This window comes from Novosphingobium sp. BL-A-41-Hi4A-0G (assembly GCF_055521735.1).
In genome coordinates, this window is sequence record NZ_CM145501.1 from 221,966 (window position 1) to 275,720 (window position 53,755).

Sequence of the window (53,755 nt, forward strand, 5' to 3'; positions counted from 1 at the left end):
GCTGGCGCTGTCGTTGATCACGGCGAGGTGGGTGGGGGTGAGGGCTTCGGTCAGAAGCCGTTCGATTTCCTGTGCGATTGGTCCGGTCATGGCTTTTCTTCTAGCGACTTCATCGCCATGTGGACAGCACATGCGAAATGACAAGTTCCACGGTCGCGTCCAGGGTACGGGGCGTATCTGCAATGCCCCCGGCTGCGACGAGCCGGGCGAATTCCGCGCGCCGGGCGTGCGCTCGTCCGGATTCGACGGGCCGGGCGACTATCGCTGGTTCTGCCTCGATCATGTGCGCCAGTTCAATTCGGGCTACGATTTCTTTGCCGGGATGACGCCTGAGGAAATCCTCAAGGCGCAATCGCCGCTGGCAGGCTGGGAGCGCGAGACGCGGGCGTTCCGTGCCGATGCGGGGATCGATCAGGCGCCGCGCTGGGCGGACTTCGACGATCCGCTGGAAGCCATTGCCCGGCGAGCGAGCGCGCGGCGGGCCGATCACCAGAAGGCTGCCGAGGCGGCGCGGCGCGGGATCAGTCCGGACGAGCGCAAGGCCTATGACGCGTTGCACCTTGCCTATGATGCCGACAGGCGGCAGCTGCGGCGGAGTTACTCCGAACTGGTGCGCAAGTACCATCCCGACCGCAACGGCGGCGATCGCACGCATGAGGGGCGACTGCAGGAAGTGGTCGAGGCCTACAACCTGCTCAAGGACAGCGCACTCTTCGCCTGAGCTTTTCGCGCCGGTCTGGTGATGTCTCACACAGATTCCTGCGTGGATTTACGTAGGATGCTCCCGTCAGACGGCGATGGAGGCGTGGGGTATGGCTTACTCGATCAAGAACGGGATTCTTGCCGACAGCAACAATCCGGTGCGGCAGATCCGCTCTAAAAACACCGGCGGGGCATTCCCTGCGCCTCCGAAGATTGTGGTGATCCATTTCACCGCGGGCGGATCGGCGGCGTCATCGGCCAACTGGTTTGCGAGCAAGGACAACACCAATTCGTCTGCCCATGTGGTGATCGACCGGGACGGCACGATCATCCAGTGCGTGAACTTCGGCGAAGTGGCGTGGCATGCGGGCAAGTCGACCTGGCGCGACATCGTCGGGCTCAACAAGCACTCCATCGGCATCGAGATCGCCAACTGGGGCGCCCTGCGCGGCGGGGCCAATGGCTGGTGCAATGCAGCAGGGCAAAGGGTCGACAATGTGGTCATGGCCGTGCACCGCAATGGCAACCCCGATGGCTCGCGCACGCCGATTGGCTGGGAGGCCTATCCCGATGCGCAGTTCGAAGCGACCGTGGCGCTGGTGCGGGCTTTGCGCGCTGTCTATCCGATTGCCGAGATCGTCGGGCATGACGATATCGCCCCGGTGCGCAAGTCCGATCCGGGTCCGGCCTTCGACATGGTGCGGTTCCGCCAGCGCGTGCTTGGCGGACGGGATGACGACGGCCCGAACACGGGCGTGATCCGCTCGCCCGGCGGGCTCAATCTGCGCAGTGGCCCGGGCACGAACAACGCCGTGGTGCAGTTGCTGGCCGACGGCACCAAGGTTCTGCCAATCGGTGCCAACGGTTCATGGCTGGAGGTGACCGTGCTCGATGCGGCGGGCAAGCCGAGCAAGACCGGGTGGGTCCACGGGCACTACGTTGATCTTGACTGATCGGCAGGCCTGAAACGAAACGGGGCTCCCGAAGGAGCCCCGCAGCGTTTCAGCAATGGTCAGGCGGCAATCAGGCCGCGACCGGAGCCGCATCGCGGACCGACTGGTCGACGTGCTCGGCAAACTGCTGGAAGTTGTCGACGAACTTGCGCACGAGTTCCTGCGCAGTCTTGTCGTATTCCTCGCCATCGGCCCAGGCGCCGCGCGGATCGAGGAGCTTGGTGTCGACGCCCGGAACTTCAACCGGAACTTCGAAGCCGAAGTTCGCGTCCTTCTTGAAGGTCGCGCTGTTGAGGCTGCCATCGAGCGCGGCATTGAGCAGAGCGCGGGTGGCCTTGATCGGCATGCGCTTGATGCCTTCCTGCGTGGCCTTGCCGCCCGACCAGCCAGTGTTGACCAGCCAGCACTTTACGCCGCCCTTGGCGATGCGCTCCTTGAGGAGGTTGCCATAGACCGACGGGTGGCGCGGCATGAACGGCGCGCCGAAGCAGGTCGAGAAGGTGGCTTCCGGCTCGGTCACGCCGATTTCGGTACCGGCGACGCGGGCGGTGTAACCCGAGAGGAAGTGATACATTGCCTGATCGGGCGTGAGGCGCGCGATCGGAGGCAGCACGCCATAGGCGTCGGCGGTGAGGAAGATCAGGTTGGCCGGGACCGGGCCGAGGTTCTTCTCCGAGCAGTTCGGGATGAAGTCGATCGGGTAGGAGCCGCGGCTGTTTTCAGCGAGGCTGTTGTCGTCGAGGTCGATCGTGCGGGTGACGGGGTCGATCACGACGTTTTCGAGCACGGTGCCGAAACGCTTGGTCGTGGCGAAGATTTCGGGTTCGGCCTCGGCCGAGAGGCGGATCATCTTGGCGTAGCAGCCGCCTTCGAAGTTGAACACGGCGGTGTCGGACCAGCCATGCTCGTCGTCACCGATCAGCGTGCGCGAAGCGTCAGCCGAAAGCGTGGTCTTGCCGGTGCCCGAGAGACCGAAGAACACGGCGGTCTTGCCATCGGGGCCGACGTTGGCCGAGCAGTGCATCGGCATGACGCCCTTGACCGGCAGCAGGTAGTTGAGGATGCCGAAGACCGACTTCTTCATCTCGCCGGCGTAGGCGGTGCCGCCGATCAGGATCAGCTTCTCAGTGAAGTTGACCGCGACCACGGTTTCGCTGCGGCTGCCATGGCGTTCCGGATCGGCGCGGAAGCTCGGCAGGTCGATGATGGTGTATTCGGGCACGAACGAAGCGAGCTCTTCGGTGGTCGGACGAACCAGCAGCGTGCGGATGAACAGGTTGTGCCAGGCGAATTCGTTGATCACGCGCACATTGACGCGATGTTCGGGCTGCGAGCCGCCGAACAGGTCAGCCACGTAGAGGCGGTCCTTGCCGCCCAGTGCGGCGATGAAATCGGCCTTGAGGTTGGCGAAGTGCTCAGGCGTCATCGCGACGTTGGTCTTGCCCCACCACACGGTGTTCTCGGTCTCGGCATCGCGGACGATGAACTTGTCCTTGGCCGAGCGGCCCGTGTGCTTGCCGGTTTCGACCACGAGCGGACCGTCGACGCAAAGCAGGCCTTCGCCATTGCGGACCGCATGCTCGACCAGTGGCGCAGTGCCGAGGTTGGCGAACAGTTCCGCCGGTTCAGGGAAGCCCTGGCTGGCAAGGGACACGTTCAGGCTGGTATCGGACACGTCGGGCCTCCCGTTGGCGGCGCTCCGGACAGGAATTTGTCCCTTCGCGCACGGATTGCGAATACGAATGCGCTGATTCTCGATCTGCGCATAGTCACCCCGCTTTGCTGCGTCAAATGACACGCTGCAACGAAGTTTTTTTGCGCACTCAGTTGCATCCTGTGCAACTGGAAAATGCTGCGGCGCAGCGCATTCTGTCCCGGAAGTTGCAAGGTCTGTGCAGGGTCGGTATCGCTCGAAACCATGGTCAGCCCGCAATCGCCACGCACCGACGCCATCGCTGCCCCGCGCACGATCGCGCTGGTCGACGACGATCGCAACATACTAACAACTGTTTCGATTGCCCTGCAGACTGAAGGTTTTGCGACGCGGCTCTACAATGATGGCGACACGGCGCTGAAGGCGCTGCTCGACAATCCGCCCGATCTTGCGGTGTGCGATATCAAGATGCCCCGCATGGACGGGCTCGAACTGCTCCGCCGCCTGCGTGAGAAGAGCGATCTCCCGGTCATCTTCCTGACCAGCAAGGACGACGAGGCCGATGAGGCGCTGGGCCTGTCGATGGGCGCGGACGACTACATCGCCAAGCCCTTCAGCCAGCGCCTGCTGGTTGCGCGCATCAAGGCCATACTGCGCCGCAGCGATATCGTCCGGCGAGAGGCCGAGGAGCAGGAGCCGGACGGCGAGCCTTTGCCCGAGCCGATCCGGCGCGGCCGCCTCGTCATGGACCCGGCACGCCATGCCGTGACGTGGGATGGCGAGGCGGTTTCATTGACGGTTACCGAGTTCATGATTCTCGAAGCGCTCGCGATACGGCCGGGCGTGGTCAAGACGCGCAACCAGCTGATGGACGCGGCCTATCATGACGATGTCTTCGTCGATGACCGTACCATCGACAGCCACATCAAGCGTCTGCGCCGCAAATTCCGTGCGGTGGACCCTCGCTTCGGTGCGATCGAAACGCTCTACGGTGCAGGCTACAGTTTTGCCGACGAGTGACTCTGCAACCCCGGTAGCGAGGAGCACCGGCGGCTCCGGGCGGCGGCGGCTGAGGCAGCTGTGGCGCATTCGCGGCGTCTCCCTCACCACCCGCATTCTCTTCGTGAACGTTATTGCGCTGGCATTGCTTGCGGGCGGCTTCTTCTATCTCGACAGCTACCGCGCCCAGCTGATCGAGGAACGCTTCAAGCTGGCGCGGGCCGAGGCGGAGATCGCCGCCGATGCACTCGATGGGGCAAGCATGGCGCAGCGCAAGGAGCTGATTGCGCGGATCGGCACCGACCAGGTCCTGCGCCTGCGCCTCTATGACGCCGAAAGTCGGTTGCAGGCAGACAGCTTTGCGCTGGCGCCGCCCTCGTTCGCGCTGATCGATCCCGAGAGCGAGCCCTGGTACCAGAAGGCTGCCCGATTGCTCGACCGCGGGGTAGACTTCATCGTCAACGCGCCGACGGTGGAGCGCTACAGCGATACGTCCGAACTGCCCGCGGGTAGCTGGCCGGAGATCAAGGCTGCGCGGACATCGCGCCGCACCGAAGTGTTCCTGCGCTATGCGCTTGACCGCACGCCCGTGATAACGGCGGCCACGCCGGTTGGCGACAAGGGCGAGGTGCTGCTGACCCTGCGCAACGCACTCGACGTGACGCAATCGGTGCGTGATGCACGCCAGACGCTGGTGATCATCATCGGCATCGCGCTGCTGCTGTCGGTGCAGCTCTCGCTGTTCCTTGCGCGGACCATCGTCCAGCCGCTGCGGGCACTGGTGCGTGCCGCCGTGCGCGTGCGGCTTGGGCGTGAGCGCGAGGTGGTCGTGCCGCGCCTGCCGGATCGTGGTGACGAGATCGGCCTGCTTGCCCGCGCGGTCTCGGACATGACCACGGCGCTGCGTCAGCGCATAGACGCGGTTGAGACCTTTGCCGCCGATGTTGCGCACGAGCTCAAGAATCCGCTGGCGTCATTGTCGAGCGCGCTTGAAACGATGGAGCGGGTCGACGATCCGGCGTTGCGGCGGCAGCTATCCGACATCGCAGCGCATGACGTGCAGCGGATCGACCGCCTGATCACCGAGATCGCCGATGCCAGCCGCATCGACGCCGAACTCAGCCGTGCAACGTTTGAGCCGGTCGATCTTGCCGGACTCGCCTCCCAGGTCGTTGGCGCGCGCGACGTGCGGGCAAACCCTGCCGCGCCGATCAGGCTCCGGCGCAATGGCGGCCTTACGATCGTACCCGGCGACGCTGCGCGGTTGGAACGCGTCCTCGAAAACCTTCTCGACAACGCCGTATCGTTTTCGCCACCGGGCGGGGTGGTGGACCTCACAGTCTGGGGGGACGCGGACAGCGCGCATATCGCCGTGGCCGACGAGGGCCCCGGCGTTCCGGTGGTCGAGCGCGAGAAAGTGTTCGAGCGGTTTCATTCGGTCCGCCCGGCAGAGGAGGCGTTCGGCGCGCACAGTGGTCTGGGCCTGGCAATTGCCCGCACCATTGCCGAGGCGCACGACGGCACGCTGACCATCCATGACCGGCCTGATGGCAGGGCGGGTGCCTATGTCCTGCTCAGCCTGCCACTGGCGATAGAGGAGGACGAGGAATGAGCCGTCCTCTGCAGGCAAGTTGCGTCGCGATTGGCGGGCGAGGCGTGCTGATTTGCGGACCCTCGGGCATCGGCAAGTCGAGCCTCGCGCTGGCCTTGATCGACCGCGGCGCCATGCTTGTGGGCGACGACGGAGTCATGATCGAGGTGCGGGCAGGACAAGTGTTCGCCGCGCCCCATCCGAACATCACGGGCAAGCTGGAAGTGCGCAATCTCGGTCTGCTCGAATTCCCAGTGTCTGCCCCTGTTCCGGTAGCGCTCGCGGTTCTGCTTGATCGCGAAGCCCCGCGCTTCATCGAGGCCGCCGATGTGCTCGAGATCGATGGCGTTGTCCTGCCGCAGGTTCGGCTTTGGCCCGATAGCCCAGTGCTTGCGCTTCGAACTGAACTGGCGCTTGACCGTTATGGGTTGACGACTTCCTGATTGGGGACACGGCCTTTCTGCGGACTTTCCAACCGCGCTGCAAAGGCGCAAAGCAAACGGGCAATGGCGCAAGACTCAAGCCTCTCGGATTCTGGCCCGCAGCGCATCCTTCTCGTCACCGGCTTGCTCGGGGCGGGCAAGACGACTGCGCTGCGCACGCTCGAGGACCTTGGCTGGGAAGCGGTCGACAACTTCCCGATCCGTCTGCTTGACCGCCTGCTCGAGACCGAACCGGGCTCGGCGCGGATGGAAGCCGGCACGCCCATGGCGATCGGCTTCGATACGCGCACCCGAGGCTTCGATCCGGCGCGGACGATCCAGCTCGTCAAGAAGCTGTCGCAGCGCAAGGATCTGCAGGTCACGACTTTGTTTCTGGACTGCGGTGGGGCGGAACTGGAGCGGCGTTACAACGAGACCCGTCGCCGCCACCCGATGAGCGAGGACAAGCCGGCGGCCACTGGCATTGCCGCCGAGCGCGAACTGCTCGAGCCGCTGCGGCGCTGGGCGGACCTCGTCATCTCCACCACCAGCTTCACCGCGAACGATCTGCAGCAGGCGATTCGCGCGCAGTTCGGCGAGGAAACCCCTGCGCCGACGACGCTGACGATCAGCAGTTTCGGCTTTTCGCGCGGCACCCCGCCCCTTGCCGACCTCGTGTTCGACATGCGGTTTCTGGCAAATCCGCACTGGGTGGACGACCTGCGTCCGCAGACCGGACAGGACGCACCTGTGGGGGATTATATCCGGCAGGATCCAGCATTTTCCGAGGCTTTTGACCGGATTCACGACCTCCTGTTGCTCCTGCTTCCGCGCTACCAGGCGCAGGGAAAGGCCTATGTCCACGTCGCCTTCGGCTGCACCGGCGGGCGGCACCGTTCGGTGTTCATGGCCGAGCAGATCGCTTCCGCCTTGCGCGAGGCGGGATTTTCACCCACATTGCTGCATCGCAACCTCGCATCACGTGCGGCTGACCTGCTTGAGGGCCAGAAGCATTGATCAAGCGGGGAAGAACACCATTGGGCGGGGCAGCACTGGAAGCCATGCATTTCGATTCCCAGTCGTCTTGCGTGCCCCGCACTTGCGCAAATCTCGCGTTCATCGCGGATAGCGCACAGTGTCCGGCCGCACTTCGGAGCCTGCCCCTTACATGATCGGTCTCATTCTGGTTACCCACGGCGCTCTTGCCGACGAGTTCATCCATGCGATGGAGCATGTCGTCGGTCGACAAAGCGACGTGATCGGCGTCTGCATCGGCCCCAACGACGACATGGAGAAGCGCCGGAAGGAAATCGCCGACGCCATCAAGCGCGTCGACAGCGGCGAGGGCGTGATCATCCTGACCGACCTGTTCGGTGGGACGCCCTCCAACCTCGCGATCTCGCTGATGCAGGCGGGACGCATCGAAGTGATTGCCGGGATCAACCTGCCCATGCTGATCCGTCTGGCCAAGGCTCGCAATTGCATGGGCGTCAAGGAAGCGACAGCCGCTGCGCGCGATGCGGGGCGGAACTACATAACGATCGCTTCCGAGTTTCTGGGACAGGACGCGTGAGATGGCAGAACAGGGTTACGTCACCCGCGAAACGGTGACGATCGTCAACCAGCGCGGCCTCCATGCGCGGGCCAGCGCAAAGTTCGTGAATGCAGTCGCCAAGCTGCCCGATGGCTTTGATGTGACGGTGGCAAAGGACGGGACGGACGCTGCCGGGGGTTCCATCCTCGGCCTGATGATGCTCGGCGCGGCCAAGGGCGATACGGTGGACGTCGTCGTTGCGGGGCCTGAAGGCGAGGCCGATGCGATCCTGATGAAGCTGACCGGGCTGATCAAGGACGGCTTCGGCGAGGATTGATCCCCTTGCCGCGCACACCGCTCTGCCCCATGGGAGCGGCATGACGCGCAAGATCATCACCGGTTACTCCAACCCGACGGTAAAGTTCGTCCGCAGCCTGCGCGAGAAGAAGCACCGGCGGCGCGAGCACAAGTTCCTGGCGGAAGGCCTGCGCCTGCTGACGGATGCGCGTGAGGGCGGTCGGTTGCCCGAGATACTGCTGATGGCGCAAGGGCGCGAGGGGCATCCGCTGCTCGACGAGCTTGAGGCAGACGTGGTGCGCAGCGGTGGTGAGGTGATCGAACTGCCGCTCGACATTCTCTCTAAAGTGACCGGCAAGGAAAACCCTCAGGCTGTGGCGGGGGTGTTTGCCGAGTGGGACACCTCGATACGACTTATCGACCGCAATGCCGCGCCGGTCTGGCTGGTCGCCCACGCAATGCGCGATCCGGGCAATCTCGGTACGATGCTTCGGACTGCCGATGCAGTTGGGGCTGGAGGGCTGATCCTGATCGACGATTGCGTCGATCCGTTCTCGGTCGAGGCTGTTCGGGCGAGCATGGGCGCGATCTTCACCGAGCGGTTGGCACAGGCGCGGTGGGACGAATTCATCGGCTGGCTGCGCGAGGGCGAGGGGCAACTGGTGGCGGCGTCCCTGCGCGAGGCTGTGCCCTATCGCGGTGCCCCTTACGCGGCTCCGTGCTTCATCATGGTCGGCAACGAATCGCGCGGGCTGCCTGAGGACTACGAGATGGCTTGCGACTTGCGCGTGACGATGCCGATGAAGGGCCGGGCAGACAGTCTGAATGCTGCCGTGGCAGGCGCAGTGCTGGCTTACGAAGTGCTTGCCACGCTTGATGAACGATAACGGATCTGCCGGTTAATCCCACGCTCAGTCGCGTGCGCGCATCGTGCCTGTATGCGCAAGTCTCTGGCCCTTATCGTGATTTCTTCGGCTCTCCTCGCCGGATGTGCGACTGCACCGTCGGAAAGAGCAGGGCTCGCCGGAACGAACTGGATCATCACCCGTGTGGACGGAGCAGCGCCTGTCGCGCCCGGCCGCGCGAGCCTGAAGTTCGAGGATGAACGGCTGAGCGCCAATGTGGGCTGCAATGGCATTGGCGGAGACTACCGCGTCGAAGGAACCCGGCTGATCGCCGGCCCTCTCATGGCCACGCGGATGTTTTGCGAAGGTCCGGTCTGGCAGCAGGAAGAGGCGGTCAACGCGCTGCTTTCCGCCGCGCCGGAAATGCGCCGCAGCGGCTCCACCCTGCGCTTGGTTTCGGGCGGACACGCGCTCGATCTGGAGCTTTCCGAGGGCTGATCAATCGCCTGCGATGAAGGCGGTGATCTGCCATTGGCCGTCCTTTGGCTCCGCAATCAGGCGATAGTCGAGCAGGCTGCGCAACTTGCGCGTTTCGATCCATCCCTTGTGCCCGTCATGCGCGGTCACGCGCGTGGCCTTGGCATCGGTGTCGAAGTCCATCGGATCTATGCCCACAATGGTCCAACCTGCCATGACAACCGGCTTTCCGCCCGCCTTGTCCAGCAGCGGCGTATCATCGCCGAGCACAAGCATGGCGCTATAGCTGTCGATGTCTTCAGGCACGTTCCAGAACACCCATGGCATGGCCGCGAGCCCGCCCTGCACCGCACATCCGAGCGGCAGGATGGCGTCAAGCTCCCGCCAGAGTTTCGCTTCGGGATCGTTCAGACGCTTGATCAGTTCGGCAGGGCCATTGCCGCCGCCGTAGTCGAGCGCGATGTCAGGCGCGGCAAGCTTGGCCAGCGCTTGTGCATCGCGACTCTTGATGGCGCTCGCCAATGCATTGCGGAATGCGGGCCATCCCGGTTCCTTGGCACAATCATCGCGAGGGGCGTAACTGACGGCGTCCGAGGTCGCTGATGCGACGGGGGCAGGATCGCTTGGTGCAGGAACCGGTTCGCTGGTTGGCAGAGGCGTCTCGACTGGTTTTGCTGCCGCCTTGTCGTGCGCAGGCGAACTGGCCGAGGCCTGGGGCTCGCTCCCGCAACCCGCCAGCACCGTCACTGCGGCGAAGGCAAGCAGATGCGGGACGAAGCTGACCGTCATTCCGCCGCAACGTCTCCTTCGTCATTGGCAGTCTGTGCCAATGCTGCCGGTTCCGCCTCAGCATAACGTGGGGCTGCTTCGACGAGCGGCACCTCCTCCAACTCGCGCTTGCCGATTTCGATGTGCTTGTCCTTCAGGCGTCGGCCTGCGGAAAGCACGTTACGTTCGAAGCTGCCGACGAACTTGTTGTAATTGGAAACCGCACTGTCGAGCCCGTTGCCGACGCGCTTGAGGTGTTCCGCGGCGACAGCAAGCCGATCATAAAGCTCGCCGCCCATCTTGCCGATTTCGCGCGCCTCGCGCGCCAGGCCGTCCTGCCGCCAGACTTGCGCCACTGTGCGGGCAATGGCGACGAGGTTCGTCGGGCTAGCCAAGAGCACGCGGCGTTCGAAGGCGAAGTCCCACAACGTCGGGTCACGTTCCAGGGCGGCGGCGATGAAGTGTTCACCGGGGACGAACATCAGCACGTAGTCCGGTGCTTCCTCGAACTGCGACTGGTAGGACTTGGCGCCGAGCGTCTGGATATGGTTTCGCATCGACTGGACATGGGCGTTGAGCGCGATCTTGCGGGTATCGTCGTCCTCGGCCTCGAAGGCATCCTGATAGGCGTTCAAGGATACCTTGGCGTCGATCACCAGCAGCTTGTTGCCAGGCACGCGGACAATGGCATCGGGGCGCAACCGTCCTTCGTCGGTCTCTACCGAATGCTCGGTCACGAAATCGGTATGTTCGGCAAGGCCGCACTGTTCGAGCACGTTGCGCAGCTGCAGTTCGCCCCAGCGGCCGCGCGTCTTGGGGCCGTTGCGCAAGCTGTTGCCAAGCTGGGCAGCGGCGGCGCGGACGGCTTCCTGCCCGTCGCGCATCGACTGGATCAGGCCGGTCAGCTGGCCGAATGAATCAACGCGCTGCTTTTCGAGGCTCTGGACCTGTTCTTCATAGCTCTTCAACCGCTGGTCGACCGGGGCGAGCAGGGACTTGAGCCGCTCGGCACTGGTCTTCTCGCTTTCCTCGAAGCGCGACTGCGCGCGGGCGAGGAAGGTTTCCTGCGCCTTTTCCAGAACCTTGTTGCCCGCGTTCTCGAATTCCTTGCGCAGCGCTTCCTGCGCCTCAATCAGCAGGCGCTTCTGTTCGGCAAAGTTTTCGGCATCGGCCTTGAGCCGTTCGAGCTCGGCGCGCAAAGCCTCGCGATCATCGCGCACGCGGGCGAGTTCGGCGCGGACGACCTCGGCATCGGCGGCACTCTGGCGGGCGGCGGCTAGTGCCGGGGCCAGCTCGTCGCGCTGGCGGCGGACGTCCTGCAGTTCGGCAAGGCTCGCTTCCAGTCCTTTGGTGCGCTCTGCCGTGGCGGCAAGGTCCACCGTCATCGCCTTGACCGTGCCTTCGTGGGCCTTCGCTTCGGCATCGCGCTGATCATGCCGCGCGCGCCATTCAGCCACGGGGCGCGAGCCGAAGAACCAGCCGACGGCGATTCCGACAACAAGTGTGATTATAGCAAGAGCAGCTTCCATCGTTTGGAATCTCGGATGCTTCCACAGCGGTCGGCGGAGTTAAACCCCGCCGACCGCTGTGTCTGGTTGGCCTTCAAATATATCTTTGAAGGTCGAGAAGTGCTGCATCTTCACTTTCAAATCCATGGATTGAGAAAGCGAGAATGCCTCCATGTGCTGACAAAATCAGCCAATGGACACCGTCGAATTGCCAGCACAGCGAAAATAGCCGATTTCTCACGGCGTCTCTCCGACTGTGGTGGTGGGCCAAACCAGTCGTCGCGGTAAATGACTGCCATTTATCAGGCTTGCGCGCGTGCTCCGTTAGGAGGGCAACGATTTGCCGGAAGAGGATTTGTTGCAATCAGAAACTAGCGATTCCTAATTCGACATCAGCCGCCCATTTTGTGGCCGATGTCGGGCTAGAATAAATGAACAGAGCGGGAACGCAAGGGTTTTGTCCGCAACAATCCTCACGCCACCTTGCGCAGCTTCTCGAGCTTCTTCAGCGCCATGCTGCGCTTCAGGCGCGAGAGGTGGTCGATGAAGAGGATGCCTTCGAGGTGGTCCATCTCGTGCTGGAGGCAGGTGGCCATCAGGCCGTCCATGTCCTCTTCGTGCGTGTTGCCCTCGAGGTCCTGCCAGCGGGCGCGGATGCGGGCGGGGCGTTCGACCTCGGCGTAGATCTCGGGGACAGAGAGGCAGCCTTCCTGATAGAGGCTGTGCTCTTCGGACGGATCGAGAATCTCGGGGTTGATGAAGACCCGCGGTTCCTTCTTGGTCGGCTGGTGATGATGGTGGTGGCCATCGTGATCGCAGGCGACGGGTTCGGCCTCGGGGTCATCGGGCTGCAGATCGATTACCAGCACGCGCAGCGGCACGCCCACCTGAATCGCGGCGAGGCCGATGCCGGGAGCATCGTACATTGTCTCGAACATGTCCTCGACAAGCGTCTTGAGCTCGTCGTCGAACTTCTCGACGGGGACGGAGACCTGCTTCAGGCGCGGGTCGGGGACTTCGATGATTTCGCGGATGGCCATGGAGGGCAGATAAGGAATGTGTGGGGGAGTCGCAAGTGTGGTGCTTTGGTGCTGGCGCTGGATGCCCACCCCCAGCCCCTCCCGCCTGCGGGAGGGGGGATGAAAGCGTTGTTCTGCCGGTTAGGCTACCGGCCTTCTCGCGCGTAGCGCTTGCGCCAACGTGCCCTCATCAAGATAATCAAGTTCGCCGCCGACCGGCAGGCCGTGTGCGAGCTGCGTGACGCGGACAGGTGCGTCCTCCAGCCGTTCGGCAATGTAATGCGCGGTGGTCTGGCCTTCGAGCGTGGCGTTCATTGCAAGCACCACTTCGTCGATCCCGCCCTGGCTCACCCGGTCGAGCAACTGACCGATGGTCAGGTCTTCAGGGCGTACGCCTTCAAGCGCTGAAAGCCTGCCGCCCAGAACGTGGTACTTGCCGGTGAACAGACGGGCACGGTCAAGCGCCCACAGGTCGGCCACTTCCTCGACCACGCAGATCGACCGCTGGTCGCGGCGCGGGTCGGTGCAGATGCCGCAGGGGTTGGTGGTGTCGACATTGCCGCAAGTCTGGCATTCCACCAGCAGGTCCTGGACTTGGGTCAAGGCGGCCAGAAGTTGCGGCAGTGCTGTCTCGCGCCGCTTGATCAGCCACAGCACGGCGCGGCGGGCCGAGCGGGGGCCGAGCCCGGGAAGGCGCGCCAGTGCGCCGGAAAGTGCCTCGATCTCTTGCGATGCCATGGCAGCACAGATAGGGCCGGGGGCGACAAACGAAAGGCCTTGCAGACAGCTTATGCGCATCATCTTCATGGGGACGCCCGATTTCGCGGTGCCGACACTGGAAGCGCTGGTCGCTGCTGGGCACGAGGTCGTCGCGACCTACAGCCAGCCGCCGCGTCCTGCGGGGCGTGGCAAGAAGCTGCAGCCCTCGCCGGTGCATCTGGCGGCCGAGGCGCATGGCATCGAAGTGCGTACGCCGGTTTCACTGAAAGGGGCGGATGAACAGGCTGCGCTCGCCGCGCTTGGGGCCGACGTGGCGGCGGTGGCCGCTTATGGGTTGATCCTGCCGCAGGCGGTGCTGGATGCACCGAAGTTGGGATGCCTCAACGTCCACGGCTCGATCCTGCCGCGTTGGCGTGGCGCGGCGCCGGTGCAGCGGGCGATCCTTGCAGGTGACGAGATGACCGGCGTTACCATCATGCAGATGGAGCGTGGCCTCGACACCGGGCCCATGCTGGCCAAGGTGGAAACGCCGGTCGATGGCAAGACGGCGGGCGAACTGACTGTGGAACTGGCCGCCAAGGGCGCAGCGCTGATGGTGCAGGTGCTGGCGGACCTTGCAAACTATCCGCCCGAGGTGCAGCCGGAAGAGGGCGTTACTTATGCCCACAAGATCGACAAGGCGGAGAGCCGTCTGGACTTCACCCGCGACGCCGTGGACGTCGAGCGTCAGGTGCGGGCCTTTGCGCCGTCGCCGGGGGCGTTCTTCGAGCTTGAGGGGGAGCGTTATCGCGTGCTGGCGGCGGACGTTGCTCAGGCGAGCGGCGTGGCGGGTGCAACGCTGGACGACGCGCTGACTATCGCCTGTGGCAGCGGGGCAATCCGTCCGACCATCGTTCAGCGCGCAGGGCGCCCGGCCATGGATGCGGCATCGCTTCTGCGCGGACGCGCAATTGCGGCGGGGACACGGCTGGACTGATGCGTTTTGCGCTTACTCTCGAATGGGACGGCAGTCCTTACATGGGCTTCCAGCGTCAATCGCATGGGCCCAGCGTACAGCAGGCGATTGAGGAGGCGGTCGAGTCCGTCATTGGCGAAGCGGTTGTCGTCCATGCGGCGGGGCGGACGGATACCGGCGTCCATGCGCTGGGGATGAGGGCGCATTTCGATCTTTCGCGAGAATTCGATCCTTTTCGCATGATGGAGGCGGTCAATGCGCGGCTGCGGATCGCGGGGCATCCGATTGCGGTGCTGGATTGCGTCGAAGTGGCAGAGGACTGGCACGCCCGGTTTTCCTGCACAGGCCGCGCCTATGAGTACCGCATCATCAACCGGCGCTCGCCGCTGACGCTTGATCTTGGCAAGGCGTGGCGGATCGCAAAGCCGCTCGATCACGAAGCCATGCACGAAGCCGCGCAGGCGCTGGTAGGCCTCCACGATTTCACAACGTTCCGCTCCGTGCATTGCCAGTCGGCCAGCCCGGTCAAGACGCTCGACCGTCTGGAAGTGCGGCGCGAGGGTGACCGGGTGATCATCGAAGCGGCCGCGCGCAGCTTCCTGCACCATCAGGTGCGCTCGATGGTCGGGTGCCTCGCGCTGGTCGGGCAGGGGATGTGGAGCGTGGCGCAGGTGGGCCATGCCCTCGCGGCAAAAGACCGTAGCAAATTAGGACTTAACGCGCCGTCGGAAGGTCTATACTTCGTCCGGGCAACATATCCCGGAGAGTAAAGAATGACCGAACTTCAAGGCCAGCGCATCGTCTCGCAGCTCGATCCCGACGGTACCCTGACCGTCGCCCTTGAAGACTATACCCTGCCCGCGCCCGAAGGCCGGCAGGTGGTAATCCGGGTTGAAGCGACGCCGATCAATCCTTCCGACCTCGGCCTGCTGTTTGGCCCCGCCGACGTGACGAACGCAGAGTTCTCGCCGGGCAAGATCGTGGCGCGGATGCCAGAGCCTGCCGTGCGCGCCATGGCCGCCCGCCACGGTGCGGCGATGCCGGTCGGCAACGAAGGCGCAGGGACAGTGGTGGCGGCAGGGGATGCGCCTGAAGCGCAGGCCCTGCTCGGCAAGCGCGTCACCTGCTTCCCCGGCGGCATGTATTCGACGCTGGCCGTGGCCGATGCGGGCATGTGCCTAGAACTGCCCGAGGGTGTGACGGCAGAACAGGGCGCTTCGGCTTTCGTCAATCCGCTGACGGCGCTGAGCTTTACCGAGACCATGCGCCATCTCGGCCACAGTGCGCTAGTGCATACGGCGGCGGCGTCGAACCTCGGGCAGATGCTGGTCAAGATCTGTCAGGCCGATGGCATTCCGCTGGTCAACATCGTGCGCAACGATGCGCAAGTGGCGATCCTCCAGGGGATCGGCGCGGAGCATGTTGTCGATAGCTCGAAGGACAGCTTCTTGGATGACCTTGCTGCCGCGATCGGCGCGACCAAGGCGACCATGGCGTTCGACGCCATCGGCGGCGGAAAGCTCGTCAGCCAGATACTGACAGTGATGGAGCAGGTCGCCAACTCGGGCGCGGCCTACAGCCGTTATGGCTCGAACAGCCCCAAGCACGCCTTCATCTACGGCGCGCTCGATCTTTCGCCGACGATTCTGACGCGCAACTTCGGCTTCAACTGGGACGTCTCGGGCTGGCTGCTGACGCCTTGGATGGGCAGGCTCGGCGCCGAAGTCGTCGACAAGATGCGCCGCCGGGTGATGGCAGAACTGACCACCACCTTCGCCAGCAACTACAAGGCGCGAGTCACCCTTGAGCAGGCGCTGACCCGCGAGGCGGCGGTGGACTACAATGCGCGGCGGACGGGAGAGAAATACCTGATCACGCCCAACGGGTGATTCAACGAAAAAGGCCCCCGCGAACACGGGGGCCTTTTTGATCTCGGCGGCAAAGCTGCTCAGCCGCGGTGCGCAACGCTCTCAGGCAGGTCCTTGCCGAACACCCGCTGGTAGTATTCTGCCACCAGCACGCGTTCGGTCTCGTCGCACTTGTTGAGGAACGAGAGGCGGAACGAGAAGCCGACATCGTTGAAGATCTGGCTGTTCTGCGCCCAGCTGATCACCGTGCGCGGGCTCATCACGGTCGAAATGTCGCCATTGATGAAGCCCTGTCGGGTCAGGTTGGCGACGCGGACCATGTCGGTGACGATCTTGGGATCAAGCGTCGGCACCTTCTTGGTGACGATCTCGACCTCGGTCGCTTCGCCCAGATAGTTCAGCGCGACCACGAGGTTCCAGCGGTCCATCTGGCCCTGATTGATCGCCTGCGTGCCATGATAGAGGCCCGAGGTATCGCCCAGACCGACGGTGTTGGCCGTGGCAAAGAGGCGGAAGTAGGGGTTCGGGCGGATCACGCGGTTCTGGTCGAGCAGCGTGAGCTTGCCCTCGGTTTCCAGCACGCGCTGGATAACGAACATCACGTCCGGGCGGCCAGCATCGTATTCGTCAAAGACGAGCGCGGTTGGCGTCTGGAGCGCCCACGGCAGCAGGCCTTCGCGGAACTCGGTCACCTGCAGCCCGTCGCGCAGCACGATGGCATCGCGACCGACGAGATCGATGCGGCTGATGTGCGCATCGAGGTTGATGCGGATGCAAGGCCAGTTGAGGCGCGCGGCGACCTGTTCGATGTGGGTCGACTTGCCGGTGCCGTGATAGCCCTGCACCATAACGCGACGGTTGTAGGCAAAGCCTGCAAGGATCGCCAGCGTGGTGTCCGGATCGAACACGTAGGTGTCGTCACGATCAGGCACGCGCTCGTCTGCGCGGCTGAACGCGGGAACCTTCATGTCGATGTCGATGCCGAAGGTCTCGCGGACATCGATTTCGGTGTCGGGCGCGGCGAGCAGCGTCGTCGCGTGGCTGTTCGGAAGTTCGCTCATCGCTGCCCCGCCTATACGGGCGCGCGCGGCGCTGCAATAAGGTTTCAAGGGACCTGTCCGATAGAATGGGAGAATTTCGATGAAGCTCTATGGCGCGATGCTTTCGCCGTTTGTCCGCAAGGTGGCGGTTGTCCTTACGGAAAAGGGCATTTCCTTCGATCTGGGACGCGGTGGTCCGGGCAGCACCGATCCCGAATTCCTCGCGTGCAGCCCTTTGGGCAAGATCCCGGCGATTGACGACGATGGCTTCCAGCTTGCCGATTCGACCGCCATCACGGTCTATCTCGACGCGCATTATCCTGAGCCTCGCCTGATCCCGGATGACTCGAAGCTGCGAGGCAAGGCAGTGTTCTGGGACGAGTTCGCCGATACGGTGCTCGGCGCTGCAGGCCTCAAGATCCTGTTCAACCGGCTGGTCGGGCCAAAGTTGCTGAAGGTCGGCGGCGATGAGGCTGTTGCCTTGCAGGGCGAGGCCGAACTGCCACGCTGGGTGGACTGGCTCGAATCGGTCGCGCCCGAACAGAGCTGGCTGCTGGGCGAAACCTTCAGCATCGCCGACATCTCGATCGCCTCGATCTTCCGCACGCTCGCCTATGTCGGCCATGGCGTGGATCCGGCCGCACGTCCAAAGACTGCGGCGTGGTACGCCCGCGTGACGGCGCGCCCGGCATGGGCTGCCGTGGCGGCGCAAGAGGAGCCTTTTGCGCAGCGCATCATGGCGATGTGAGCCCGCTTTCGGGGTGAAGGACAGCTTTCCCCCGACACACGCTTTGCCGCATGAGCCTTGCCTCGGGGCGGCTCCTCGCAGACGGTGCGGGCACCGATGAGAGGAGTCGCCTTATGGGCAGATTGGCGTTTGTTGACAGGGTTTTGCCTTGCAAACGGTCGGGCTCGTGACTGTCCCTAAGCTCACGCTTTGCCTGTGGTACAACGGCGATGCCGAAGACGCGGCGACCTTCTATGCGAAGGCCTTCCCAGACAGTCACGTGAACGCGGTGCATCGCGCGCCGACCGACTTTCCCGGCGGTTCGGTAGGGACCGTGCTGACGGTCGACTTCACCGTGCTCGGCATTCCCTGCATCGGCCTCAACAGCGGTCCGCAGTTTCCGCATAGCGAGGCGTTCTCGTTTCAGGTGGCGACCGAAACGCAGGAGGAAACCGACCGCTACTGGAATGCCATCGTCGGCAATGGCGGCGCGGAAAGCGCCTGCGGCTGGTGCAAGGACAGGTGGGGACTGAGCTGGCAGATCACGCCCCGCGTTCTTACCGAAGGCATGACCGATCCCGATCCGGACGTGCGCGCCCGGGTGTTCACCGCGATGATGACCATGCACAAGATCGACCATGCGGCTATCGAGGCTGCCGCAAGAGGAGATGCCTGATGCTTGCGCTCTACGGGCATCCGTTCTCGTCCTACACGTGGAAGGCGCTGATCGCGCTCTACGCCAATGGCACGCCGTTTGTGTTTCACAGTCTCGATGGCGAGAACCCGGATCACGCAGCCGCCTATGCCCGTGTCCAGCAGGCGAGCCCGATGGGCAAGTTCCCGCTGCTCGTCGACGATTCGCGCGAGGTGTTCGAATCTACCTCGATCATCGAGTATCTTGCGCTTCATCATCCGGGGCCAACCTCGCTGATCCCTGCAGATCCTGACGAAGCGATCCGCATGCGCATGATCGATCGGGTGTTCGACAATTACGTGATGAACACGATGCAGGAATGCGTCGATGAGGCGATCCGCGACGGACGGGTCTCGGACATGGTGCAGGCCCGCGTCGACGAGCGGGTGACCCGAGCCTATCGTTGGATCGAGGGCTGGCTCGAGGGTTATGCGATGCCGGACACAGTCAGCCTGATCGAATGCGCGGCGGCACCCGCCCTGTTCTATGCCGATTGGGTCACGCGGATTCCCGAGGATTGTGCCCTGCTTCGGCAGTGGCGTGCGCACCTCCTCGCGCTGCCGCCCGTGTCGCGCTGCGTCGAGGACGCGCGGCGGTTCCGGCACTATTTTCCGCTCGGCGCGCCCGACCGCGACTGAGTGCCAGGGAGCAAGGACATGCACGAACTCTCGATCAGCCGTTACATCGCCGCAAGCCCCGAGAAAGTCTGGGACGTCCTTGCCAACCGGCAGGAGGAATGGTGGTGCCCCAAGCCCTGGTACGTCACCACGATCGCGCAGGAGCGCCGCGCCGGTGGCCGTTCGGCCATGGTCATGCACGGTCCCGATGGCGAGGAGGTGCCTCAGGAGGGCATATTCCTCAGCTGGGAGGAAGGCCGTCGCTTCGTGGCTACCGATGCCGTGACGGTGGATTTTCAGCCGGCAGGCCCGTTCATGATCGGAATCTGGGAAATCGAGCCCGAGGGTAAGGGCACTCGATACACCGCCAGCGCCCGACACTGGACCGAAGAGGCCATGAAGAATCACGCCGAGATGGGCTTCGAGGCTGGATGGGGAGCCTGCGCGGACCAGTTGAAGACGCTTGCCGAAGCCGATTGACCAGAATCGGGAGCAGGCGCAATCTGGCTGGATGGGAGAGCAGGCGCAGGTACCGGCGCAACTGGCCGGCTTCGAACGCGAGGAATGGAAAGCCCTGCTCGGCAATGCCGCGCCTTTCGCCGTTGCTGCGGGAGACGTGCTGTTCCGTCAGGGCGATCATGCCGATGCCCTCTACCTTGTCGAAGGTGGCCTGCTCGAGATTGCTGCGCGCATTCCCGGTGACGACAACGCGGTGATCTCCGCGATCCGTCCGGGCGAGGTCGTGGGCGAGTTTGCCTTGCTCGATGATGGGCCACGGTCTGCAAGGGTCCGCGCGATCGAGGACACGCACGGCCTTGCCATTTCCGGCCGCCGCTTCCGCGCGCTGCTGCACGATGGCTCTGGATGGGCGGTGAGGCTGAGCGTCGCGTTGCGCCGTCTTGTCGCCTCGCGCACCCGTGCCACGCTGCAGCGGATCGTTGCGGAGGGACACTTCGATCCCCACGCCCTGCGCCAGCTGCATGCTGGACCTGCGCCCGTCGCGGCGAAAGCTGGAACATCCGACCTAGCCCACGGCCTTTCCCGATTGCGCGGGTTCGAGGCGATTGCCGCACATGGCAGTCTGCTCGATGCGCCACGCGGCAGTACGCTGGTTGGGCCGGGAGAAGGACAGGAGGGACTCCATCTCGTCCTGCGCGGGGCGGTCCGGGCGGCGGTCCCGCGCGGAGCCATGGCCGAGCAGGTCTTCGTGTTCGGCCCGGGATGCTTCGTCGGGCTGACCGGGCACAGCGATGGCGGCCCGCAGCCCTTGCTGGTGACGGCGGTGGAAGATGCCAAGCTGGTTCATCTCCCGGCTGAAACCCTGACGGCGCTCGAAGACGAGATGCCGTCGTGGCTGCCTGCTCTCCACGCAGCGTTCGGAAGGCAGCTCGTGCAGGACCAGCGCAAGGCCAACCGTCACCTCGGGCGCTCACTGTCGCTCGCCCGGTTCAACCATGCCGGAGAGCTTGGCTGATGTGCCGTATCCTGAGCTACCTCGGCACGCCGGTCCTGATCGACGATCTGCTCTACGCGCCCGATTCCTCGTTGCTCAACCAGACCATCGGCGCGCAGATGCTGCAGATGCTGAACCTTGCCGGCTTCGGCATGGCCGCGTGGGACGAGGCCAGCCACGCACCCAACGTGCCTTTCCGCTACCGAACTACCCAAGTCGCGCTGTTTGACCGCAACCTCAAGGCACTGGCCGGAAAGCTGCGTTCTTCGGCGCTCCTCGCCCACATCCGCGGCGTGCCCTACAACTCGACCGTCCAGATCAACGAACAGAACTGCCACCCCTTCCGCTTCGATGGCGTGCCGCTGTCGATGGCGCACAATGGCGATCTCGCCGGATTCCGCGACATGCGCTTTGATCTTGCTCCCCATATCCGGCCCGAGTTTGCCAGGCAGATACAGGGATCGACCGACAGCGAATGGATCTATGCGCTGGTCGTCTCGGCGCTGCCCGATCCTGCAGGCATCAACGAACCGGACGCGATCCTCGCCGCGATCCGCCACGCCTTGGCCGTATTGCGCGAGGCGAGGGCACGGCATGGCATTACCCGCTCGAGTTCGACCAACCTGATGTTCTGCGACGGCACCAACCTTGCCGCCGTGCGCTTCACCTTCGATTTCGGGCACTTCGATGCGGGCGCATTGCAGGGCAGCTCCGAGTACCTCTCGATGTGGTACACTTGCGGGCGTGACTACGGCTTGCACGATGGCGAATGGAAGCTGACCGGCGGTGCGATCGACGCCGACAGTGTGATCGTTGCATCCGAGCCGCTTACCCGCGATTTTGCCACATGGATCGAGGTGCCGGAGTACTCGGCGCTGCTGGTGCGGCGCGACGGAGAGCGGCGGCGGGCGGAGATCCACGCGCTGGAAGTCTGATCCGGACCTGTTACGCTTTGCTCGGCAGAGAAGGGGAAATGTGATGAGCTTGTTCGATTCGATCCTTGGCCAGGTGGCCGGCAATGTCGACGTGAAGAACCTTGCAGCAAAGGTCGGCATCGATCCTGACATGGCGGAGAACGCCATCGCCGCACTTGCCGCAGGGCACCAGTCGAAGGGGGACACGATCCAGACGGCCGCTGCCAACTCGGGCCTTGATGCGTCCAAGTTGCAGGAAATCGTCGGTCACCTGGGCGGTGAAGGCGCGCTTGCCAGCTTTGCCTCGGCTCTGGGCCAGAACCCCGATGCGCTGAGCAAGGTCTCGGCCTTCCTCGACAAGGACGGCGACGGCAATCCGCTCGACGATCTCGCCGGTATGGCCAAGGGCCTGTTCAGCCGCTAACGGGCGCGCATGCTTGATGCTGCGCTCTCTTTGATGATGCTCGCCGCCATCGCCCTAGTCGGCGGTGCGGTGTTCCTGCTGCGCCGGGGTGAGCGCAAGCGGCCGGTGCTGATGCTGACGCTTGCCGGAATCATGGTGGCCAACCTGATCATCTGGACCCTGCCTGACCGCAGCGGCACCACGCTAGCCGGTGCGGCGCAGGCAGGGCCAGCGCAGTAATCAGCCCAGACATCAGCCCAGTTCGATGCACCCGCCATCGACGCATAGGTCCACGCCGTTGATGAAGCTGGCCTCGGCGCTGGCGAGGAACAGCACCGCGCAGGCGACTTCTTCCGACGTGCCCATTCGGCCCATAGGAACTACTGACGAGAGCATGTCCTGCATCCCCTGAATTTCCTCTTCGCTCGCATCGCGCTTGAAGATTTCCGTATCGGTCGGGCCGGGGCTGACCATGTTGACGCGGATGCGGCGGGGCAGCAGCTCCTTGCCGACGATCCGCGCCATGGCGCGCAGACCAGCCTTGGCGGCGGCATAGGCGACATTGCCGGGCACCGCTGCCATCGACCCGATCGAGCCGGTGATGACTATGCAGCCGCCATCGCGCATCATTGGCAGGGCCTTCTGGATCGCAAAGAACGCGCCTCGCAGGTTGACTGAGTGGATACCGTCCCAGAACTCGGGCGTCACGTCCGGCACCATGGCGAATCCGCCGACCCCGGCGTTGACGAACAGCACGTCGATCCCGCCAAGCGCTTCCTCGATCTCGGCCAAGGCCGCCGCAGTCTGGCCGAGGTCGCCCATGTCCGAGCGGATGCACAGCGCATCGAGGTCCTCGGCCACTTCGCGCAGCGTCTCGGCGTTGCGACCGGTGATGGCGAGCTTCGCGCCCTCGGCTGCGAACATCCGCGCTGCGGCGAGGCCGATCCCGGCGTTGCCGCCAAGGATCACCACGCACTTGTTGTCGAACAGCTTCATGTCAGAACATGGTGTTGGCGGCAGTCTCCGGCACCGGCGAAAGCACGTCCCAATGCTCCATCACGCGGCAGCCTTCGACGCGGAAGATATCGACCACCGCGAAGCCGCGCTTGGCCGCCGCATCGCCATTCTCCATCCAGCCGTGGCTGTGAACGGCGACGAGATTGCCATCGGCGATAATGCGGTGAATCTTCGTGCGCTGGCCGGGGTTCTGCTCCACGAACTTCTCGAGGAAGCCGATCGCGGCTTCGCGTCCCGTGGCGGCATAGGGGTTGTGCTGGATATAGCCGGGATCGACCCAGCGCTCGAATGAGGAGCGGACCTTCTTCTGGATGTAGAACTCGTCCATGAAGTTGCTGACGACCTGCTTGGGGGTCAGCTTGCATTCCTCGGCCCGAGCGGCGGTCGATGTCAGTGCTATGGCAAGGGCTGCGATGAGAAGGCGCATCGTGTCTCTCCTGTCAAAACATGCTGTTGGGGTTCACCGGCTTTTCCGGCACGTCCTGTATCACGTCCCAGTGCTCGACGATCAGCCCATCTTCCACCCTGAAAATGTCGACCACGGCAAGGCCGGGATCGCTGGGCCAGCGCACGACGTGGGTATGGGTGATCACGTGATCGCCGTCGACGAAGCTGCGATGGATCGTTTGCGTAGCATCGGGTGATTCGGCGCGGACCCGATCGAGAAAGCCCTTCAGGGCTTCGACCGTCGGCTCGGCGAGTGAAGAATGCTGCACGTATCCGGACGCGATATAGCGGTCCACCGCGCTGCTATCCATCGCGATCAGGACCTTGTGGTACATCTCCAGCACGAGATCGAGGTTGGCCTGTTCGGCCGCTGTCCGGGCCATGCGTCTCTCCCCTTTATTTATAACATTTGGTAGAGTATGCCTTGGCTTGAGAAGGCCGTCAAAGCCTCAATGAACCCTTGGGAGAATCGATGACACGCGCCGAGCTTTATGCCGTCCTTGACCGGTTTCTTGTCGCTCTCAATGCGCGCGATCCCCATGCGCTCGATTGGGCACCGGGGGCGCATCACAGTGAGAACAACGTGATGCTGGAGATCGGCGACGGCGTGTGGGGCACGATCGACCGGCTGGGCGATTACCAGCTGCGCTTTGCCGACGTGAAGACGGGTCAGATCGGCTATTTTGGCACAGTGATCGAACCCATCGAGGAATCGGCTTTCACCCTGCGCCTGGCCGTCAACGAAGCCGGGCAGATCGCCGAATGCGAGATGCTGATCGTCCGCCAGTCCGACAGCGGCATCAAGTTCGAGAACTGCCGCTACTGGGACAAGCCGATCCTGCACCGCGAACCGGAAGCTCCGGTGACGCGCGAGGAGATGGTGCGCCTGTCGAACGGCTACTTCGATACACTCCAGCGCAACGACGGCACGATCCACACGAAGTTCCACCCCGATTGCAACCGCGTGGAAAACGGCGTCCAGACCACGCGCAATCCCGATTTTGCCAAGATCGTGCCGGTCTCGGCGCTGGGCTGCGAAGAGCAGTTCCGGATGGGCAACTACCGCTATGACGACGACCTGCGTGCGCGCCGCTTCCCGCTGGTTGATGAGGAGCGCGGGCTGGTGCTGGCCTTCGGCTTCATCGATCATTCGGGCCGGTTGCGAGAATTCCAGCTGACCGACGGGCGCACTGTGAAAAGCCCGGTCCTGCGCCCGCACAGCTTCTACATCTCCGAACTGTTCAAGATCGACCATGGCATGATCGAGCAGATCGAGGCGAACTTCATCACCGTGCCCTATCGTATGCCCAGCCCGTGGGATTCGCTGTGATGCGCCACCTTCTCGCTACGCTTTTCCTTGGCCTCGCCGCCTGCTCGCTGGGCGGTGCAACGGCCCTGACCGAGGGCGCAGGGCGTGAATGGACCAGCCCCGGAGGCGATTCCGGCAAGACGCACCATTCTCGCCTGACTGCGATCAATGCCGAGAACGTGAGCCAACTCGGCCTCGCCTGGGTTGCAGACCTCGATACCTTCCGCGGGCAGGAGGCAACCCCGGTCGTGGTCGACGGCGTGCTCTACACCTCCGGCACAGCCGGTCGTGCCTATGCCTTCGATGCGGCTACCGGCAAAGAACTCTGGCGGTTCGAGCCCGAGGTCGACATGCAGGTCAACCGCACGGTCTGCTGCGACATGGTCAATCGGGGCGTAGCCGTGGCACGGGGTAAAGTCTTCGTCGCCAGCCTCGATGGCTGGATGTACGCGCTGGATGCAAAGACCGGCGCGGTCGTGTGGAAGAGCGACTTCATCGAGAACCGCGCCAAGGGCGACAATTCTACCGGCGCCCCCGAAGTTGCGGGCGATGTGGTTGTCATCGGCATGGGCGGTGCGGAATACGACGTGCGCGGCTATGTGACCGCACTTGATCTCGATACCGGCAAGCTGCGCTGGCGCTGGCATGTGGTACCCCACGATCCGAAGCTGGGTCCGCAGGAAACGCCTGAGCTTGAGGCGGCGCTCAAGACATGGGACCCGAACAGCCGGTGGGACATCGGCGGCGGCGGCTCCCCGTGGGATGCGATCAACTACGATCCCGAGACCGGGCTGGTCCTCGTCGGCACCGGCAACGGCGGGCCTTACGCCACGTCGAAGCGCTCGCCTGCGGGCGGCGACAACCTTTATCTCGCCAGCCTCGTCGCTCTTGATCCGAAGACGGGGCGGATGAAGTGGCACTATCAGGAAACGCCCGGCGACAACTGGGACTTCACTGCCACGCAGCCGATGATCTTCACGCGCATGGACATCGACGGCGAGAACCGCCCGGTCGTTCTCCATGCGCCCAAGAACGGCTATCTCTACATCCTCGACCGGCGCGACGGAAAGCTGCTGCGCGCAAATCCCATCGTCCGCACCAACTGGGCCAAGGGGATCGATCCGAAGACCGGTCGCCCGGTGCTCGATCCGGAAGCGGCGGACTACACCACCGGCCCCAAGATCGTGTTCCCCGCCACCACCGGGGCGCGCAACTGGCACCCGGCCAGTTACGACCCCGCCACCAGCCTCTACATCGGCGCCGTGCTCGACATGGGGAACCTGATCTTCATGACGCCGGGGGCCAAGCCGCTCAAGGCGCGCGGGCTCAACAACGATGCCGCGCTGATTTTTACGCCAGACGTGAAGGAAGCGCTGGCCGCCTTCCCGCCCGAGTTTGGTGATGCCGTGCGCAAGCTTCCGGCCTATCAGGAGGCGTTGAGGCAGCCCGCCACCTCGCAAATCCGCGCGATCGATCCACTCACCGGCAAGACCATATGGTCTGCCGATACCGCAGGCTGGCAGGATCGCGGCGGCGTTCTGACCACGGCTTCCGGTCTCACCATCTACGGCGGCGTCAGTGGCAAGCTGTTCGTGCGTGAGACAAAGACCGGCAAGCTGCTCAAGGAGATCGACACCGGCACCCCGATAATGGCCGCGCCGATGACCTATGAGGTGGGCGGCGTGCAGTACATTGCGGTCATGGCCGGGTGGGGCGGGGGCGGTTATCCCTTTGTGCCGCGCTATTCTGCAGCCTACACGCGCGGCAACATGAACCGGCTGCTGGTGTTCAAGCTGGGCGGCGGCAAGGTGCCGATGCCTGATCTGCTACCGCCGCTCGAAGTCGCGCCGGAAGCACCGGCTCAGGCTCCGGGCGTGACGGCGGCGATGATCGCCAAGGGGCAGGGCCTATTCTTCGGCAACTGCGCGATCTGCCACGCCAACCAGCCACGCTCGATCACGCCCGACCTTCGGCGGATGCAACCCGGCACGCACGAGGCGTTCCGTCAGATCGTGCTCGAAGGACTGCTGACGCCCAATGGCATGCCGCGCTGGGACGATATCCTCTCCCCCGGCGATGCCGATGCGATCCACGCCTATCTAATCGACCTTCAGGGCAAGACCCGGGCCGACGAACTGGCGAAACAGAAGGCCGGCAAGCCGCTCGATGGGCCGAGCCTGACGATCCTGAGCAATTATTGAGGCACAAATGGACTTCTCCACGCTCGACAACCCGCGTCTCGAATTCGCCTTTGCCTGCCGCTTGCGGTTCACCCGCGTGCAGATGGTGCCGGACCTGCCTTCGGGGGGCATGCGCAGCGCGGTCTATGTCGATGAGGGCGAGTTCGAAGGTCCGCGCCTCAAGGGCAAGGCCGTGCCCAATTCGGGCGGCGACTATGCTTTCTTCCGCCCCGACGACACCGCAGTGTTCGATGCCCGTTATGTGCTGGAAGTCGATGACGGAACGCTGATCTACATGCAGAACCGGGGTTTCCTCTGGGGGCGCGAGCCAGGGACGATGGACCGCCTGCGCGCATGGGCTTTTGCCGGTGGGGAACCTGTCCCCCATGCCGAATACTACCTGCGCGCCCAGCCGACTTTCGAGACCAGCAAGGGCAAGCACGACTGGCTGACGCGCCACGTCTTCATCGGCGTCGGCGAACGCAAGCCGGACGGGAATTACGTCAAGTACTACGCGCTGACGTGACGCTTGACGACAAATCGTAAGTGCTGCAAACAATAACAATTGGTAGAAAAGAATTGACGGGAGAGCCCAAGCCTTGAAGCTGCACCTGCCCCCCCGCGTCAGTCCGAGGCAGTTCCAGTCCGCGATGACCGCCTTTGCCGCCGTTGTCGGCAAGGATTGGGTGATGGACTCCGACGCCGACCGCGACGCCTATGCCGATACCTATGCTCCCGGCAGCACCGAGGAATGGCCCGCATCCGCCGCTGTTGCGCCCGCTTCGGTCGATGAAGTGCGCGCCATCGTGCGCCTTGCCAATGAGCACAAGACCCCGCTCTGGCCGGTCGCACGCGGCAAGAACCTTGGCTATGGCACCGCTGCGCCGCGCCTGCCCGGCACTGTCGTGCTCGACCTCGGGCGCATGAACAAGATTCTCGAACTCGATAGCAAGCTCGCCTACTGTGTGGTCGAGCCGGGCGTCGGCTTCTTCGACCTTTACGAGCATATCCAGCGCGAGAAGGCTCCGCTGTGGATGTCGGTTCCCGGCAATGCCTGGGGCTCGGTGCTTGGAAACGCGCTTGAACACGGCATTGGCTATACGTCTTATGGCCTTCATGCCCGCAACCTCTGCGGTATCGAGGCGGTACTGCCTGATGGCGATCTCGTGCGCACCGGCATGGGCGCGATGAAGGACAATCCCGTCTGGCACCTCTTCCCGATGAGCTACGGCCCGACCTTCGATCTTGCCTTCTCGCAGTCGAACCTCGGCGTGGTGACGAAGGCGGGCATCTGGCTCCAGCCTGCGCCCGAAAGCTCGCTCGAACTGGTGTGGGATATTCCCAAGGTCGAGGACATCGGCTGGGTGATCGATACGATTGCCCCGCTCAAGATTTCCGGCCTGATCGACCAAAACGTGTTCATCCCCTCGTGGCTGGGCAAGATGGTGCTCAAGGGCCAGCGTCGCGATTTCTGGGACAAGCCTTCGGCTATCCCCGAATGGCGCGTCGAGGAACTGCTCAAGGAGCATAAACTCGGCTACTGGCAGGTCGCGCTGCGCCTCTATGGTGAGGAAAGCGTGGTCAAGGCCAAGGCCGAAGTGGTCAAGGCGGCGATGAAGCGCAACCTCGCTGCAGAACCTGCCGAGCACTGGTGGCACCCGGGCGATTACATCCATGGTGTCGACACCACGATGGGCATTCCCTCTGCCGTTCCGCTGCAGATGTCGGACTGGATCGGTGGCCGCGGCGCACACATGGGCTTCTCGCCCGTCGTGCCTGCCACCGGGAGGCATGTGCTCGACCAGATGGCCCGCAGCCGCAAGATCATCGCCGATTTCGACGTCGACTTCTACGCGAGCTTCACCATCGGCGGGCGATTTGCCAACAACGTCAACATGCTGATGTACGACCGCGACAACGCCGAGGAAGTGCTCAAGATGCGCAAGCTCTTCGATGCGCTGATCGTCGAGACGGCCAAGGCGGGCTACGCGGAGTATCGCACGCACCTCGGCTGGATGGACCCGGTGATGGAAACGTTCGACTTCAATAACCATGCGCTGCGCCGCTTTGGCGAGAAGGTGAAGAACGCGCTCGATCCCAACGGCATCATCGCGCCGGGCAAGCAGGGCATCTGGCCCGCCGCCTATGCCGAGGCGCGCGGCAGGAGCAATAAGGCATGAACCGCGCATCGCTCGTTCTCGTTGCCTCCATCGGCTTTGCTGCAACCGCTGTCTTTGCCGCACCGCCGGGGCCACCCCCCGGCCCGCCGCCGCCCTACCAGATGCGCCCGGTCGCGCCTGCCGGTGACCGGCTCAAGCCCGGCGGCGATGGCAAGGTGCTGTTCGAGGTTCACTGCGGCTACTGCCACCTGACCGGCGGCATGGGCACCAACCTCCTGACCAAGCAGCAGGTCATGGCGGGCAACGCGCCCGACATGGGCCTGCTTGCCAACCGCACCGATCTGACGGCCGATTACGTCAAGACCGTGGTCCGCATGGGCAAGGGCGCGATGCCGCAGCAGACCAAGGTCGACCTGACCGACGCGGAACTCGATGCAGTGGCAAAGTACCTCGGAAAGGCCGGCTGATGCGCGTTTCCCGTCGCTCCATGCTAAAGGGCAGCGCAATTGCCGGAGCCGTGGCTGCAACGCCTGCCATCGCGGCCATGGCCAGGCCTGCGCCGGTCGTCGTGTTCGACAGTCGCATCCCCGAATCCGTCGCCTTTGCGGCTTCGCAACCAGCTCGCACGCAGTTCGATCTTGCCCATGGCACTGAGCAAGCCGCGCGTGCGATCAAAGACCTGCAGGCAGTGACCGGGCTCACACGCTGGAGTGACTGGACCGCGCTAAGAGGTGTCATGGAGGCGCAAGGCTTGCGCCTCTCGGAAGAGACTCGTGCCGCCGCCCCCCTCTCCGGTCGCACGCATCTTTTCCGCTGGACGATGACGGCGCGCTAAACAGTCCCGGTGCGGTGTCTCCGTCCTGGAAATAGGGGGCATGTTCCGATGGGACGTGCCCCTTTTTCCATGTCTGGCGGTTGCACCAGATGAAATGCTCCAACTGGAGCCGTGCCGCTTTCCCGAACAACCGGTTAGCCCCTTTTCACGAATTGTGAGGCATGCGGGCTTGACCCGCGCTCCCGCTGATTTAGTATGTGTTACTAACAAATTCCGGCACGACTCCCGTCGCTGACCGGAATCGGGAGAGAGGCAAGGCTACAGATGGACGCGGTAACCCTATATCACTGGGAACCCAATGCCAACTCGGGCAAGCCGATGCTCGCGTTGATGGAGAAGGGCGTGCCCTTTTCCAGCCATTACATCGACATGCTCCAGTTCGACCAGCACAGGCCGGAATACCTCGCGATCAATCCGCAAGGCACGATCCCGGCGATGACGCATAATGGTCTGGTGCTCACCGAGAGCACCGCGATAATGGAATACGTGAACGACCGGTTTGACGGGCCGGACCTCATGCCTGCAGACGCGCAGGACCGCTGGCGCGTGCGCTGGTGGATGAAGTTCATGGACCAGTGGCTCGGTCCCAGCTTCTCGATGATCGGGTGGAGCGTCTTCGTGGGACCGATGGTCCGTCAGCGCGATCCCGCCGAACTCTCCGCCGCGATTGATCGCATCCCGCTGCCCGAACGCCGCGTTGCGTGGCGCAAGGCGATCAACGGCGATTTCTCCGAAAGTGAAATGGCCGAGAGCCGCCGCCGCGTCGGGCTCGGCATCGCCAAACTGGAGGAGGAACTCGGCAAGCGCCCCTATGTCGGCTCCGAGCAATACAGCCTTGCCGACATCAACATCTTCAACAGCACCTATTCGCTGCCGCTCTCGCAGCCCGATCTTGCTGGCAGGGACAAGACTCCGAACATCATGCGCTGGCTCAAGCGCGTCTATACTCGCGAGGCGGTGCGCAAGACCTGGGCCATGGGCAAGACTGACCTTGCCCACCGCTACGGCCTGATGATGGCGGAGATCGAGGCATGAGCGCGGTTCTTTACCATGGTGAACCCAACGGCGCTTCGCTCACCGTCCTTGCAGCGCTTGCGCAATCGGGTCTCGACATCGAATGCCGCCGCATCGACCTGCTCGCCGGTGAGCGCCACGCTTTGCCCGGCATTTCCGACCCGATCGCGCTCGACCTGTGCATCGAAGGCGAAGGCCCTGTCCTCGTCATAGACGGCGAAGCGATGACCGAGTCCGTATTCCTCGCCCAGTATCTCGACGAGGCTGCGGGCGGGGCAGGGCTTCAGCCGACCGACGCCTACGCGCGCTGGGAAATGATGATGTGGTGTCGCCAGATCACCGAGCGCCTGTCGCCCGCCGCCGCGCTGCTAGGCAATCTGGCAACCTCGCAGCAGGCGATTGCAGCTATTCCGGCATCGAAAGCGATCGGACTGGCGGCTTCCATCGTGTCGGATGATCTGCGCCAACGCTGGCTCGATCTGCGGGACGACGTCGTCAATGCCGCACAGATCGACGACAGCGAGACCAAGGTCGCGTCTGCCGTCGAACGCTGCGAGAAGCAGCTGGCCGATGGCCGCGAATGGCTGATGGGCACGTTCTCGATCGCCGATCTCGTCACCTGTTCATGGCTTGCCGGGATGCAGCTTCTCCGGCCCGGTGCCTTTGCCCACGCACCGCTCACAAATGCCTGGCTCGCCCGCACGCTCGCACAGCCCTGCGTGGCGGCGGCGCTCGCCAGATCGACCGTTCAAGAACCGCTCCGTGCATGGGCACCGGGGCCTGAAATCAACCGTTGGGGATAACCAATGCGCGCCATCGATTACTTTGACCGCGGCCATGATCGCGATCCGCAGCGTCTCGCCATCGTAGACACCGAGACGGGCCTGAAGCTGACCTTCGCTGAAACCAAGGCGCTGTCCGAACGCATTGCCGCCGCGCTCCAGAAGGGCGGCTTTGCCAACCAGGATTGCCTTGGCCTCTATGGCCCGAATGACGGCATGCTGCTCGTCGTCCTGCTCGCGATGTGGCGCGCCAACGGCAAGTGGATCCCGGTCAACACCCGCAACGCGATCGACGCTAACGCGGCCTACATCAACTATGTGCGTCTCAAGTGGCTGGTCTATCACTCGTCCAAGGCCGACGAGGTTCAGCAGCTCAAGGACCTGTGCCCCACGCTCCAGCACTTCGTCTGCCTCGACAAGCGCATGGGCGATGACCCAAGCCTTGATGAATTCATGTCAGGCGTCAGCGAAGCCGATTTCATCGAGCCCGAGATCGATGCCTTTGCCAATCTGATGGACATGGTCGGCATCTTCCCCACCGGCGGTACCACTGGCCCGTCGAAGGGCGCGAACGTCACCAACCTCGGCTGGGGTACGATGATCGAGACCGCGGCCGATGGCATGGGCGGTCGCACCGATGATCCAGTCGCGCTAGTCTCCGCGCCGATCACCCACGCGGCAGGGCCGATCTCGCTCTCGACTTTGAGCCTTGGCGCGACGCAGGTGATCCTGCCTGGCTTCGATGCCGAGGCCGTGCTCAAGACCATCGAGGACTACAAGGTCACGCACATGTACCTGCCGCCCACGGCAATGTACCAGCTCATGGCCTCTCCCGAGATCGGCAATCACGATTACTCGTCGCTCAAGATTTTCATTCTCGTCGGATCGCCCTGCAGCCCCGAAAAGCTCCGTCAGGCCGTGTCGATCTTCGGCCCCGCGATGTGCCAGGCCTATGGCCAGGTAGAATGCCCGATGATCGTCGCATGGTTCCCGCCGGAGGACGTGGCGAAGTTCGCTGCTTCGGCGCCGGAAAAGCTGGCCTCCTGCGGCAAGCCGACGCGATCAATCAAGGTCGCGCTGCTCGATGATGATGGCAATCAGGTGCCACTCGGCGAGGCAGGCGAGATCTGCGTGCGTGGCGCACTGGTGACCCATTCCTACTTCGAGAAGCCCGAGGAAACCGCGGAAATCCGCAAGTTCGGCTGGCACCATACCGGCGACGTCGGCAAGTTCGACAAGGATGGCTACCTCTACATCGTCGACCGCAAGAAGGACATGGTCGTCTCCGGCGGCTTCAACGTGTTCACTGCCGAGGTCGAGGCCGCCGTGACCGAACTGGCACAGGTCAAGGAAGCCTGCGTGTTCGGCATCCCGCACGAGAAGTGGGGGGAACAGGTCCACGCTGTCGTCGTTGCAGACGACATAACCGAGGCCGAAATCATCGCATATGCCAAGGAACGTCTCGGCGGAGTCAAAGCGCCGAAATCTGTCACGTTTATCGACTCGATTCCGCGCACGGCTGCGGGCAAGATGGACAAGAAGGCACTGCGGGTTCCCTATTGGGGCAATGCCGATCGTATGGTCAACTGATCCGCAATGCGGGCAGTGGGGAGAGAACTGGATATGCGATTGAAGGTCTTGGGTCTGATGGCTGCGTTGCTGCCGCTGGCGGCATGCAACATCAAGAGCGAGGGCGGCGCCGCTGGCGTCGCTACGGCAGGCGTCACCGATGCGATGATCGCGCAGGTGCCCGATGGCGAGTGGCTCAGCTACGGGCGTGACTATGGCGAGCAGCGCTTCTCCCCGCTCACCCAGATCAACGACAGCAACGTCGGCCAGCTTGGCCTTGCCTGGTTCCACGACCTCGAAACCGCACGCGGGCAGGAATCCACCCCGCTGATGCACGATGGCACGCTCTACATCTCGACCGCATGGTCGATGGTGAAGGCGTTCGATGCAAAGACTGGCGCGCTCAAGTGGTCCTACGATCCTGAAGTGCCGCGCGAAACGCTTGTTCGCGCGTGCTGCGATGCGGTCAACCGTGGCGTTGCGCTCTATGGCGACAAGGTCTTCGTCGGCACGCTCGACGGCCGCCTGGTCGCGCTTGACCAGAAGACCGGCAAGCCCGTCTGGTCCAAGGTCGTCGTCCCCAACCAGCAGGACTATACCATCACCGGCGCTCCTCGCGTGGTGAAGGGCAAGGTCCTGATCGGCAGCGGCGGTTCGGAGTACAAGGCTCGCGGCTACATCGCCGCATACGACGTCAACACCGGCAACGAAGTTTGGAAGTTCCACACCGTCCCGGGCAACCCCGCCGATGGCTTCGAGAACAAGGCCATGGAAAACGCCGCCAAGACCTGGGCCGGCGAATGGTGGAAGCTGGGCGGTGGCGGCACCGTGTGGGATTCGATCACCTACGATCCCACCACCAACCTCGTCCTGTTCGGTACCGGCAACGCCGAGCCGTGGAACCCTGCGGCTGCAGGCCGCGAGGGCGACAGCCTCTACACCTCGTCGATCGTAGCGGTGAATGCCGATACCGGCGAATACGCCTGGCACTTCCAGGAAACTCCGGAAGACCGCTGGGACTTCGACTCGGCGCAACAGATCACGCTGGCTGACCTCAGCATCGGAGGCCAGCAGCGCCATGTCGTGCTGCATGCGCCGAAGAACGGCCATGTCTATGTGCTCGATGCCAAGACCGGCCAGTTCATTTCGGCCACGCCGTTCGTGATGGTCAACTGGGCCACCGGCATCGATCCCAACACCGGCAAGGCCACGATCAACCCTGCTGCCCGTTACGAAAAGGGCGCGCCGTTCGTCAGCCTTCCGGGCGCGGTCGGAGCGCACTCATGGCAGCCGCAGAGCTTCAGCCCGAAGACCGGCCTGCTTTATCTGCCCGTCAACAATGCAGCATTCCCCTATGCCGCTGCCAAGGATTGGAAGGCGACCGACATCGGTTTCCAGACCGGCCTCGATGGCTACGTGACCTCGATGCCCGCTGACGCCAAGGTTCAGGCCGAAGCGATGAAGGCGACCACGGGCACGCTCGTCGCCTGGGACCCGGTGGCTCGCAAGGCCGCGTGGAAGGTTGAACTGCCGAGCCCGTCCAACGGCGGCATTCTCTCGACCGCGGGCAACCTCGTGTTCCAGGGCACCGCAGGCGGCGATTTCGTGGCCTACAGCGCCGACAAGGGCAAGCAGCTCTGGTCGTTCCCGGCGCAGAGCGGCATTCTTGCCGCGCCGATGACCTATTCCATCGACGGAGAACAGTACGTCGCGGTCATGGTCGGCTGGGGTGGCGTCTGGGACGTTGCCACCGGCGTGCTCGCCCACAAGGCCAAGAAGCAGCGCAACATCAGCCGCCTCGTCGTGTTCAAGCTCGGTGGCAAGGCCACCTTGCCGGCCGCGCCGCCGATGGCCAAGATGGTGCTCGATCCGCCACCGTTCACTGGTACGCCCGAACAGGCCAAGGCCGGCGGCGAACTCTACGGTCGCTATTGCAATGTCTGCCATGGTGACGCGGCGGTTGCAGGTGGCGTGAACCCTGACCTGCGCCATTCGGCGGCCCTCAATGCCCCCGAAGCAATCCGCTCGGTGGTGATCGAAGGCGCGTTGCAGCACAATGGCATGGTCTCGTTCAAGTCGGCCCTGAAGCCCGAGGACGCGGACAACATCCGCCATTACCTGATCAAGCGGGCGAACGAGGACAAGGCACTGGAAGCCCGCTAACTCGAATGCTATATCAGATAGCAATCATAACTGAGTGGAGAGATTCGTGACGCATCTTTACCCCAATCTCATCAACGGCGAGCTGGTAACCACCGAGTCTTCGCTGGATGTCGTAAACCCCGCCAACGAGCAGGTCATCGGTTCCGTACCCGCCTGCGGCGCTGCCGAACTTGACCGTGCCGTTGCCGCCGCGCGCGCCGCGTTCAAGACCTGGTCGAAGACCCCGGTCGATGACCGCCGCGCCGTGATCCGCGCCATGGCCTCGGCCATCGAAGCGAACTTCGAGGAACTCTACCGCCTGCTCACCAGCGAACAGGGCAAGCCGCACCATCAGGCGCAGCATGAGATCGGCGCTTGTGCAGGCATGATGAACGCCCAGTCCACGCTGACGCTGGAAGAGACGATCAACGAAGACAGCGATGAACGCCTGAGCCGTACGCGCCGCGTGCCGGTGGGCGTGGTTGCGGGTATCGTGCCGTGGAACTTCCCGTTGCTCATGGCAGTCCAGAAGATCGCCCCGGCCATCCTGTCGGGCTGCACGATCGTGCTCAAGCCCTCGCCGTTCACGCCGCTGACCACGCTCAAGTTCGCCGAACTGATCAAGGACATCGTGCCGGCAGGCGTCGTCAACATTATCACCGGCGAAGATGCGCTCGGCCCGATGATGACTTCGCATCCGGACATCGACAAGATCACCTTCACCGGCTCGACCGCCACCGGCAAGCGCATCATGGAAGGCGCTTCGAAGGACCTCAAGCGCATCACGCTGGAACTGGGCGGCAACGATGCCTCGATCGTCCTGCCCGATGCCGATGTTTCCAAGGTTGCCGAACAGCTGTTCTGGTCGAGCTTCACCAATGCCGGTCAGATCTGCGTCGCCGCCAAGCGCGTCTATATCCACGAGGATATCTATGACGAGATGAGCGCGGCCATCGCCGAGTACGCGAAGACCGTGAAGGTCGGCGATGGTTCGGAGCAGGGCACCGGCGTCGGTCCGATCCAGAACAAGAAGCAGTTCGAACGCGTCTGCGAACTGATCGAGGATGCCAAGGCCAACGGCTACAAGTTCCTCGTTGGCGGCGATGTCGATCCTTCGGGCACCGGCTACTATGTGCCGATCACGATCCTAGACAATCCGCCCGAAGACGCGCGCATTGTGGCCGAAGAGCAGTTCGGCCCGGTCATGCCGCTGATGAAGTTCTCGAGCGACGACGAAGTCATCGCGCGCGCCAACAACTCGGACTACGGCCTTGCCGGCGCGGTCTGGACCAAGGACACCGATCGCGGCGTGAAGATTGCGGAGCAGCTCGAAACTGGCACAGTCTGGATCAACGAGTTCCTTCACCTTTCGCCCTTCGCACCTTTCGGCGGCCACAAGCAGTCGGGCTTCGGTGCGGAATACGGCATCGAAGGCCTGAAGGAGTTCACCTACAGCCAGGTGATCACCGTCAAGAAGGACGCGCTGGTCTGACAACCGCTGGCCCTCTCCCTTGAGGGGGAGGGCCTCGGTCTGAATAAACCCGCTCCGTCATGCTAAACAAGTTCAGGGGGTGACGGTGCAACTTGGGTCGGCGCGCTGCGCAAGCCGCCCGCAATTTGAAGGAATGTTTCGGTGCCCATCGACCTGTCCAAGATCAAGGCGATCGACGTCCACGTCCATGCCGAGGTCTCGTGCCATGATCCGGAAGACCCGGTAATGGGCAAGTACTTCGATGCGGCATCGGCCTATTTCAAGGCCCCGCGCGAGCGGCCCAAGATGCCCGAGATCATCGAGATCTATCGCGAACAGCAGATCGCCTTCTGCATGTTCACCGTCGATTGCGAGAGCGGCATCGGTGCCAAGCGCGTCTCGAACTACGAGATTGCCGAAATCGCGAACAAGAACAATGACATCTGCATCCCCTTTGCCTCGATCGATCCGCACAAGGGCAAGATGGGCGCCCGCGAAGCGCGCGATCTGATCGAAAACCATGGGGTCAAGGGCTTCAAGTTCCATCACATCATGCAGAACATCGAGCCGGCCAGCCAGGTCGGCTACCCGATCTATGAAGTGATCAACGAATACAAGCTGCCGGCGATCTTCCACACCGGCCACTCAGGCATGGGCACCGGGATGCGCGGCGGCGGTGGCGTTCGCCTCAAGTATGGCCAGCCGATGCTGGTCGACGATGTCGCGGTCGATTTTCCCGACATGAAGATCATTCTCGCGCACCCCTCGTGGCCGTGGGTTGATGAAAGCCTGTCGATGGCGCTGCACAAGGACAACGTGTTCATCGACCTCTCTGGCTGGTCGCCGAAGTACTTCCAGCCGCAGATCATCCAGTATGCCAACACGCAGTTGCGCAAGAAGATGCTGTTCGGCTCCGACTTCCCGCTGATCCACCCGCAGAAGTGGCTCGATGCCGCGCGGCAGGTCGGCTTCAAGGACGAGGTTCTGCCCGGCATCATGAAGGACAACGCGGCCCGCGTGCTCGGTCTGGCCTGAGCGCGGCCAACGGACCTGACCCGAAGGAACAGGCAATGCCCGATCCCGACGATATCCGCGCCTGGCAGAGGCTGGACGCGCAGACAACCACGTCGGGCCGGATCGAGGACAAGGACGTCATGCGCCTCGCCGATCTCGGCGTCTCGCATGTCGTCAACCTCGCGCTCGAAACCCATCCCGAGGCTCTGGCCGGGGAAGGGGAGAAACTCGCCGCGCAAGGCATCGCCTATACCCACATCCCCGTGCCGTTCGATGCGCCTGGCGAAGATCATTTCGCCGCATTCGTGAAGGCGGTGGAGCAGGGTCCGAAGCCGGTCCACGTCCATTGCATCATGAACTGGCGCGTCTCGGCCTTCTTCTACCGCTACAACCGCGACCATCGCGGCCTCTCCGAACCGGAAGCGCGCGCGATCATGCAGCGCCAATGGTCGCCCGAAGGCCACGACAGCAAGGAGGCCCGGATCTGGGCCGAATTCATCGCACCGAGGCAAGCGTGACCGATCTGACCGACAAGCACGTTGTCATCACCGGTGCCTCTACCGGCATCGGCCGCGCTACCGCCACGGCCTGCGCGAAGGCCGGTGCCCGCGTCATGCTCATCGCTCGCCGCGCCGACCTGCTCGAACAGGCAGTCCGCGAACTCGGCGGCGCAACGGCGTTCGCCGCCGCCGACGTTGCCGACAAGGCCGCGCTCCACGCCGCGCTCGATCATGCGATCACAGCCAATGGCCCGATCGACGGCCTGTTCCTCAACGCCGGGATCGGCGGCATGTTCTCTCCCGTCGAGGACTATACCGACGAAGCTTTCGATGCGGTCATGGCGGTCAACCTGAAGTCGGTGTTCTGGGCGATCCAGCACGTGCTTCCGACGATGAAGCAGCGCGGGCGGGGCGCGATCCTCGTCACCGGCAGCCTTGCGAGCGAGCGCGGGTTGCCGATGAACGCGGGCTATGTCGCCAGCAAGCACGCGGTCCTTGGCCTGTCGCGCGCAGTGGCCAACGAGGCAGCCGAGTTCGGCGTGCGCTGCAACTGCATCCTGCCCGGCCTGATCGAAACGCCGATGCTCGATGGCCTGCCGCCCGAGGCCGCCTCGCAGATGGCCAAGGCCGTGCCGCAGGGCCGCACTGGCTCCTCCGACGAAGTGGCGAATGTCGCCGCCTTCCTTCTTTCCGACGCCGCCAGCCACGTCACAGCCCAGAGTTGGGCGGTGGACGGCGGCATGCTCGGCACTATGCGAGTCTGAAACGATGGCCCTGAAATACTACCACGCCGAACCGCTGGCGAACTCATTGAAGTCTATGGTCCCGCTCAAGGAAAAGGGCCTCGCCTACGAGAGCATCTACGTCGACCTGCACAAGTTCGAGCAACACCAGCCTTGGTTCACCGCAATCAATCCTGAGGGTCAGGTCCCCGTGCTTGACCATGACGGCACGATCATCACCCACACCACGGTGATCAACGAATACCTCGAGGATGCCTTCCCCGACGCCCAGCCTGCCGATGCCCCGTTGCGTCCGCGCGATCCAGTCGGCGCGGCGCGGATGCGCTACTGGAACAAGTTCATCGACGAGCACGTGATGAACTACGTCTCGATGCACGGCTGGCATCGCATGGTCGGCGTGATCGCGCGCAACATCGAGAGCGGGGAGTTCGAGAAGCTGCTCGAAAGCATTCCGCTGCCGGACCAGCGCAAGAAGTGGGCCACGGCGCGCTCGGGCTTCTCCGAAGCAGACCTCGCCAACGCCACCGCCAAGATCGAATATGCCATCGACAAGGTCGAGAAGCAGCTCGGGTCAACGCAATGGCTGGCCGGCGACACCTACACGCTGGCCGACATCAACTTCTATTCGCACTGCGGCATGATGGTTGAACGCATGTTCCCGGAAATGGACGTGGCCAAGCGCGCACCTCGCCTCATCGAATGGCGTGATCGCGTCACCGCACGCCCCGCCGTCGCCGAAGCCCTTAAGAGCGAGGACCGCACCGCGCCGGGCCTGCGCACATGGTCGGGGCACGTGCGCTGATGGCAGGGTTCGTTCTGATCCATGGTTCCTGGCACGGCGGGTGGTGCTTTGATCCCGTCGCCGAAATCCTGCGCGGGCGCGGCCACACCGTTGTCGCGCCGACGCTGCCCGGGATGGGCGGCACGGCGGAGGAAATGGCGGCCGTCACGCTTGAGGGTTGGGGTGAATTTGCTGCGCAGCATTGTCGCGAGCTGAAGGCGCGAGGCGTTGGCCCGGTCGTCCTTGCCGGACACTCCCGCGGCGGTCTGGTCGTATCCACTGCGGCAGAGCGCGATCCCTCCGCGATCGATGCCATCGTCTATATTTGCGCGATGATGCTGCCTGCCGGTATGAGCCGGGCGGAGTTCAAGGAAACCGAAGGTCCGAACCCGGCCTTCGACGCGATCATCTCAAAGGTCCACGGAGGCATCGCCACCGTGATCGAAACTGCGAATGCTGCGCCGGTCTTTGCACAAGTCTCGCCGCCTGATCTGGTCGAAGCGGCCATGGCAAGGCTGATGGCCGAACCCCATGCACCGCGCTCCGAAAAGATCGTGGTGACGCCCTGGCGTTGGGGCAGCTTGCCGCGCACCTATGTCGAATGCACGCTCGACCGCACGATCCCGATTGAAAGCCAGCGGCGCATGATCGCGATGTCGCCGGGGGCAAATGTGGTCACGCTTGAGGCCGATCACAGCCCCTACCTGTCCAAGCCTGTGGAGCTGGCTGACGCGCTGGAAGCGGCGATCCCGGCCTAATCCCCGAAGAAGTTCAGTTCCAGCAGCACGTTGTTCGGGTCTGCGGTAAAGATTTGCCGCAGACCGATCGCTGCGACGAGGTTGGTCTGGCAGTCGAGCCCCATCGCGCCGATCCGCCGCAGCGTCTCGTCATAGCCTGAACAGTTCAGCGCCACGTGATGGATCGCTCCGGTCAGCGATCCCGGCTGCACCTCGCGGTCATAGGCGCGCGGGCAGTCGACCGCGTTTATGTGGATTATCGCCTTGCCGCCCGCATCGTACATCCATTGCGCGTTCTGCGGGGTCAGGGGTGGCGGGCCATCACGCCGCTCCAGCCCCAGCAGTGACCTGTAGAACTCCGCCGTCTCGTCGAGACGGTCGGTGATGATGTTGACATGGTCCAGCGCGTTGACGTGCATTGTCTCTCTCCCGCAGCAAAACGGCGGCGAAAGCATGGTGCTCCCGCCGCCGCCTGAATTCAACGCATCAAAGCGTCAGCTCTTGAACACGACGGTCTTGTTGCCGTTCACGAGCGCGCGGTCTTCCAGGTGCAGGCGCACCGCTTCGGCAAGCACGCGGCGCTCCACGTCGCGGCCCTTGCGCACGAGATCTTCGGGGCTGTCGGCGTGGGTCACGGTTTCCACGTCCTGATGGATGATCGGACCTTCGTCGAGGTCGGCCGTCACGTAATGGCCGGTCGCACCGATCATCTTCACACCGCGCGCATGTGCCTGATGATAGGGCTTGGCGCCCTTGAAGCTCGGCAGGAACGAGTGGTGGATGTTGATGCAGCGGCCCGAAAGGAACGATGCCAGATCGTCCGAGAGGATCTGCATGTAGCGCGCCAGCACCACCAGTTCCGCGCCCGTCTCGGTGACGATGCGTTTCACTTCGGCTTCCTGCTGCGGCTTTGTGTCCTTGGTGATCGGCAGGTGGTAATAGGGCATGTCGCCGATCAGCGAGATATTCAGCGCTTCCTTGGGATGGTTGCCGAGGATCGCCACGACGTCCATCGGCAGTTCCCCGATGCGCGTGCGGTAGAGCAGATCGCCAAGGCAATGGTCGAACTTGCTGACCATCAGGATCACCTTACGCTTCACTGCGGTGTCGCGAATGTTCCAGTTCATGCCGTAATGCTCGGCCACCGGGGCAAATGCTGCGCGGAAATGCTCGACCGAACCTTCGCCCGGATCGAACACCACACGCATGAAGAAATTGCCGCTCAGCGAATCATCGAATTGCTGCGCCTCGCTGATGTTGCCACCGGCCTCGTAAAGATTGCCCGTCACTCGGGCCACGATCCCCGGCTTGTCCTCGCATGACAGCGTCAAAATCAGCGATGCGCTCATCAAAATCTCTCCCGTCGTTGTCGCGTTAGGGGTGGCGCTCATCGGGCGCAACATTTCCCATTGCGAATCTCGAAGGAGATTGTATGTGTTGCATACAAGTTTTTCAACCCTGCCATTTCAAGTCGGGAGAGTTTCACATGGCAAAGAACCTCGAAGAGGTAATCCAGCAGAACGGCAACGTCGTCGACATGCTGCGCAACTCGCAACTGGGCGCATACGTCTATCCGGTTGTCGCACCGGAATTCTCGAACTGGCGTTCGGAGCAGTGGGCATGGCAGCACAGCGCCGTCCTGTTCGACCAGTCGCACCACATGGTGAACCTCTATATCCGCGGTAAGGACGCAGCCAAGCTGCTGTCCGATACCATGATCAACAGCTCGAAGGGCTGGACGGTCAACAAGGCCAAGCAGTACGTGCCGACCACGCCTTATGGTCACGTCATCGGTGACGGCATCATCTTCTGGGAAGAAGAAGAATCCTTCACTTACGTCGGTCGCGCGCCCGCTTCGAACTGGCTGCGCTACCACGGCGCGACTGGCGGTTACGATGTCGAGATCGAGCTGGACGACCGTTCGCCGATGCGCCCGATGGGCAAGCCCGTCACCCGCAAGGAATGGCGCTTCCAGATCCAGGGTCCGCAGGCCTGGAACGTGATCGAGAAGCTGCACGGCGGCCCGCTCGAACAGCTCAAGTTCTTCAACATGAGCACCATGAACATCGCCGGCAAGACCGTTCGCACGCTGCGCCACGGCATGTCGGGCGCGCCGGGCCTCGAAATCTGGGGCCCCTATGCCGAGCAGGAAGAAATCCGCGCCGCCATTCTGGAAGCCGGCAAGGAATTCGGCCTGATCGCTTGCGGCAGCCGCGCTTATCCTTCGAACACGCTCGAATCCGGCTGGATCCCCTCGCCGCTGCCCGCGATCTACACCGGCGAAAAGCTTAAGGGCTTCCGCGAATGGCTGGCGGCTGACAGCTACGAAGCGACCGGTTCGATCGGCGGATCGTTCGTCTCCGACAACATCGAAGACTACTACCTCAACCCGTGGGAACTGGGTTACGGCAACTTCGTCAAGTTCGACCATGACTTCCATGGCCGCGAGGCGCTTGAAGCCCTGAACCCCGCCGAACAGCGCAAGAAGGTGACGCTCGCCTGGAACCCCGAGGACATGGCCAAGATCATGGCCTCGCTATTCAACCCCGATGGTGACCAGTACAAGTTCTTTGACACCCCGCTCGCGAACTACGCCTCGTCCAACTACGACCGCGTCGTCGATGCAGGCGGCAAGACCGTCGGCTTCTCGATGTTCACCGGCTACTCCTACAACGAGAAGCAGGCGCTCAGCCTCGCCACGATTGATCCGGAAATCCCGGTCGGCACCGAACTGCGTGTAGTGTGGGGCGAAGAGAACGGCGGCACCCGCAAGACCACCGTCGAGCCGCACAAGCAGATCGAGGTCCGCGCGATCGTCTCGCCGGTCCCCTACAGCCGCGTCGCTCGCGAAAACTATGCCGAAGGCTGGCGCACCGCGCGCTGAGGCAAACCACCGTATCGCCCGGACCGCCAGAACGGCGGCCGGGCGTTCGGCATGAACTTCAGAGGATCCCGAACATGGCAAAGGCATCGATCATCCATCCCAATTGGGACAAGACGCCCGACGGGATCACGGATGGCTTCTCGCTGGAGATGACCGCCAAGGACGAAGCCTCGCTGCGCGATGCCGCCCCGCTCATCCCGGCCGAAACCCCCGTTGCCGTCACCTTCCTCCCCGGCGAGGACGTTGGCGCCCGCGTTGCCGCCACGATCGCGGTGCGCGAACTCGGCTTCGAGCCGATGCCCCATTTTTCCGCCCGCCGCATCACCTCCGAGGACGATTTCGAAGGCTACCTTCGCGCCGTGGTCGAAAAGGCTGGCGTGACGCGCTGCTTCATCGTCGCAGGCGATCCGCCAGAGCCGGTCGGCCCCTATTTCGACACTTCCGCCCTGATCGCCACCGGCGCGTTCGAGCGCTCGGGCATCAAGGCCATCGGCATCGGCGGACACCCGGAAGGCCATCCGAACATGACGGAGGCCGAGTGCTGGGCGGTCCTTGAAAAGAAGGTGGCAGACATCACCGCGCGCGGCATGGCCCCGCTGATCGTCACCCAGTTCGGGTTCGATCCCGATGCTTTCCTCGCCTGGCTGCTCGAACTGCGCGCGCGCGGCATCGACGCGCCCGTCCGCATCGGCGTCCCCGGCCCCGCTGGAATCAAGCGCCTGCTCGCCTTTGCCGCCCGCTGCGGTGTCGGCGCGTCGACCTCGGTGCTCAAGAAGTACGGCATCTCGGTCACGAACCTGCTCGGCACCGCCGGGCCGGACAAACTGGTCGATGCCTTCGCGCGTGGCCTCGGGCCCCAGCACGGCAAGGTCCGCCTGCACTTCTATCCCTTCGGTGGCCTGACCAAGACGCTCGAATGGATTCACGGCTACAACAAGAAGCACGGTATCGGCGCATGACCGATTTCGTTCTTGTCCACGGCGCATGGGGCTGCAGCTTCGCGTGGGATCGCCTCAAGGCTGATCTCACCGCTGCCGGACACCGCGTCCTCGCCGCCGACCTCACCGGCCTGGGCCGTCGCAAGGCTGAATTCCATCCCGGCATTACGCTCACGACCCACATCGACGACGTCTGCGCCCAGATCGCCGAGGCCGGTTTTGAGCGCTTCGTCCTCGTCGGCCATTCGTGGGGAGGCATGGTCATCACCGGCGTCGCAACGCGCTTGGGTGCCCGGATTGACGCCATCGTCTATGTCGATGCTTTCCTGCCGCGCGACGGCCAGTCCTTGTGGGACCTGACCGGCGAGTGGGAGCACAACCACTACGTCGGCAGCCAGAAGCACAAGCCCGGCGCAGTCTCGCCGCTGCCCGGCCTCGAAAGCCCCGTGCTGTCCGATCACCCGCTGCTGACGCTGCTCGAAGCCGTGCGCTTCACCGGCGAAGAGGCGAAGATCCCTCGCCACGTCTATGTCTTCGCCAATAGCTGGAGCCCGTCACCCTTCCCGCAATTCCGCGACCGGGTGCAGGATGATCCGGCCTGGGAATACCACGAGGCCGAAGCCAGTCACAACGTGATGGGCGATCAGCCGGAGCAGTTATTCCAGATCGTGCTCGACTGCGCTTGAAAAGGCCCACCCCCGACCCCTCCCGCCTGCAGGAGGGGAGAAGCAGGCAGTGATCCTTGCCCTCCCGCAGGCGGGAGGGCCGCGAGACTTAATGAGCCGAAGGCGAGTTTAGTCGCAGCGGGGTGGGCATCACCCTTGCGCTGCCAGACTCTGCATCCGCTTCAGATAGCGCGCCAGCACGTCGATCTCGAGGTTGACCTTGCGCCCCGCCACCAGCGTGCCGAGTGTCGTGACTTCAGCGGTGTGCGGGATGATGTTGAGCATGAAGTGGCAGCTGCCATCGGCCTGATCGGCCACTTCGTTCACTGTCAGCGAAACGCCGTCCACCGTGATCGAGCCCTTGGGTGCGATGAATGGGGCAAGTTCCTTGGGCGCGGCGACGATGTACTGCCACGATGCGCCGACCTGCGTTACCTTCACCACTTCGCCCACTGCATCGACATGACCGGTCACGATATGGCCGCCCAGTTCGTCACCCAGCTTGAGCGCGGGTTCGAGGTTCAAGGGCGCGCCCACAATCCACTGCTCCGGCGCAGTGCGGCTCACCGTCTCGCCCGAAACGTCCACCGCGAACCAGCCTTCCCCCGCGACGCCGCCCTTGTCGACGACCGTCAGGCACACGCCCGAGCAGGCAATCGACGCGCCGACCGCGATCTTCGCCGGGTCCATCGCGCACGAAATCGTGATGTGGCGGTCGCCCTTGTCCTCGATGGCGAGGATGTTGCCGATTTCGGTGACGATCCCGGTGAACATATCAAATCTCCTTCAGCGCAAGCGCTCGTAGACGTCGAGCGCATCGCTGCCAAGCGTCCGACGGTCCACATGCCGCCATCGCCCATGCGCGTCGGCCAGCAAACCAAGACCGATGTCGCCGATGCACGGCAGCCCATCACCCACGATGATCGGCGCGCGATAGATCAGCAGCCGGTCAACCATGTCGGCGGCGACGAAGCTGGCAGCTGCCTGCGCACCGCCCTCGACGAACAGGTATTGCGCATCTCCAAAGGCTCCCGGCGCAGCGATATCCGCCACGCCCCTCCAGCCCTCAGGCGCGTCCCCTCGCGTCAGCACCAGCCGCTGCGGACTGCGCTGTTCCAGTCCCGGCAGCCGCACGTCCAGCCGGGGGGCATCGGCACGCATGGTTCCGCTGCCCACCAGAATTGCATCGACCCGCGCGCGTTCGACGTGGCAATGCGCCCGTGCCTCAGGCCCGGTAATCCACTGGCTCGACCCATCCGCAAGGGCGATCTTCCCGTCGAGCGAAGTTGCCAGCTTCAGCGTCACATGGGGCCGCCCCAGTGTCGTCCGCGTCAGGTATCCCGCCAGCGAAGTCCGCGCCGCAGGGGAAGGCACAAGCTCCGCTGCGATCCCCGCTTCGTGCATCGCTGCAATGCCGCTCCCCGCCGTGCGCGGGTCCGGATCTTCCACGCCGATCACCACGCGGGCAAGGCCGCTCGCCAGTACCAGCGAGGTGCACGAAGGACCGCGCGTGCTCGCATGGGCACAGGGCTCCAGCGTCACGTAAAGCGTGCCCCCGCGCGCAGCGTCGCCTGCCTGCGCCAGTGCTCCGGCCTCGGCATGAGGCCGCCCTCCGGCCTGAGTCCACCCGCGTCCGACGACCACGCCGTCCTTGACGATCACCGCGCCCACCGCCGGATTGGGCCTGCTCAGCGGACGCCCGCGTGCAGCCAGCGCGCCTGCCGCATCAAGCCAGCGCAGGTCGTCCGCCCTGCTCATTGCGCGCCGTTCGGGGCTTTCTTCATCTCGGCATCGAACACGGGATTGTCGACCATGTGCTTGTCGAGCACTTCCTTGCGCGCGGCTTCCACCTTCTTGCGGTACGCCTCGCGTTCGGCCTTGCCTTCCTCGTATGCGCGCTTGGTCTCGACCCCGGTGGCATCGCCCACGGCCTTGTACATCTGACGGACGCGCTCCTGACGCGCTTCTTCCTCGACTGCCTCGGCACGGGCCTTGGCAGAGGCCGCCTTGTTCTCGGCGAGAATCTCGGCGTCGCTGCGGTTTTCGAGGAAGCTCGGGAAGTAGATGATCTCGGGCGGGCGGGGCAGGGCGGTGCCGCCCTCCATGGCCATTGCGGTGAACAGCGTGCCCGTCACCGCCGCCGCCAGCAGCAGCCCGACCCGGCGATAATCGCTCGGCGCGGTGAACACCTGCCAGAAATCGACGATGGCCCGGCGCGGGGATACGTTGCGGAAGAAAGCTCTCATGCTCGCCTAGATAGGGCCAGCCGCCCCGTTTCGCTACCCGTCAACCGAACGGCGCATAGAGACTGCGCCCGTGCCGCTTGAGCCAGCGATTGGCCGCACCGATCTCGCCCTCGAACAGAGTGCCGAGATGGGTGTGGAAGGCGGGGCTGTGATCGAAGTGGCGTATGTGCGCAACCTCGTGCGCCACGACCGAGCGGCGCACGAAATCGGGTGCCATGATCAGCCGCCAGTTCATCCGGATCGATCCGTCCGCCGCGCAGCTGCCCCAGCGGCGCTGCGCACGCGACAGCGAGAGGCGCGGCATCGCTTCACCGGCCTTTGCGCAGTAGTGCGCCAGATCCTGCCCGCAAAGCGCGAGCGCTTCGGCCTCCAGCCAGCGCTGCAACCGGGCACTCAGTCCCTCGACCGGCCCGCCCACGATCAACCGTCCGTCCTCGACCACTGGCTTGCGCCTCGCCTTTGCGGACCATGTGATCTGCAGCACCTCGCCCCGGAAGGGCAGGGTAGCATCCGGCGCGATGGTGCGTGGTTCGGGCAGGCGGGCAAGCTGTCCCGCCAGCCAGTCCGCCCGGTCGCGCGCAAAAGCCTCGGCATCGCCCACGCGGCCCCACGCCGGGATCGAGACGCGCGCCTCGCTGCCATCTGGTGCCAGCCGCAGCGTCATCCGCCGCGCATGGCCGAGCTTGCGGATCACCAGCGGCAACTCGCGCCCTTCGACCATCAGCGTCCGGCGCGAAACCGCACGCGGGGCTGGGGTCTCCTTGGCCCGCGTATCGGCGCGCCGCAGCCAGTCGAGCATGCCCCTAGTCATCGAAGTGGTCCGAAGGAACGATGTGGTCTTCCAGAGGCCCCGCCAGCGTCTCGCTCACCGCCTTGCCGACCACCGACTGGCCCGCGCGATGCACAGAATCGCGGTCGCCCGAAACGAGGTAGTGCCAGTTGGGCAGAGGCTTGTTCTCGGCGCGCAGGCGGTAGGCGCAAGTATCTGGCAGCCATGGCAGTTCGCGCGCCAGTTTGGGCGTCAGCCTCAGGCAATCGGGCACATAGGCACGGCGGTGCTTGTAGTCGCTGCAGCGCGCGGTGCGCAGGTCGAGCAGCTTGCACGCCACGTTGGTATGGATCACCTCGCCGGTGTCCTCGTCCTCCAGCTTGTGCAGGCAGCACTTGCCGCAGCCGTCGCACAGCGCTTCCCACTGCTCGCGGCTGAGTGTCGCCACCGGCCGTTCCCAGAAGCGGTCTTGCGTCAATTCACCCACTTTGCCAGTTCGGCGGCGACGGCCTTGCCGTCCTGCTCGGCAGGCAGCAGTGCGATGGCTTCGCCGTCCGGCCCCATGAGATAGGCGGCGCGGCTGTGGTCCATCAGGTAGGCCTCAGGCTTTCCGTCATCGCGCTTGGCATAATAGACCGCCCACTTCTTCGTCACATCCGCGATCTGCGCAGGGGTGCCCGTCAACCCGACCACGTCCTTGCCGAAATTTGCGGCATACTTGCCGACGACTTGCGCGGTATCGCGCTCGGGATCAATCGTGATGAAGATCGGCACGATCGGCTTGGCATCGGCGTGCTCCTTGCGGAACAGCCGCAAACCTTGCGCGATGTTCTGCATGTCGAGCGGGCAGACGTCGGGGCAGAACGTATAGCCGAAATAGACCACGCGGTACTTGCCCGCAAAGTCGCTCCACTTCACCGCTTGGCCATCCTTGCCTGTGAGTGCAAAGTCGCCGCCGATGGATGCGCCTTCGAGCGGCGGCTTCTCGGCAGGCGCGAAGTTGCACCCACCAAGCGCGAAAGTGCAGGTTGCGGCGAGCGCGGCGAGGATCGATCTGAAAGTGAGGGCCATGGCGCGGCGGTTCATGCTCTGCTAACCGTCACCTTGCAAGAGGCGAGTCCTTGAGCCGCATAGGCTTATGGGGCACGCAACAGGAGGATAGAATGCTGTCGAACAAGCGCAGGCCGCTCATCGCAATGGCCATGCTGCTCGCCACGGCCATGGCCGTTCCGGCCCACGCCCAGTTTTCCGACAGCTACAAATTCCTAGAAGCCGTCCGCAAGAAGGAGGGTGACAAGGTCACCGAGGCCCTGAACGAGCCCGGCACCCAGATCGTCAACACCAAGGACTACACCACCGGACAGACCGGCCTGCACATCGTCGTCGCCCGCCGCGATCTCGTCTGGGTCCAGTTCCTCATCGCCAAGGGCGCCAACGTCAACGCGCGCGACAATCGCGGCGTTACCCCGCTGGTCCTCGCTTGCGAGATGGGTTTCCTCGAAGGCGTCGATGAACTGATCAAGTCCGGCGCCCGCATCGACGAGGCCAACAACACCGGTGAAACCCCGCTGATCAGCGCCGTCCACCGCAAGGATCTCGCGATGGTGCGGATGCTGATCAAGGCCGGGGCCAACCCTGATCGCCCGGACAATTCGGGCCGCTCCGCGCGCGATTATGCTGCGCTCGACAAGGGCAGCCCGGTGCTCGGCGAACTGGAAAAGGCCTCCAAGGAAGCCAAGGCTACAGGTGCCAAGAAGACCTACGGTCCCTCGTTCTGATAGTGGCGTGCAAGCAATGACCGATGACACCAGCCTCGAAGCCCTGCGCCTCCGCCTCGCCTCGGCTATTGCCGAGGCCGCCGCGTTTGACGGGTGGAAGCCTGCCGCGGTCACCGCCGCCGCGGCGATGGAAGGCGTGGACCCTGCGCTTGCCGCCTTCGCGTTCCAGGACGGACCGATGCAGATGATCTCGGCCTGGATTGCCCGCATCAATGCCGACATGGCAGAGGCGCTGCCGATGGAGCAGCTCGGCAACCTGCCGATCCGCGAACGCATCCGCTGCCTCGTCCAGTTCCGTCTCGATGCGCTCAACGGCAAGGAAGAGGCGCTGCGCCGCGCGCTCACCATCATGGCAATGCCGCAGAACCTGCGCGCCTCCACCCGCCTCGGCTGGTCGAGTGCCGACGCCATGTGGCGGCTCGCAGGCGATGTCGCGACCGATTACAACCACTACACCAAGCGCCTGACGCTCGGCTCGATCTACGCGGCTACCCTGGCCTACTTTGCGCAGGACACCAGTGACGGCCACCAAGACACCCGCACCTTCCTCGACCGCCGCATCGAGAACGTGATGCAGTTCGAAAAGGCCAAGGCCAAGCTGACCAGGCCCCGTGAGGAAACCTTCTCGCTTACAAGAATGCTCGGGCGGTTGCGCTATCCGGCAGCTTAAACTGGCAGACGAGACGTTACCCCTTCTCCACGTCGCCCCGGCGCAGGCCGGGGCCCACTACCTTTCGGCGGGGCCGGCCGTCGGCGTAATGGATCCCGGCCTTCGCCGGGATGACGGGGGGTGGGAGGTGTCCGCGACGGTCGACCATCAACCTGATTTTTGATCCAGCGCAATTCTATTGCGAATGACTTGCAAATGCTTCGCCGCTATGGCAGCGGGAACGGGTGACGCTCGATCAGCTCCCCATCGGAACACCTGCCCGAATCGCTTCGGTCGATTGGTCCGCGCTCGTCGCGGAAGAGGCGCAGCGCTTGCGCGCGCTCGGCCTTGATGAAGGCGCGCGGGTGACGCTCGCCTATCGCGGGGTGTTTGCCGGCCGCGATCCGCTGGCAGTGGAGATCGGCCGCATGACCGTCGCCATCCGCCGCGTCCACGCGCTCGCCATGACGGTCGAACCGGTTGCCGAAGCAGTAGCATGAGCAGGATGCCCACCGTCGCCGCGCTGGTCGGCAACCCCAACGCGGGCAAGAGCGCGCTGTTCAACGCGCTGACCGGCGCGCGCCAGAAGATCGCCAACTATCCCGGCGTCACCGTGGAGCGCAAGGTGGGCCGCCTGCTGCTCCCCTCGGGCGAGCCGGTCGAACTGGTTGACCTGCCCGGCTCCTACGGCCTCGATTCCACCAGTCCCGACGAGGAAGTGACCCGCAAGGTCATCATGGGCGAGCAGGCGGGGCAGGCCAAGCCCGACGTCATCGTCCTCGTGCTCGACAGCTCGAACCTCGAACAGCACCTCGTCTTCGCGCAGGAAGTGCTCGAACTTGGGCGACCCACTGTCGTCGCGCTCAACATGGTCGATCTGGCCGAGCGTGATGGCCTCGTCCTCGATCCCGCCGCGTTGCAGACCGCGCTGGGCGTGCCGGTGATCCAGACCGTCGCCGTCCGCCGTCGCGGCCTCACCGAACTCGCTGCCGCCATTGCCGAAGCGCGAGACCGTTCGGAAGCCGCGCAGCCGTTGCCGCGTCCGCACGTCACCCTGCCCGAACGTCGCATGCTCGCTCACCAGATGGCGAGCGGGGCGATCCTTTCCGAAACCGCCAGGCACCGCATCCACGCGCGCATGGACAAGGTTCTGCTCCACCCCTGGGCCGGGCCGCCGATCCTGTTCGCGTTCCTGTTCATCGTCTTCCAGGCCGTGTTCAGCTGGGCCACCCCCTTTGCCGACGCGATCGACGGTGGCGTCTCGGCGCTCGGCGATCTGGCCAAGGCTGCCATTCCGCCGAGCCTCGCGCGTGACCTGCTCACCGATGGCGTGATCGCGGGCGTCGGCTCGGTCCTCGTTTTCCTTCCGCAGATCATCATTCTGTTCTTCTTCATCCTGACGATGGAGGCGACCGGATACATGGCCCGCGCCGCCTTCCTGATGGACCGCATGATGGCGGGCGTCGGCCTTTCGGGTCGCAGCTTCATCCCGCTGCTGTCGAGCTTTGCCTGCGCGATTCCGGGCATCATGGCGACGCGCTCGATCACCGATCCCAAGGACCGGCTGACCACGATCCTGATTGCGCCCATGATGACCTGCTCGGCCCGCCTGCCGGTCTATGCGGTGATCATCGCGGCGTTCATCCCGAATAACCGCGTCGGCCCCGGCATTGGCCTTCAAGGCCTCGTCCTGTTCTGCCTCTATGTCGCCGGAATCATCGGCGCGATGGTCGTTGCGCTGGTCCTGCGCCGCTCGGTAACCAAGGGTGCGGCTTCGGGCTTCATCATGGAACTGCCCAAGTACCAGCTACCCACGGTCAAGGATCTGGCCCTCGGCCTTTGGCAGCGCGCATGGATCTTCCTGCGCCGCGCCGGCACGATGATCTTCACTGTCACCATCGCGCTGTGGATACTGCTCAACTTCCCGCGTGCCGAGCCGGGGCAGGACCAGATCAACGCCTCGGTCGCGGGAACGCTCGCCAATGGCCTGTCGGTCGTACTCCAGCCCATCGGCTTTAACCGCGACATGAGCCTTGCGATCATCCCGGCCATGGCCGCGCGCGAAGTCGCCGTGAGCTCGCTCGCCACGACTTACGCGGTCAGCGCCAGCGACGACGAGGATCAGGCCGCCGTGGCTCTGGGCGACCAGCTCAAGTCACGCTGGACCCTGCCGATGGCGCTCGCCTTCCTCGCATGGTTCGTTTTCGCCCCGCAGTGCCTTTCGACCATCGCGGTCGCCCGGCGCGAGACCAATGGCTGGAAATGGCCGTCCTTCATGCTCGCCTACCTCTTCGCGCTGGCCTACGCGGCGGCAGGGGTGACCTATTGGGCCGCGATTGCGGCAGGGTTGGGGTAAAAGGTTTCACGCAGAGACGCGGAGAAGAAGAGGAGACGCAGAGATGTCGCGCTCGCGGCGCAGCCGCTCTCCAATTCCGCTCTTGCGTCAACCTCTTCGCTGCTCGAATGAAGGGGCCTTGCGGCCCAGCCCTACGCCTCTGCGTCTCCCTTTTCTTCTCCGCGTCTCTGCGTGAAACCCATCTTCCTTCTGGAAAACTAGCAGGCCCGGACTCGCCCCCCACCAAACCCATGCGCTAGGCAATTGCCCAGATCAGAAGGAATGTGATTCGATGGCAGGCAGCGTCAACAAGGTCATTCTCGTCGGAAATCTCGGCGCGGATCCGGAAGTGAAGAGCTTCCAGAACGGCGGCCGCATCGCCAACCTGCGCATCGCCACTTCGGAAAGCTGGAAGGACAAGGCCACCGGCGAGAAGAAGGAGCGCACCGAATGGCACTCCGTCGTGCTCAATTCCGACGGCCTCGTCGGCGTGGCCGAACGCTTCCTGCGCAAGGGTTCGAAGGTCTACATCGAAGGCCAGCTGCGCACCCGCAAGTGGCAGGACCAGTCGGGCAATGACCGCTACACCACCGAAATCTCGGTCGGCGGCATGGGCGGCGTGCTGACCATGCTCGATGGCCCTTCGGGTGGCGCAGGCGGTGGCGGCATG

General features: G+C 64.0%; 63 protein-coding genes (2 of these 63 cut by a window edge). 45 read left to right on the forward strand and 18 right to left on the reverse strand.

What is annotated here, in order from left to right; translation table 11 throughout:
- A protein-coding gene (locus ACZ1JX_RS01160; RefSeq protein ID WP_465125007.1) for a BolA family protein crosses the window boundary here: on the reverse strand, window positions 1-90 show its beginning. The gene continues 183 nt to the left of window position 1, outside the view; the window shows 90 of its 273 coding nt (coding positions 1-90); its start codon is at window positions 88-90; its stop codon lies beyond the left edge, outside the window.
- 40 nt (window positions 91-130) lie between these two features.
- Between ACZ1JX_RS01160 and ACZ1JX_RS01165 the strand changes: the two genes are divergently transcribed.
- Window positions 131-721: a J domain-containing protein gene (locus tag ACZ1JX_RS01165; RefSeq protein WP_465125008.1), complete on the forward strand. Its 591-nt coding sequence runs from the start codon at window positions 131-133 to the stop codon at window positions 719-721.
- 91 nt (window positions 722-812) lie between these two features.
- A complete protein-coding gene (locus ACZ1JX_RS01170; RefSeq protein WP_465125009.1) occupies window positions 813-1,655 on the forward strand; it encodes an N-acetylmuramoyl-L-alanine amidase in 843 nt (280 codons plus the stop codon).
- Window positions 1,656-1,725: 70 nt separating this feature from the next.
- On the opposite strand, the gene ACZ1JX_RS01175 is transcribed toward ACZ1JX_RS01170, so the two are convergent.
- Window positions 1,726-3,330: a phosphoenolpyruvate carboxykinase gene (locus tag ACZ1JX_RS01175; RefSeq protein WP_465125010.1), complete on the reverse strand. Its 1,605-nt coding sequence runs from the start codon at window positions 3,328-3,330 to the stop codon at window positions 1,726-1,728.
- A gap of 243 nt (window positions 3,331-3,573) precedes the next feature.
- Between ACZ1JX_RS01175 and ACZ1JX_RS01180 the strand changes: the two genes are divergently transcribed.
- The 8 genes from ACZ1JX_RS01180 to ACZ1JX_RS01215 all read left to right on the forward strand — a co-directional run bounded on the left by ACZ1JX_RS01180 (window position 3,574) and on the right by ACZ1JX_RS01215 (window position 9,495).
- Entirely contained in the window at window positions 3,574-4,329 is a 756-nt protein-coding gene (locus tag ACZ1JX_RS01180) for a response regulator transcription factor (protein ID WP_465126328.1), read from the forward strand.
- A complete protein-coding gene (locus ACZ1JX_RS01185) occupies window positions 4,316-5,920 on the forward strand; it encodes a sensor histidine kinase (RefSeq protein WP_465126329.1) in 1,605 nt (534 codons plus the stop codon). Before ACZ1JX_RS01180 ends, ACZ1JX_RS01185 begins: the two co-directional genes overlap by 14 nt.
- Complete coding sequence (locus tag ACZ1JX_RS01190) at window positions 5,917-6,342, forward strand: HPr kinase/phosphorylase (protein WP_465125011.1); 426 nt, start codon at window positions 5,917-5,919, stop codon at window positions 6,340-6,342. Before ACZ1JX_RS01185 ends, ACZ1JX_RS01190 begins: the two co-directional genes overlap by 4 nt.
- Window positions 6,343-6,405: 63 nt before the next feature.
- On the forward strand, window positions 6,406-7,338 hold the full coding sequence (rapZ, locus tag ACZ1JX_RS01195) for an RNase adapter RapZ (RefSeq protein WP_465125012.1): 933 nt from the start codon (window positions 6,406-6,408) through the stop codon (window positions 7,336-7,338).
- 151 nt (window positions 7,339-7,489) lie between these two features.
- Window positions 7,490-7,894, forward strand: a complete 405-nt coding sequence (locus tag ACZ1JX_RS01200; protein WP_465125013.1) for a PTS sugar transporter subunit IIA — start codon at window positions 7,490-7,492, stop codon at window positions 7,892-7,894.
- A gap of 1 nt (window position 7,895) precedes the next feature.
- Window positions 7,896-8,192, forward strand: a complete 297-nt coding sequence (locus tag ACZ1JX_RS01205; RefSeq protein WP_144902396.1) for an HPr family phosphocarrier protein — start codon at window positions 7,896-7,898, stop codon at window positions 8,190-8,192.
- Window positions 8,193-8,232: 40 nt separating this feature from the next.
- Window positions 8,233-9,039: a TrmH family RNA methyltransferase gene (locus tag ACZ1JX_RS01210; RefSeq protein WP_465125014.1), complete on the forward strand. Its 807-nt coding sequence runs from the start codon at window positions 8,233-8,235 to the stop codon at window positions 9,037-9,039.
- A 75-nt stretch (window positions 9,040-9,114) separates the two neighbouring features.
- Window positions 9,115-9,495: an META domain-containing protein gene (locus ACZ1JX_RS01215; protein ID WP_465125015.1), complete on the forward strand. Its 381-nt coding sequence runs from the start codon at window positions 9,115-9,117 to the stop codon at window positions 9,493-9,495.
- On the opposite strand, the gene ACZ1JX_RS01220 is transcribed toward ACZ1JX_RS01215, so the two are convergent.
- The 4 genes from ACZ1JX_RS01220 to recR all read right to left on the reverse strand — a co-directional run bounded on the left by ACZ1JX_RS01220 (window position 9,496) and on the right by recR (window position 13,507).
- Entirely contained in the window at window positions 9,496-10,263 is a 768-nt protein-coding gene (locus tag ACZ1JX_RS01220) for a hypothetical protein (protein ID WP_465125016.1), read from the reverse strand.
- Window positions 10,260-11,771, reverse strand: coding sequence for a DNA recombination protein RmuC (locus tag ACZ1JX_RS01225; RefSeq protein ID WP_465125017.1), 1,512 nt, complete (start codon window positions 11,769-11,771; stop codon window positions 10,260-10,262). The genes ACZ1JX_RS01220 and ACZ1JX_RS01225 overlap by 4 nt, the downstream gene beginning before the upstream one ends.
- Before the next feature lie 452 nt (window positions 11,772-12,223).
- Window positions 12,224-12,790, reverse strand: coding sequence for a peptide deformylase (def, locus tag ACZ1JX_RS01230; protein ID WP_465125018.1), 567 nt, complete (start codon window positions 12,788-12,790; stop codon window positions 12,224-12,226).
- A 120-nt stretch (window positions 12,791-12,910) separates the two neighbouring features.
- Entirely contained in the window at window positions 12,911-13,507 is a 597-nt protein-coding gene (recR, locus tag ACZ1JX_RS01235; protein ID WP_465125019.1) for a recombination mediator RecR, read from the reverse strand.
- Between the two features lie 52 nt (window positions 13,508-13,559).
- Between recR and fmt the strand changes: the two genes are divergently transcribed.
- From fmt to ACZ1JX_RS01250, 3 genes are read left to right on the forward strand one after another with little or no spacing between them, the layout of a single operon-like run.
- Window positions 13,560-14,465 (forward strand): methionyl-tRNA formyltransferase, encoded by a 906-nt coding sequence (gene fmt / locus ACZ1JX_RS01240; RefSeq protein ID WP_465125020.1) that lies wholly within the window; start codon window positions 13,560-13,562, stop codon window positions 14,463-14,465.
- The gene (gene truA / locus ACZ1JX_RS01245; protein ID WP_465126330.1) at window positions 14,462-15,214 is read left to right on the forward strand and encodes a tRNA pseudouridine(38-40) synthase TruA; all 753 of its coding nucleotides are present in this window, start codon (window positions 14,462-14,464) and stop codon (window positions 15,212-15,214) included. Before fmt ends, truA begins: the two co-directional genes overlap by 4 nt.
- A gap of 3 nt (window positions 15,215-15,217) precedes the next feature.
- A complete protein-coding gene (locus tag ACZ1JX_RS01250; protein ID WP_465125021.1) occupies window positions 15,218-16,333 on the forward strand; it encodes a zinc-binding dehydrogenase in 1,116 nt (371 codons plus the stop codon).
- Window positions 16,334-16,392: 59 nt separating this feature from the next.
- Here the strand turns inward: ACZ1JX_RS01250 and cobS are convergent, their stop codons facing one another.
- Entirely contained in the window at window positions 16,393-17,373 is a 981-nt protein-coding gene (cobS, locus tag ACZ1JX_RS01255) for a cobaltochelatase subunit CobS (protein WP_465125022.1), read from the reverse strand.
- Window positions 17,374-17,452: 79 nt separating this feature from the next.
- On the opposite strand from cobS, the gene ACZ1JX_RS01260 reads away from it, so the two are divergent.
- The 8 genes from ACZ1JX_RS01260 (at window position 17,453) to ACZ1JX_RS01295 (ending at window position 22,400) form a co-directional block, all read left to right on the forward strand.
- Window positions 17,453-18,100 carry a glutathione S-transferase family protein gene (locus ACZ1JX_RS01260; RefSeq protein WP_465125023.1) on the forward strand — a complete coding sequence of 216 codons (648 nt, stop codon included), beginning with the start codon at window positions 17,453-17,455 and terminating at the stop codon, window positions 18,098-18,100.
- A gap of 166 nt (window positions 18,101-18,266) precedes the next feature.
- A complete protein-coding gene (locus tag ACZ1JX_RS01265) occupies window positions 18,267-18,755 on the forward strand; it encodes a VOC family protein (RefSeq protein ID WP_465125024.1) in 489 nt (162 codons plus the stop codon).
- Window positions 18,755-19,411 carry a glutathione S-transferase family protein gene (locus ACZ1JX_RS01270; RefSeq protein WP_465125025.1) on the forward strand — a complete coding sequence of 219 codons (657 nt, stop codon included), beginning with the start codon at window positions 18,755-18,757 and terminating at the stop codon, window positions 19,409-19,411. Before ACZ1JX_RS01265 ends, ACZ1JX_RS01270 begins: the two co-directional genes overlap by 1 nt.
- 18 nt (window positions 19,412-19,429) lie before the next feature.
- Window positions 19,430-19,870 (forward strand): SRPBCC family protein, encoded by a 441-nt coding sequence (locus ACZ1JX_RS01275; protein WP_465125026.1) that lies wholly within the window; start codon window positions 19,430-19,432, stop codon window positions 19,868-19,870.
- 31 nt (window positions 19,871-19,901) lie between these two features.
- Window positions 19,902-20,864: a Crp/Fnr family transcriptional regulator gene (locus ACZ1JX_RS01280; protein ID WP_465125027.1), complete on the forward strand. Its 963-nt coding sequence runs from the start codon at window positions 19,902-19,904 to the stop codon at window positions 20,862-20,864.
- On the forward strand, window positions 20,864-21,778 hold the full coding sequence (locus ACZ1JX_RS01285; protein WP_465125028.1) for a class II glutamine amidotransferase: 915 nt from the start codon (window positions 20,864-20,866) through the stop codon (window positions 21,776-21,778). Before ACZ1JX_RS01280 ends, ACZ1JX_RS01285 begins: the two co-directional genes overlap by 1 nt.
- A 43-nt stretch (window positions 21,779-21,821) precedes the next feature.
- The gene (locus ACZ1JX_RS01290) at window positions 21,822-22,181 is read left to right on the forward strand and encodes a hypothetical protein (protein WP_465125029.1); all 360 of its coding nucleotides are present in this window, start codon (window positions 21,822-21,824) and stop codon (window positions 22,179-22,181) included.
- Between the two features lie 9 nt (window positions 22,182-22,190).
- Window positions 22,191-22,400: a hypothetical protein gene (locus tag ACZ1JX_RS01295; protein ID WP_465125030.1), complete on the forward strand. Its 210-nt coding sequence runs from the start codon at window positions 22,191-22,193 to the stop codon at window positions 22,398-22,400.
- 12 nt (window positions 22,401-22,412) lie between these two features.
- Here ACZ1JX_RS01295 and ACZ1JX_RS01300 read toward each other — a convergent pair whose 3' ends face one another.
- Genes ACZ1JX_RS01300 through ACZ1JX_RS01310 form a run of 3 tightly spaced genes read right to left on the reverse strand, consistent with a single transcriptional unit; the run spans window position 22,413 to window position 24,007 of the window.
- On the reverse strand, window positions 22,413-23,156 hold the full coding sequence (locus ACZ1JX_RS01300) for an SDR family oxidoreductase (RefSeq protein ID WP_465125031.1): 744 nt from the start codon (window positions 23,154-23,156) through the stop codon (window positions 22,413-22,415).
- Between the two features lies 1 nt (window position 23,157).
- Complete coding sequence (locus ACZ1JX_RS01305) at window positions 23,158-23,604, reverse strand: nuclear transport factor 2 family protein (RefSeq protein WP_465125032.1); 447 nt, start codon at window positions 23,602-23,604, stop codon at window positions 23,158-23,160.
- A 13-nt stretch (window positions 23,605-23,617) separates the two neighbouring features.
- The gene (locus ACZ1JX_RS01310) at window positions 23,618-24,007 is read right to left on the reverse strand and encodes a nuclear transport factor 2 family protein (protein WP_465125033.1); all 390 of its coding nucleotides are present in this window, start codon (window positions 24,005-24,007) and stop codon (window positions 23,618-23,620) included.
- Window positions 24,008-24,096: 89 nt separating this feature from the next.
- Between ACZ1JX_RS01310 and ACZ1JX_RS01315 the strand changes: the two genes are divergently transcribed.
- From ACZ1JX_RS01315 to ACZ1JX_RS01390, 16 genes are all read left to right on the forward strand, one after another.
- Window positions 24,097-24,954 carry a DUF8021 domain-containing protein gene (locus tag ACZ1JX_RS01315; protein ID WP_465125034.1) on the forward strand — a complete coding sequence of 286 codons (858 nt, stop codon included), beginning with the start codon at window positions 24,097-24,099 and terminating at the stop codon, window positions 24,952-24,954.
- Window positions 24,954-27,134: a PQQ-dependent dehydrogenase, methanol/ethanol family gene (locus ACZ1JX_RS01320; RefSeq protein ID WP_465125035.1), complete on the forward strand. Its 2,181-nt coding sequence runs from the start codon at window positions 24,954-24,956 to the stop codon at window positions 27,132-27,134. Before ACZ1JX_RS01315 ends, ACZ1JX_RS01320 begins: the two co-directional genes overlap by 1 nt.
- A gap of 7 nt (window positions 27,135-27,141) precedes the next feature.
- Window positions 27,142-27,639, forward strand: coding sequence for a DUF3237 domain-containing protein (locus tag ACZ1JX_RS01325; protein ID WP_465125036.1), 498 nt, complete (start codon window positions 27,142-27,144; stop codon window positions 27,637-27,639).
- 73 nt (window positions 27,640-27,712) lie between these two features.
- Entirely contained in the window at window positions 27,713-29,293 is a 1,581-nt protein-coding gene (locus tag ACZ1JX_RS01330; protein WP_465125037.1) for an FAD-binding oxidoreductase, read from the forward strand.
- Window positions 29,290-29,700 carry a c-type cytochrome gene (locus tag ACZ1JX_RS01335; RefSeq protein ID WP_465125038.1) on the forward strand — a complete coding sequence of 137 codons (411 nt, stop codon included), beginning with the start codon at window positions 29,290-29,292 and terminating at the stop codon, window positions 29,698-29,700. The genes ACZ1JX_RS01330 and ACZ1JX_RS01335 overlap by 4 nt, the downstream gene beginning before the upstream one ends.
- Window positions 29,700-30,068 (forward strand): twin-arginine translocation signal domain-containing protein, encoded by a 369-nt coding sequence (locus ACZ1JX_RS01340; protein ID WP_465125039.1) that lies wholly within the window; start codon window positions 29,700-29,702, stop codon window positions 30,066-30,068. The genes ACZ1JX_RS01335 and ACZ1JX_RS01340 overlap by 1 nt, the downstream gene beginning before the upstream one ends.
- A gap of 264 nt (window positions 30,069-30,332) precedes the next feature.
- On the forward strand, window positions 30,333-31,103 hold the full coding sequence (locus tag ACZ1JX_RS01345) for a glutathione S-transferase family protein (protein WP_465125040.1): 771 nt from the start codon (window positions 30,333-30,335) through the stop codon (window positions 31,101-31,103).
- Window positions 31,100-31,885: a glutathione S-transferase family protein gene (locus tag ACZ1JX_RS01350; RefSeq protein ID WP_465125041.1), complete on the forward strand. Its 786-nt coding sequence runs from the start codon at window positions 31,100-31,102 to the stop codon at window positions 31,883-31,885. Before ACZ1JX_RS01345 ends, ACZ1JX_RS01350 begins: the two co-directional genes overlap by 4 nt.
- 3 nt (window positions 31,886-31,888) lie before the next feature.
- Entirely contained in the window at window positions 31,889-33,454 is a 1,566-nt protein-coding gene (locus tag ACZ1JX_RS01355) for an AMP-binding protein (protein WP_465125042.1), read from the forward strand.
- 33 nt (window positions 33,455-33,487) lie between these two features.
- Window positions 33,488-35,596 carry a PQQ-dependent dehydrogenase, methanol/ethanol family gene (locus tag ACZ1JX_RS01360; protein WP_465125043.1) on the forward strand — a complete coding sequence of 703 codons (2,109 nt, stop codon included), beginning with the start codon at window positions 33,488-33,490 and terminating at the stop codon, window positions 35,594-35,596.
- Between the two features lie 46 nt (window positions 35,597-35,642).
- The gene (locus tag ACZ1JX_RS01365; protein ID WP_465125044.1) at window positions 35,643-37,067 is read left to right on the forward strand and encodes an aldehyde dehydrogenase family protein; all 1,425 of its coding nucleotides are present in this window, start codon (window positions 35,643-35,645) and stop codon (window positions 37,065-37,067) included.
- Between the two features lie 141 nt (window positions 37,068-37,208).
- Complete coding sequence (locus tag ACZ1JX_RS01370) at window positions 37,209-38,081, forward strand: amidohydrolase family protein (RefSeq protein ID WP_465125045.1); 873 nt, start codon at window positions 37,209-37,211, stop codon at window positions 38,079-38,081.
- Between the two features lie 35 nt (window positions 38,082-38,116).
- The gene (locus tag ACZ1JX_RS01375; protein ID WP_465125046.1) at window positions 38,117-38,578 is read left to right on the forward strand and encodes a protein tyrosine phosphatase family protein; all 462 of its coding nucleotides are present in this window, start codon (window positions 38,117-38,119) and stop codon (window positions 38,576-38,578) included.
- Window positions 38,575-39,324, forward strand: a complete 750-nt coding sequence (locus ACZ1JX_RS01380; protein WP_465125047.1) for an SDR family NAD(P)-dependent oxidoreductase — start codon at window positions 38,575-38,577, stop codon at window positions 39,322-39,324. Before ACZ1JX_RS01375 ends, ACZ1JX_RS01380 begins: the two co-directional genes overlap by 4 nt.
- Window positions 39,325-39,328: 4 nt before the next feature.
- On the forward strand, window positions 39,329-40,105 hold the full coding sequence (locus ACZ1JX_RS01385) for a glutathione S-transferase family protein (protein WP_465125048.1): 777 nt from the start codon (window positions 39,329-39,331) through the stop codon (window positions 40,103-40,105).
- Window positions 40,105-40,842 (forward strand): alpha/beta fold hydrolase, encoded by a 738-nt coding sequence (locus tag ACZ1JX_RS01390; protein WP_465125049.1) that lies wholly within the window; start codon window positions 40,105-40,107, stop codon window positions 40,840-40,842. The genes ACZ1JX_RS01385 and ACZ1JX_RS01390 overlap by 1 nt, the downstream gene beginning before the upstream one ends.
- On the opposite strand, the gene ACZ1JX_RS01395 is transcribed toward ACZ1JX_RS01390, so the two are convergent.
- Both ACZ1JX_RS01395 and purU read right to left on the reverse strand, forming a co-directional pair.
- Entirely contained in the window at window positions 40,839-41,240 is a 402-nt protein-coding gene (locus ACZ1JX_RS01395) for a VOC family protein (RefSeq protein WP_465125050.1), read from the reverse strand. The genes ACZ1JX_RS01390 and ACZ1JX_RS01395 overlap by 4 nt on opposite strands.
- 75 nt (window positions 41,241-41,315) lie before the next feature.
- Window positions 41,316-42,170 carry a formyltetrahydrofolate deformylase gene (gene purU, locus ACZ1JX_RS01400; protein ID WP_465125051.1) on the reverse strand — a complete coding sequence of 285 codons (855 nt, stop codon included), beginning with the start codon at window positions 42,168-42,170 and terminating at the stop codon, window positions 41,316-41,318.
- A 137-nt stretch (window positions 42,171-42,307) separates the two neighbouring features.
- Between purU and ligM the strand changes: the two genes are divergently transcribed.
- From ligM to ACZ1JX_RS01415, 3 genes are all read left to right on the forward strand, one after another.
- The gene (gene ligM / locus ACZ1JX_RS01405) at window positions 42,308-43,705 is read left to right on the forward strand and encodes a vanillate/3-O-methylgallate O-demethylase (protein WP_465125052.1); all 1,398 of its coding nucleotides are present in this window, start codon (window positions 42,308-42,310) and stop codon (window positions 43,703-43,705) included.
- Between the two features lie 74 nt (window positions 43,706-43,779).
- Window positions 43,780-44,664 (forward strand): methylenetetrahydrofolate reductase, encoded by an 885-nt coding sequence (locus ACZ1JX_RS01410; RefSeq protein WP_465125053.1) that lies wholly within the window; start codon window positions 43,780-43,782, stop codon window positions 44,662-44,664.
- A complete protein-coding gene (locus ACZ1JX_RS01415; RefSeq protein WP_465125054.1) occupies window positions 44,661-45,329 on the forward strand; it encodes an alpha/beta fold hydrolase in 669 nt (222 codons plus the stop codon). The genes ACZ1JX_RS01410 and ACZ1JX_RS01415 overlap by 4 nt, the downstream gene beginning before the upstream one ends.
- A 129-nt stretch (window positions 45,330-45,458) precedes the next feature.
- Here the strand turns inward: ACZ1JX_RS01415 and ACZ1JX_RS01420 are convergent, their stop codons facing one another.
- Genes ACZ1JX_RS01420 through ACZ1JX_RS01445 form a run of 6 tightly spaced genes read right to left on the reverse strand, consistent with a single transcriptional unit; the run spans window position 45,459 to window position 49,409 of the window.
- The gene (locus ACZ1JX_RS01420; protein ID WP_465125055.1) at window positions 45,459-46,082 is read right to left on the reverse strand and encodes a riboflavin synthase; all 624 of its coding nucleotides are present in this window, start codon (window positions 46,080-46,082) and stop codon (window positions 45,459-45,461) included.
- 12 nt (window positions 46,083-46,094) lie between these two features.
- The gene (gene ribD, locus ACZ1JX_RS01425) at window positions 46,095-47,066 is read right to left on the reverse strand and encodes a bifunctional diaminohydroxyphosphoribosylaminopyrimidine deaminase/5-amino-6-(5-phosphoribosylamino)uracil reductase RibD (protein ID WP_465125056.1); all 972 of its coding nucleotides are present in this window, start codon (window positions 47,064-47,066) and stop codon (window positions 46,095-46,097) included.
- Window positions 47,063-47,554, reverse strand: coding sequence for a hypothetical protein (locus ACZ1JX_RS01430; protein WP_465125057.1), 492 nt, complete (start codon window positions 47,552-47,554; stop codon window positions 47,063-47,065). The genes ribD and ACZ1JX_RS01430 overlap by 4 nt, the downstream gene beginning before the upstream one ends.
- A 40-nt stretch (window positions 47,555-47,594) precedes the next feature.
- Window positions 47,595-48,353: a M48 family metallopeptidase gene (locus ACZ1JX_RS01435; protein WP_465126331.1), complete on the reverse strand. Its 759-nt coding sequence runs from the start codon at window positions 48,351-48,353 to the stop codon at window positions 47,595-47,597.
- 4 nt (window positions 48,354-48,357) lie between these two features.
- On the reverse strand, window positions 48,358-48,801 hold the full coding sequence (locus ACZ1JX_RS01440; protein ID WP_465125058.1) for a YcgN family cysteine cluster protein: 444 nt from the start codon (window positions 48,799-48,801) through the stop codon (window positions 48,358-48,360).
- The gene (locus ACZ1JX_RS01445) at window positions 48,798-49,409 is read right to left on the reverse strand and encodes an SCO family protein (protein ID WP_465125059.1); all 612 of its coding nucleotides are present in this window, start codon (window positions 49,407-49,409) and stop codon (window positions 48,798-48,800) included. The genes ACZ1JX_RS01440 and ACZ1JX_RS01445 overlap by 4 nt, the downstream gene beginning before the upstream one ends.
- Before the next feature lie 77 nt (window positions 49,410-49,486).
- On the opposite strand from ACZ1JX_RS01445, the gene ACZ1JX_RS01450 reads away from it, so the two are divergent.
- The 5 genes from ACZ1JX_RS01450 to ssb form a co-directional block, all read left to right on the forward strand.
- Window positions 49,487-50,101: an ankyrin repeat domain-containing protein gene (locus ACZ1JX_RS01450; RefSeq protein ID WP_465125060.1), complete on the forward strand. Its 615-nt coding sequence runs from the start codon at window positions 49,487-49,489 to the stop codon at window positions 50,099-50,101.
- 16 nt (window positions 50,102-50,117) lie between these two features.
- Window positions 50,118-50,771, forward strand: a complete 654-nt coding sequence (locus ACZ1JX_RS01455; RefSeq protein ID WP_465125061.1) for a COQ9 family protein — start codon at window positions 50,118-50,120, stop codon at window positions 50,769-50,771.
- Between the two features lie 224 nt (window positions 50,772-50,995).
- Window positions 50,996-51,250 (forward strand): FeoA family protein, encoded by a 255-nt coding sequence (locus ACZ1JX_RS01460; protein WP_465125062.1) that lies wholly within the window; start codon window positions 50,996-50,998, stop codon window positions 51,248-51,250.
- Window positions 51,247-53,106 carry a ferrous iron transporter B gene (gene feoB / locus ACZ1JX_RS01465; protein WP_465125063.1) on the forward strand — a complete coding sequence of 620 codons (1,860 nt, stop codon included), beginning with the start codon at window positions 51,247-51,249 and terminating at the stop codon, window positions 53,104-53,106. Before ACZ1JX_RS01460 ends, feoB begins: the two co-directional genes overlap by 4 nt.
- A gap of 271 nt (window positions 53,107-53,377) precedes the next feature.
- Window positions 53,378-53,755, forward strand: partial view of a single-stranded DNA-binding protein gene (gene ssb, locus ACZ1JX_RS01470; RefSeq protein WP_465125064.1) — the 5' portion only. The gene runs 186 nt beyond the window's last position; the window shows 378 of its 564 coding nt (coding positions 1-378); the start codon lies at window positions 53,378-53,380; its stop codon lies off the right edge, out of view.

What these genes read in the sequence shown, in the direction of transcription:
- ACZ1JX_RS01165 (WP_465125008.1), top strand. Translation starts at nt 131, where the DNA reads ATGCGAAATGACAAGTTCCACGGTCGCGTCCAGGGTACGGGGCGTATC.
- ACZ1JX_RS01170 (WP_465125009.1), top strand. Translation starts at nt 813, where the DNA reads ATGGCTTACTCGATCAAGAACGGGATTCTTGCCGACAGCAACAATCCG.
- ACZ1JX_RS01180 (WP_465126328.1), top strand. Translation starts at nt 3,574, where the DNA reads ATGGTCAGCCCGCAATCGCCACGCACCGACGCCATCGCTGCCCCGCGC.
- ACZ1JX_RS01190 (WP_465125011.1), top strand. Translation starts at nt 5,917, where the DNA reads ATGAGCCGTCCTCTGCAGGCAAGTTGCGTCGCGATTGGCGGGCGAGGC.
- rapZ (WP_465125012.1), top strand. Translation starts at nt 6,406, where the DNA reads ATGGCGCAAGACTCAAGCCTCTCGGATTCTGGCCCGCAGCGCATCCTT.
- ACZ1JX_RS01200 (WP_465125013.1), top strand. Translation starts at nt 7,490, where the DNA reads ATGATCGGTCTCATTCTGGTTACCCACGGCGCTCTTGCCGACGAGTTC.
- ACZ1JX_RS01205 (WP_144902396.1), top strand. Translation starts at nt 7,896, where the DNA reads ATGGCAGAACAGGGTTACGTCACCCGCGAAACGGTGACGATCGTCAAC.
- ACZ1JX_RS01210 (WP_465125014.1), top strand. Translation starts at nt 8,233, where the DNA reads ATGACGCGCAAGATCATCACCGGTTACTCCAACCCGACGGTAAAGTTC.
- ACZ1JX_RS01220 (WP_465125016.1), bottom strand. Translation starts at nt 10,263, where the DNA reads ATGACGGTCAGCTTCGTCCCGCATCTGCTTGCCTTCGCCGCAGTGACG.
- ACZ1JX_RS01225 (WP_465125017.1), bottom strand. Translation starts at nt 11,771, where the DNA reads ATGGAAGCTGCTCTTGCTATAATCACACTTGTTGTCGGAATCGCCGTC.
- def (WP_465125018.1), bottom strand. Translation starts at nt 12,790, where the DNA reads ATGGCCATCCGCGAAATCATCGAAGTCCCCGACCCGCGCCTGAAGCAG.
- recR (WP_465125019.1), bottom strand. Translation starts at nt 13,507, where the DNA reads ATGGCATCGCAAGAGATCGAGGCACTTTCCGGCGCACTGGCGCGCCTT.
- fmt (WP_465125020.1), top strand. Translation starts at nt 13,560, where the DNA reads ATGCGCATCATCTTCATGGGGACGCCCGATTTCGCGGTGCCGACACTG.
- ACZ1JX_RS01250 (WP_465125021.1), top strand. Translation starts at nt 15,218, where the DNA reads ATGACCGAACTTCAAGGCCAGCGCATCGTCTCGCAGCTCGATCCCGAC.
- cobS (WP_465125022.1), bottom strand. Translation starts at nt 17,373, where the DNA reads ATGAGCGAACTTCCGAACAGCCACGCGACGACGCTGCTCGCCGCGCCC.
- ACZ1JX_RS01260 (WP_465125023.1), top strand. Translation starts at nt 17,453, where the DNA reads ATGAAGCTCTATGGCGCGATGCTTTCGCCGTTTGTCCGCAAGGTGGCG.
- ACZ1JX_RS01270 (WP_465125025.1), top strand. Translation starts at nt 18,755, where the DNA reads ATGCTTGCGCTCTACGGGCATCCGTTCTCGTCCTACACGTGGAAGGCG.
- ACZ1JX_RS01275 (WP_465125026.1), top strand. Translation starts at nt 19,430, where the DNA reads ATGCACGAACTCTCGATCAGCCGTTACATCGCCGCAAGCCCCGAGAAA.
- ACZ1JX_RS01280 (WP_465125027.1), top strand. Translation starts at nt 19,902, where the DNA reads ATGGGAGAGCAGGCGCAGGTACCGGCGCAACTGGCCGGCTTCGAACGC.
- ACZ1JX_RS01285 (WP_465125028.1), top strand. Translation starts at nt 20,864, where the DNA reads ATGTGCCGTATCCTGAGCTACCTCGGCACGCCGGTCCTGATCGACGAT.
- ACZ1JX_RS01290 (WP_465125029.1), top strand. Translation starts at nt 21,822, where the DNA reads ATGAGCTTGTTCGATTCGATCCTTGGCCAGGTGGCCGGCAATGTCGAC.
- ACZ1JX_RS01295 (WP_465125030.1), top strand. Translation starts at nt 22,191, where the DNA reads ATGCTTGATGCTGCGCTCTCTTTGATGATGCTCGCCGCCATCGCCCTA.
- ACZ1JX_RS01300 (WP_465125031.1), bottom strand. Translation starts at nt 23,156, where the DNA reads ATGAAGCTGTTCGACAACAAGTGCGTGGTGATCCTTGGCGGCAACGCC.
- ACZ1JX_RS01305 (WP_465125032.1), bottom strand. Translation starts at nt 23,604, where the DNA reads ATGCGCCTTCTCATCGCAGCCCTTGCCATAGCACTGACATCGACCGCC.
- ACZ1JX_RS01310 (WP_465125033.1), bottom strand. Translation starts at nt 24,007, where the DNA reads ATGGCCCGGACAGCGGCCGAACAGGCCAACCTCGATCTCGTGCTGGAG.
- ACZ1JX_RS01315 (WP_465125034.1), top strand. Translation starts at nt 24,097, where the DNA reads ATGACACGCGCCGAGCTTTATGCCGTCCTTGACCGGTTTCTTGTCGCT.
- ACZ1JX_RS01320 (WP_465125035.1), top strand. Translation starts at nt 24,954, where the DNA reads ATGCGCCACCTTCTCGCTACGCTTTTCCTTGGCCTCGCCGCCTGCTCG.
- ACZ1JX_RS01325 (WP_465125036.1), top strand. Translation starts at nt 27,142, where the DNA reads ATGGACTTCTCCACGCTCGACAACCCGCGTCTCGAATTCGCCTTTGCC.
- ACZ1JX_RS01335 (WP_465125038.1), top strand. Translation starts at nt 29,290, where the DNA reads ATGAACCGCGCATCGCTCGTTCTCGTTGCCTCCATCGGCTTTGCTGCA.
- ACZ1JX_RS01340 (WP_465125039.1), top strand. Translation starts at nt 29,700, where the DNA reads ATGCGCGTTTCCCGTCGCTCCATGCTAAAGGGCAGCGCAATTGCCGGA.
- ACZ1JX_RS01345 (WP_465125040.1), top strand. Translation starts at nt 30,333, where the DNA reads ATGGACGCGGTAACCCTATATCACTGGGAACCCAATGCCAACTCGGGC.
- ACZ1JX_RS01350 (WP_465125041.1), top strand. Translation starts at nt 31,100, where the DNA reads ATGAGCGCGGTTCTTTACCATGGTGAACCCAACGGCGCTTCGCTCACC.
- ACZ1JX_RS01355 (WP_465125042.1), top strand. Translation starts at nt 31,889, where the DNA reads ATGCGCGCCATCGATTACTTTGACCGCGGCCATGATCGCGATCCGCAG.
- ACZ1JX_RS01360 (WP_465125043.1), top strand. Translation starts at nt 33,488, where the DNA reads ATGCGATTGAAGGTCTTGGGTCTGATGGCTGCGTTGCTGCCGCTGGCG.
- ACZ1JX_RS01375 (WP_465125046.1), top strand. Translation starts at nt 38,117, where the DNA reads ATGCCCGATCCCGACGATATCCGCGCCTGGCAGAGGCTGGACGCGCAG.
- ACZ1JX_RS01385 (WP_465125048.1), top strand. Translation starts at nt 39,329, where the DNA reads ATGGCCCTGAAATACTACCACGCCGAACCGCTGGCGAACTCATTGAAG.
- ACZ1JX_RS01390 (WP_465125049.1), top strand. Translation starts at nt 40,105, where the DNA reads ATGGCAGGGTTCGTTCTGATCCATGGTTCCTGGCACGGCGGGTGGTGC.
- ACZ1JX_RS01395 (WP_465125050.1), bottom strand. Translation starts at nt 41,240, where the DNA reads ATGCACGTCAACGCGCTGGACCATGTCAACATCATCACCGACCGTCTC.
- purU (WP_465125051.1), bottom strand. Translation starts at nt 42,170, where the DNA reads ATGAGCGCATCGCTGATTTTGACGCTGTCATGCGAGGACAAGCCGGGG.
- ligM (WP_465125052.1), top strand. Translation starts at nt 42,308, where the DNA reads ATGGCAAAGAACCTCGAAGAGGTAATCCAGCAGAACGGCAACGTCGTC.
- ACZ1JX_RS01410 (WP_465125053.1), top strand. Translation starts at nt 43,780, where the DNA reads ATGGCAAAGGCATCGATCATCCATCCCAATTGGGACAAGACGCCCGAC.
- ACZ1JX_RS01415 (WP_465125054.1), top strand. Translation starts at nt 44,661, where the DNA reads ATGACCGATTTCGTTCTTGTCCACGGCGCATGGGGCTGCAGCTTCGCG.
- ACZ1JX_RS01420 (WP_465125055.1), bottom strand. Translation starts at nt 46,082, where the DNA reads ATGTTCACCGGGATCGTCACCGAAATCGGCAACATCCTCGCCATCGAG.
- ribD (WP_465125056.1), bottom strand. Translation starts at nt 47,066, where the DNA reads ATGAGCAGGGCGGACGACCTGCGCTGGCTTGATGCGGCAGGCGCGCTG.
- ACZ1JX_RS01430 (WP_465125057.1), bottom strand. Translation starts at nt 47,554, where the DNA reads ATGAGAGCTTTCTTCCGCAACGTATCCCCGCGCCGGGCCATCGTCGAT.
- ACZ1JX_RS01435 (WP_465126331.1), bottom strand. Translation starts at nt 48,353, where the DNA reads ATGCTCGACTGGCTGCGGCGCGCCGATACGCGGGCCAAGGAGACCCCA.
- ACZ1JX_RS01445 (WP_465125059.1), bottom strand. Translation starts at nt 49,409, where the DNA reads ATGAACCGCCGCGCCATGGCCCTCACTTTCAGATCGATCCTCGCCGCG.
- ACZ1JX_RS01450 (WP_465125060.1), top strand. Translation starts at nt 49,487, where the DNA reads ATGCTGTCGAACAAGCGCAGGCCGCTCATCGCAATGGCCATGCTGCTC.
- ACZ1JX_RS01455 (WP_465125061.1), top strand. Translation starts at nt 50,118, where the DNA reads ATGACCGATGACACCAGCCTCGAAGCCCTGCGCCTCCGCCTCGCCTCG.
- feoB (WP_465125063.1), top strand. Translation starts at nt 51,247, where the DNA reads ATGAGCAGGATGCCCACCGTCGCCGCGCTGGTCGGCAACCCCAACGCG.